We start from the raw sequence: 55,702 nt of genomic DNA on the forward strand, positions 1-55,702 counted from the left end.
GGAGAGCGCAGCGGGCTGCGCCGACGACCGACAACGCGGCGAGCGTGCGTGCCGGACACCTCCGGCCAGGCGGGACTTTCGAAACACGCCCTAGCCGAGCCGCTGCCCGAGTTCGTCGAGGATCGTGTCGGCGGCGGTGTAGCCGATGCCCTGGATCCAGGTCTCGTCGTCGACGCGGAAGGACCGCTCGTTCCTGACGGCGGTCATCCGCTTCCACAGGCCGCTGCGCAGGATCCGGGTCTCCTTGGCCTTCTCCGGGTCGCCGTAGGTGGTGTAGAAGACGGCGTCCGCGTCGGCGTCGTCGATCCGCTCGGGGCTGACGTCGTAGGAGAAGCCGTCGGTGGCCCGGTGCACGACGGCGGGGCGGCCGAGGCCGACGTCCTTGAGGACGGTGGCGATGTAGCTCTTCTCGCCGTAGACGCGGGTGTCCGCGCCCTCGACGAAGCGGACGATGTTGACCTCGGTGCGCTTCGCCCGGTCCGGGCCGCCGAGCGCGTCGGTGACCTTGCGGGTGTGGGCCCGGTAGGCGGCGACCGCCTTGGCGGCTGCCTGCTTCTTGCCGAGGGCGGCGGCGTGCACCCGGAAGTTCTCCTTCCAGGGGTAGCCGGTGGTCTCGGTGAGCACGGTCGGGGCGATGGCCTTGAGGCTGGTGTAGTTCTTCGCGTCCCGGGCCTTGTTGCTGAGGATCAGGTCCGGCTTCAGCTTGTTGACGGCCTCCAGGTCGGGGGAGCCGATGGTGCCGACGTTCCTGATGCCGGAGACCTGGTCCTTGCTCAGGTAGCGCAGGAAGCCGGAGCGGGTGCCCGCGTTGGTGGCGCCGACGGGCTTGACGCCGAGGGTGATCGCGGAGTCCAGTTCGGCGGTGTCGAGGACGACGACGCGCTTCGGCGCGACGGGCACCCGCACCTTTCCCATGGCGGTGTTCACGGTGCGGGTCTCGCCCTCGGGGGCGGCGTTCCGCCCCGTGCCGCAGCCGGTGAGAGCGAGGGCGGCGAGGACGGCGGTGGCGGTGAGCGCGCGGGTACGGGACATGGCACACCTTTCAGTGGTGGTCGGGGACGGGCGTGCGGGCCTGCCAGGGCAGGCCGGGGACGACCAGCGGGCTGCCGGTGACGGGGTCGGGGACGACGACCGCGTCGAGGCCGAACACCTCGCGCACCAGCTCCGCCGTGACGATCTCCGCCGGGCCGCCCTGCGCGACGATCCGCCCGGCCTTCATGGCGACGAGATGGTCGGCGTAGCGGGCGGCCTGGTTGAGGTCGTGGAGGACGGCGACGACGGTGCGTCCGCGCTGGTGGTTGAGCTGGCGCAGCAGGTCGAGGACTTCGATCTGGTGGGCGATGTCCAGATAGGTGGTGGGCTCGTCGAGGAGGAGCAGCCCGGTCTCCTGGGCGAGGGCCATGGCGATCCAGACGCGCTGCCGCTGGCCGCCGGAGAGTTCGTCCACGGGACGCTCGGCGAGGTCCGTCACGGCGGTGCGGTCCATGGCGTCGGCGACGGCCCGTTCGTCCTCCGCCGACCACTGCTGCCACCAGCGCTGGTGCGGCTGCCGGCCGCGGGCGACGAGGTCGGCGACCGTGATCGCCTCGGGGGCGGCCGGGGTCTGCGGCAGCAGGCCGAGCTGCTGGGCGACGGTCCGGGTGGGGATGCGGCTGAGGTCCCGGCCGTCCAGCAGGGCCGCGCCGCGGGCGGGCCTGAGCAGCCGGCCGAGGGCGCGCAGCAGGGTGGACTTGCCGCAGGCGTTGGGGCCGACGACGACGGTGACCCGGCCGTCGGGAACGTCCAGGTCCAGGCCCTCGACGACGGTGCGCTGCTCGTAGGCGAGGGTCAGGTCGCGGGCCGTCAGGCGGCTCTCGGTCATGCTGTTCCTCCGGTGCGGCCTCGCAGGACGAGGCGGATCAGATACGGGGCGCCGACCGCGGCGGTCAGCACGCCGACGGGCAGTTCGGTGGGTGACAGCAGGGTCCGGGCCGCCAGGTCGGCCGCGGTCACGATCACCGCGCCGGTCAGCGCCGCGCACACCAGCGGGATCCGGTCCGTCCGGGCCGCGCGACGGGCGATCTGCGGGGCGAGCAGCGCCACGAAGTCCACCGGCCCGGCGGCGGCCGTGGCGACGGAGGCGAGGACGACGCCGAGCGTGGCCAGGCCGAGCCGGGTGCGGCCCAGGCGGGTGCCCAGCGCGGTCGCCGTGTCGTCGTCCAGGGCCACCGCCCGCTGGGCCCGCCCGGCCCACGGCACGGCGGGCAGCAGGAGCAGCAGGACGCAGCCCAGCGGTGCCGCCTCGGACCAGCCACGGCCGTTCAGCGAGCCGGTCATCCACACCTGCGCCTGCTGCGCGACCAGCGGTTCGCCCTTGGTGAGGAAGAGCTGGGTGACCGAGCGCAGGGCGATGGCGAAGCCGATGCCGATGAGGACGAAGCGTCCCGTGTGCAGCCCGCGGCGCCAGGTGAGGGCGTAGACGAGGGCCGCGGTGGCGAGGCCGCCCGCCACCGACAGGGCGGGCAGGGCGACGGTGGAGGTGACCCCGAAGGTCAGGGCGCCGACCGTCAGCGCGCCCGCGCCCTGGCTGACGCCGATGATGTCCGGGCTGGCCAGCGGATTGCGCGCCACGGTCTGGACGAGCGCCCCGGCGAGGCCGAACGCGACGCCGACGAGCAGCCCGGTGACCAGGCGCGGCAGCCGCAGGGTGCCGACGACGAAGGCGTCCGGGGAGGGCAGCCCGGCCAGCACCCGCAGCGCGCCGAGCGGGCCGGCGGTCGTCTCGCCGAGGCAGAGGGAGGCCAGGCAGACGGCGGCCAGCAGCACGGCGAGGGCGCCCGCGGTGCGGGCCGCCCGCCGGTGCAGCAGGAAGGAGGCCGCCCCGGCGCGGACCAGGGTGTGGCCGGCCGGGAGGACGCGCGGGCGCTGGGCGGTGCCGGTCATGCGGTCACCGTCCGGCGGCGCACCAGGACGACCAGGAACGGCACCCCGGCCAGGGCCGTCATCACCCCGGCGGGCACTTCCGAGGGCGGGAAGACCAGCCGGCCGAGGACGTCCGGGACCAGCAGCAGCACCGGGCCGGTCAGCGCGGCCATCGGCAGCACCCAGCGGTGGGCGGTGCCGACGGCGGCGCGGGCCAGGTGCGGTACGGCGAGGCCGATGAAGGCGATCGGCCCGGCCGCCGCGACGCCCACCCCGGTGAGGACGGTCGCGCCGAGCCCGCCGACGATCCGCAGCGCGGCGACGTTCTGCCCCAGGCCGCGCGCCAGGTCCTCGCCGAGGGCGAGGGCGTCCAGCCCGCGGGCGACGGAGAGCACCAGCACCGCGCCGAGCACCAGGAACGGCCAGACCTGGCCGATGACGTCGGCGCCGCGGCCGGAGAGCGAACCGACCTGCCAGAAGCGGTACTCGTCGAGGGTGGCGGCGTCGGTGGTCAGCACCGCGTGGATGACGGAGACCAGCAGGGCGTTCACCGCCGCCCCGGCCAGGGCGAGTTTCACCGGGGTCGCCCCGCCGCGCCCGCCCGCCGCGACCGCGTACATGGCGACCGCCGCCAGCCCCGCGCCCAGGAAGGCGTACCCCACGTAGCCGCTCGGGCCGTGCACCCCGGCGAACGCGATGGCCAGCACCACGCTCGCGGACGCGCCCTGGCTGATGCCGAGGATGCCCGGGTCGGCGATCGGATTGCGGGTGAGGCCCTGGAGCACCGTGCCGGCGAGGGCGAGCGCCGCGCCGACCAGCACCCCGGTGACGGTGCGGGGTAACCGCAGGGACCGTACGACCTCGGCGGCGTCGCCGGAGCCGCCGTGCAGCAGCGCGTCCAGGACGGCCGACGGGGCGAGGGGCCGGGCGCCGACGGACAGGCTGAGCAGGACCGACAGCAGCAGGGCGGCCGTGGCCGCGGCCAGCCACCCGATACGGCGTCCGGCCGGGGTGCGTCCGGGCTGACCGGGCGGGGCGGCGGGCATCGGTTCCTCTCGGATCCGGCGGGCCCGGCGCGGCGGACCGCCTGTGAGGTTAGGGGACCCTAAGCCTAGGGGGTGGTTCCGCAGGGGTGACGGCACAATGGCTGCCATGCCCACGCACCCCCTGACGGTCGGCTTCGACCTCGACATGACCCTCATCGACTCCCGCCCCGGGATCAAGGCCGCCTACCTCGCGCTGGCCGCCGAGACCGGGACGCACATCGACGCGGACCTCGCGATCACCCGGCTCGGTCCGCCGCTGGAGGAGGAGCTGGCGAACTGGTTCCCGGACGACCGGATCCCGGTCATGGCCGACCGGTACCGCGCGATCTACCCGGACCACGCGATCGCCCCGACCCTCGCGCTGTCCGGCGCGGGGGACGCCATAGCCGCCGTGCGCGGCGGGGGCGGCCGGGCGATCGTGGTCACCGCCAAGCACCAGCCCAACGCCGAACTGCACCTGAAGCACCTCGGCATCGACGCCGACGCGGTCATCGGGTGGCTGTGGGCGGAGGCCAAGGCGGAGGCGCTGCGCGAGCACGGCGCGGCCGTCTACGTCGGGGACCACACCGGCGACATCCGGGGCGCCCGGGCCGCGGGCGCGCTGTCCGTGGCCGTCGCCACCGGCCCGTTCGGGGAGGACGAACTCCGCGCCGCCGGCGCGGACGTGGTCCTGCCGGACCTCACCGCGTTCCCGGCGTGGCTGGAGGGCTACCGGGCCGAGCGGGCCTGACGGCGCCCGGCGGCCATCGACCGCAGCACCCCGGCGCCGGCGATCACGAAGCCGGCGCCCATCAGCATGCACACGAAGTACGCGGGCGCGGGCAGTGGATCCGCGCCCAGGAACAGCGGAGCCATGGTGGCGACGGTGGCGAGGGCGCCGACGAGGAACACGATCGCGCCGATCCGGACCAGCCGGTCACCCGCGGAGGAAGGAGTACCGCTCATGGGACCAGGGTAGATCGGCGTCAGGAGCGCTGAGGAACCACCCGGCGACATCTTGTCACCAGGCACGGGACCATTAGCCTTGGACATGGCGGGTCTCACGGCCCGCATCTGTGCTATTCAGAGCTGTTTTGTGTGTGTTTCCCCGACGAGTACGAGGACGAGGACGGACGTGCCTACCGGCAAGGTCAAGTGGTTCAACAGTGAGAAGGGCTTCGGCTTTCTCTCCCGCGACGACGGCGGCGACGTCTTCGTGCACTCCTCCGTGCTCCCGCCCGGCGTGGACACCCTCAAGCCGGGACAGCGCGTCGAGTTCGGCGTGGTGGCGGGCAACCGCGGGGATCAGGCGCTGTCGGTGAGCGTGCTCGACCCGGCGCCCTCCATCGCCGCCGCACAGCGCCGCAAACCGGATGAACTGGCCTCGATCGTCCAGGACCTGACCACCCTGCTGGAGAGCGTCTCCCAGCAGCTCGAGCGGGGCCGCTACCCGGACAAGGCGCACGGCAACAAGATCGCCGGCATGCTCCGGGCGGTCGCCGACCAGCTGGACGTCTGAGCGCCCCGACGACGACGTGAGGTGCGTGGACCGGTCCCGTGGGGGCCGGTCCACGGTGTCGTTCCGGAGCCGTTTCCCGGCTGCCCTTTCCCGGTAGCCGCTTTCCCGGCCGTCCTTCCCGGCAGCCGCTGTCCGGCCGCCCGCTGCGGCCGGGACCGGTCAGTCGGCGGAAGGGCGGGCGAAGTCCAGCGCGTCCGGGCCGAGCGGCGGCACCAGCCCCTCGGCCGCCGCGCGGGTGAGCAGTCCGCGCACGGCGGCGTAGCCGTCCTCGCCGAGACCGGCGGTGAACTCGTTGACGTACAGCCCGATGTGCCGGTCGGCCACGGACGGGTCCATCTCCTGGGCGTGCTCCAGGACGTAACCGCGGGACGCCTCCGGGTCGGCCCACGCCATCCGCACCGAGGCCCGCGCGGCCTCGGCCAGTTCGCGCAGCCGCTCCTCGCCCAGCGACCGCTTGGCGACGATGGCGCCGAGCGGGATCGGCAGCCCGGTGGTGGCCTCCCAGTGCTCGCCCATGTCGGCGAGCCGGTGGAGCCCGTAGTCGGGGTAGGTGAAGCGGGCCTCGTGGATGACGAGTCCGGCGTCGACCTTGCCGTCCCGCACGGCGGGCATGATCTCGTGGAACGGCAGGACGACGACGTCCCCGACCCCGCCGGGCACCTCCGTCGCCGCCCACAGCCGGAACAGCAGATAGGCGGTGGACCGCTCGCTCGGCACGGCGACGGTCCGGCCCGCGAGCGCCGGCGGCCCGGCCGCGCCGCCGTCTTCGCCGTCCGGGGCCCGGGTCAGCACCAGCGGCCCGCAGCCCCGGCCGAGCGCGCCGCCGCACGGCAGCAGCGCGTAGTCGTCGAGGATCCACGGCAGGACCGCGTACGACACCTTGAGCACGTCCAGTTCGCCGCGCTCGGCCATGCCGTTGGTGAGGTCGATGTCGGCGAAGGTCACGTCCAGCTCGGGCGCCCCGGGGACGAGGCCGTGGGCCCAGGCGTGGAAGACGAAGGTGTCGTTCGGGCACGGCGAGTACGCGATCCGCAGTGCTTCGCTCATGAGACGGGCCCCTCCCAGGTGTGGAGTACGGACACGAGGGCGCCGCAGGCGCCGGAGAGCGCGGTCAGCGCCGGGCCGATCCGCCAGGCGGCGCGGTCCCGCGGACCCACCGGGTTGGAGACGGCCCGGAGCTCCAGGACCGGCAGGCCCTGCGCGGCGGCGGCCTCGGCGACCCCGAAGCCCTCCATCGCCTCCGCCGCGGCACCGGGATACCGGGCGGCCAGCTCGGCGGCGCGCGCGGCGCTGCCGGTGACGGTCGACACGGTCAGCACCGGGCCGGACGCGGCGGACGCCGCGGCGGCCAGGGCGCGGGAGAGCGCGGCGGGCGGCCGGTGGGCACTGGTGCCGAAGCCCAGCTCGGTGACGGGCAGGAAGCCCTCCGGGGTCTCGGCCCCGAGGTCGGCGGCGACGATCGTGTCGGCCACCACCACCGAGCCGACGGGCGCGGTCCCGGCGAACCCGCCCCCGATCCCGGCGGAGACCACCAGGCCGTAGGGGCGGCCGTGCAGCGCGCCGGCCATGACGGCACCGGCCGTCGCGGCGGCGGACGCGCCCGGACCGACCCCGCCCGCGAGGACGTCCACGACGAGCCCCGGGGCGCTGCCGTCCGCGGCCGGGCACGGCACCCGCAGCAGGGTGCGGCCCGGCAGCGGCACCGACTCGGGGGCGCCGGAGACGTCCGGCGCGGGGTGCGCTCCGCGGAGGCCGGCCGTGACGGCCTCGGACTCCGCCGGCACGGCGGTGACGACGAGGACGCGCATCAGGCTGTGCCCTTCGGCCGGGGAGAGGCGTCCGTCAGGAGGACTTCCGGTTCAGGGTGAACTGCCAGGCGCCCTTGGCCTTGCCGCCCTTGCCCACCTCGATGATCGCGACCTGCGCGGTCTTCGGAGCCGCCGCGGCACCCGTGGGGCTCTGCTGCGGGGCGAAGATCTGGTCGAAGTCGAAGCTCCGGTAGGTGTCCTTGCTGGCCTCGGACATCGTGCCCTGGCCGTTGACCACCATGGCCCAGCCGGACTCGGCGACGTCGGGGTCGACACCGACGCTGATCCGCTGGCCCTCGGTGACCGTGAGCTTCTTGTCGGACTTGGCGCTGATGCAGTGGCGCAGGTCCTTCGGGGAGAGCGCCTTGCCGTCGTTGTAGCAGGCGGCTTCGCTGTGCACCGACTCCGAGCCCACCGTGACGGTGGCGAGCGGGGTCGGCTTCTCGCAGGCGGAGAGGGCCACGAGCCCGAAGGCCGCAGCGCCGACGGCGGCGACGGTGCGCACGGTCCGGCCCGTGGTCTGCATCGAAAGGCGGCTCCGCCGCGTGGCAATGCTCATGCGCGAAGGCTATCGGGCCGCTCTCCTCACGCCACGCGGGGGTGCGGCGTGCCGCGCCGCGCGGCCGCGAGCAGCCCCCGGACGGTGACGATCACCCCCGCGGCGACCATCGCGGACGCCACGGCCATCCCGAACACGCCGTTCAGCGGCAACGAGATGCCGATCGCGCCGCCCACCACCCAGGACATCTGGAGCAGCGTCTCGGAGCGGGCGAACGCCGAGGTCCGCACCTCCTCCGGCACGTCCCGCTGGATCAGCGCGTCCAGCGACAGCTTGGACAGCGCCTGGGTGAAGCCCGCCGTCGCGGTGACCACGGCCAGCGTCACCGGGTTGAAGAACACGGCGGCGGTGACAGTCGCGCCCAGCGCCAGCCCCAGCACCGTCGCGATGATCACTTCCGGTCCGCGGGCCTTCAGCCACGCCCCGACGGCGGTGCCCAGGGCGTTCCCGGTGCCCGCCGCGACGCCCACCAGCCCCAGCGAGAAGGCGGCGCTCAGCCCGCCCAGCGGGTGCTCGCGCAGCAGGAACGCCAGGAAGAAGATCAGGAATCCGGACAGCGCCCGGTGGGTGGCGTTCGCCTGCAGACCGTGCAGCACGGACGGCCCGACGGTGCGCAGCCCCGGCCGCCGGGGCCTCGGCTCCGCACCCCGGCCGCGGCGCAGCCGGGCCAGGACGAGCGGGCCGTGGCGGACCCGGGTCGCCCCCGCGCCCACCACCCCCGGCTCGTGGTCCTCGCCGGCGCCCGGGGCGCGCCCGTGGGCGTGGGTGAGGAAGCGGGCCTTCGCCTCGCCCTTCGCCGAGTCCACCTTGTGCGGCAGCGTGAACGCCAGGAAGGCGCCCAGCGAGAACACCGCGCAGGCCCCGTACAACGGCCAGGTGGGGCCGATCGCCTGGAGCCCGGCGCCGATGGGCGCCGCCACCCCGGTGGCCAGCAGGCCCGCCAGGGTGACCCGGGAGTTCGCCTTGACCAGCGCGAACCGGGGCGGCAGCAGCCGCGGCACCACGGCGCTGCGCACCACGCCGTACGCCTTGGACGCCACCAGCACCCCGAGCGCCGCCGGATACAGCTCCAGGCCGCCGGTCGCGACGGCGCCGGACATGGTGAGCGCGAGCACCGCCCGGGTCAGCATCGAGCCGGCCATCGCGGCGCGGCGGCCGTGCGGCAGCCGGTCGAGCAGCGGGCCGACGACCGGGGCCAGCAGCACGAACGGGGCCATGGTGACGGCGAGATAGAGCGCGACGCGCCCCCGCGCCTCGTCGGTGGGGACCGAGAAGAAGACGGTGGACGCCAGGGCGACGGTGATCATCATGTCCCCGGCGGCGTTCACCGCGTGCAGTTCGATCAGCTTGCCGAGGCCGGACTCGCCCGCGCCGTGCGCATGGGTGGCGCGCCGGATGCCGCGGGCCGTGGCGGTGAACGGCAGATGCAGGGCCCGGCCGACCGCCGCGCCCACGCGGCGGAGCGGACCCCTGCCGTCGGACGACCAGTCGGCTGCCACTCCGTCATACTGCCCCGACTCGGCGTTCCCAGACCGCCGGTGCCCGGACGCCGCCGGGTCTTTCCGCCGGACGGCGGCGCGGATGCGGACTCCTGGCGGGACGAAGTCGGGGGAGGGTGGGACCGGAGCCCCCGATGGGGGTAGCGTGCGCAGTGCTGTGACCGGGAAGGTTCACCGGCTCGCGGCGTCCGCTACGACACCTGACCCCGTCCCGGCGTCGCTCGCTTCGCCCGGTACGAGGGGGTTCACCCCGGTACACCCCGGCCGCCGGCCGGGAGGTGCCCGGACGCCGTGAGATCCCGGTAGACCTTCCCGGTCACAGCATCAGCGCGCCAACGGCGGTCGTTCTTGGCCGCGCGCCTGTCCGCGATCCCGCAGAATGGGGAGAACAGGTGCGCCCAGGCCGATCGGGCGCGGACGTCGACGCGGTCCTCAGGTCCGCTCCGCCCGTGCCCCTCGGTTCCGCGGCCGGTCCGTCCGGCGCACTCGTCAGACGGCGTAGGAGAGAATCGATTCTTGTGAGTGCTGCGACGATGCGAAGCCGTACCCCAGACCGCCTGTGCGCCGAGGCGGTCGACCTCGCCCTTGCCGCGGCCGTGGAGGCCGCCGGAGAGGACTCCGTGGGCGAGCACCTCGGTGTCGTCGCGGACGGCGACCGCGTGGTCACGCACTTCTTCGCCTGCCGGGAACCGGCGTACCGGGGCTGGCGCTGGGCGGTGACGGTCGCCCGCGCCTCGCGCGCCAAGTCCGTCACGCTCGACGAAACGGTGCTGCTGCCCGGCTCCGACGCCCTGCTGGCACCGGAGTGGGTGCCGTGGAGCGAGCGGCTCCGGCCCGGCGACCTGGGCCCCGGCGACCTGCTGCCGACCGAGGCGGAGGATCTGCGGCTGGAGCCCGGCTTCTCCGGCGAGGACGCCCCGCCGCCCAACTCCGTGGTCTCCGAGGAGCAGGCGCGCGAGGCGGCCGAGCCCGCCGCGCCGGAAGCGGCCGCGGCCGACGGGGCGGCGGCCACCGCGGCGCCGCCGGTCGTCCCGCCGGCCCGGGGCAGCATCTCGGCCGTCGCCGAGGAGCTCGGCATGCGGCGGGCACGGGTCCTCTCCCGCTACGGCCTGCACACCGCGGCGGACCGCTGGGACGAGGCGTACGGCGCCAAGACGCCGATGGCGCAGGCCGCGCCCGCCTCCTGTTCGACCTGCGCGTTCCTGGTGCCGCTCGCCGGTTCGCTGCGGCAGGCGTTCGGGGTGTGCGCCAACGAGTTCGCGCCCGCCGACGGCCGGGTGGTCTCCCTCTCGTACGGCTGCGGCGCCCACTCGGAGGCCGCGGTGATGCCGCAGCCGTCGCGCCCCGCGCCGCCGGTGATCGACGAGACCAAGGTCGACCCGATGCCGCTGCATCCGGAGCGGGCGGGCGGCTCGGTGGAGGAGACCGCTCCGGAGGAAGAACTCGGCCACTCCTGAGGGGCGGCGGGGCCCGCCCGGGGCCGGGGGACCGACCCGTCCGCCGCCCCGGTGCCGTCATCGGCCGAGCCCGCCACCGGCCGAGCCCGCCACCGGCCGTGTCGCCGTAGGCCGTACGGTCACCGCCCCGAGCCGCCGCTTCCGGCCGCCGTGGCGCGTCCGGGATGACCGGCAGGGGGTGCGGACGCCCTTCCGGCCCGGATAGCGGTACGTTCGGCGCTGACAGTCGGTGGTCCGGGAGAGGGAGCGACACGTGGGCGGCACGGCGATGGTGCAGGCGACGGACGACGGGGCGGACCCCTTCGGGACGGCGCGGCTGCGACGCGGTGTGCTGGACGCGTGGGCCGCCTCGCCCGCCCGGTTCCGGGAGGACGCCAACGCCGAGGAGGACCTGGTCCTCGGCGGCTACCGCGACCGGCTGGTCGTCGAACTGGCCCAGAACGCCGCCGACGCCGCCGCCCGCGCCGGGGTGCCCGGCCGGCTCCGGCTGACGCTCCGCCCCGCCGAGGGCGACGCCCCCGCCGTGCTCGCCGCCGCCAACACCGGCGCCCCGCTCGACGCCGCGGGTGTGGAGTCGCTGTCCACCCTGCGGGCCTCGGCCAAGCGGGACACGGACGACCCGGCCCGCTCCGTCGGCCGGTTCGGCGTCGGCTTCTCGGCGGTGCTCGCGGTCAGCGACGAGCCGGCCGTCGTCGGCCGGACCGGAGGCGTGCGCTGGTCCCTCGCCGAGGCGCGGGAATTCGCGGCGCGGGCCGCGGCCGCCGGGCCCGGCCTCGGCGACGAACTGCGCCGCCGCGACGGCCATGTGCCGCTGCTGCGGCTGCCGATGCCCGCGGAGGGGAGCGCGCCCGTCGGCTACGACACGGCCGTGGTCCTGCCGCTGCGCGACGGCGCCGCCGCCGACCTCGCGGCCCGGCTGCTCGCCGGGATCGACGACGCGACCCTGCTCACCCTCCCGGGCCTGTCCGAGATCGTCACGGAAACCCCCGACGGGGTACGGACGCTGACGAGCCGTCGGGACGGCCCGTACGTGGTGATCGAGGACAGCTCCGATTCCGGAGCGGCGCGGACCACGCGCTGGCGCACCGCCGCCGCCGGCGGCCGGCTGGACGAGAAGCTCCTCGCCGACCGGCCCCTGGAGGAACGGCTGCGCCCCGCCTGGTCCGTGACCTGGGCGGTGCCCGTCGACGACGCGGCGGACGGCGCACCGGCCCGGCCCGGCACCGCCCCCGTGGTGCACGCGCCCACCCCCACCGACGAGCCCCTCGGCCTGCCCGCCCTGCTCATCGCCTCCCTGCCGCTGGAGCCGACCCGCCGGCACGCCGCGCCCGGACCGCTCACCGACTTCCTGGTGGAGCGGGCCGCCGAGGCGTACGCGGAGCTGCTGCGGGACTGGCACCCCGTCGGCACCGGCACCATCGACCTGGTGCCGGGCCCGCTCGGCAGCGGCGAGCTCGACAGCCGGCTCCGGGACTCCGTGCTGCGGCTGCTGCCGAGCGTCCCGTTCCTGCCCAGCGCGGCGCCGCCCGCCCCGGACGCGGAGGAGGACGGTCCCGCCGGTGCCTGGGACGCCGCCGACCTGCGGCCCGAGGAGCGCGGCACCCGGCACACCGACTGGGACGGGGAAGTGCCCGGCGGCCCGTGCGCCGCGGTGCACGCGCTGCGCGCCACCGGTGCCGAGATCGTCGAGGGCGCCGGGGACGCCACGGTGCGCGTCCTCGCCGAGCTGTTCCCCAGCCTGCTGCCCGCCGGTCTGGAACGGCGCCCCGAACTGCGGGCGCTCGGGGTCGCCCGGGTGCCGCTGGGCGAGGCCATCGACCGGCTCGCCGGCGTCGAGCGCGCCCCCGCCTGGTGGCGGCGGCTCTACGACAGCCTCGCCGGCACCGACCCGGACCGGCTCAGCGGCCTGCCCGTGCCGCTGGCCGACGGCCGGACCACCATCGGCCCCCGGCAGGTGCTGCTGCCGCTGCCGGGCGCCGACGACAGCGCCGCGGAACAGCACCGTCCGGACCTCGCCGACGTGGTCGTCGGCGCGACCCGGATCCCCGCCTCCGGCGCCCCGGCCGATGCCTCCGGCGCCCCGGCCGACGCCTCCGCGGCCGGGCCGACCAGCGCGGCCACCCTCGCCCGGCTCGGTCTGAAGGTCGCTCACCCCGACGCCGCCCACCCGCTCCTGGAGAAGCTGGGCGCCACCCCGGCCACCCCGCGCGCCGTGCTCACCACCGCGCAGGTGCGGGCCGCCGTCGCCGGGTCGCTCGACAGCGGGGAGATCTGGGACGAGGACGCCCTGGACGCCGAGGAGCTGGCCGAGGCCGTGCTCGGGCTCGTCCGGGACGCCCGGCTCGAACCGGGCGACGAGCCCTGGCTGGCGGCGCTCGCGCTCCCCGACGACGAGGGCGAGCCGGCCCCGGCCGGTGAACTCGTCCTCCCCGGCAGCCCGTTCGAGCAGATCATCCGGGAGGGGGAGCTGGCGGCCTGCGATGCGGAGCTGGCCGAGCGCTGGGGCGAACAGCCGCTCACCGCCGTCGGGGTGCTGGCGAACTTCGCCCTGGTCAGGGCCACGGACGTGGTGCTCGACCCGGATGAACTGGACCCCCGCGACGGCGACTTCGCCGAGCCCGACGACGCCGGGCTGCTGGACTCCGTGGACGTCTGGTGCGAGGACGTGCTCGACCGGCTGCCGGACACCCCGGTGCCGCCCGTCGCCACCGAGATCGTCGCCGTCCGCGACCTGGACCTGGTCGACGACGACGCCTGGCCGCAGGCGCTCGCCCTGCTCGCGCAGCCGCCGCTGCGGGACGCGCTGACCGCGCCCGTGCGGGTGCTGCTGCCGGACGGCACGACCGAGTCCGTCCGCCCGTACACCGCCTGGTGGCTCCGCGGCCACCCGGTGCTGGACGGCCGCCGCCCGGCCGGGCTCCGGGCCGCGGGCGGGGACCCGCTGCTCGCCGGGCTCTACGAGGCGGCCGACGCGCACGGCTTCGAGGACGAGCAGGTGCTGCGCGCCCTGGGCGTCCGCACCTCCGTCGGGGCGCTGCTCGACGAGCCGGGCGGCGCCGCCGAACTGCTCGCCCGGCTCGCCGACCCGGACCGCCCGGTGACCGCCGTCCAGCTGCACGCCCTGTACAGCGCGCTCGCCGGCCTCGACCCGGAGCAGGTCACGCTCCCGGACGAGCTGCGGGCCGTGGTGGACGGCGAGGTGCGGGTCGTGGACGCGGCCGACGCGCTGGTCGCCGACGCCCCCGACCTGCTGCCGCTCGCCGCGGGCCGGGCGCTGCTGCCGGTCCGGCCGACCCGGGCGGCGGACCTGGCGGAGCTGTTGCAGGTCTCGCGGCTGAGCGAGGCGTACGAGGGCCGGGTCGACTCCGGGGAGGGCGAGACCCACGAGGTCCCCGAGGCGGTGCGCACCCTGCTCGGCCCGGCGACCCCCGAGAGCTACGTCGAGCACGAGGAACTGCTGGTCGACGGCGTGGAGGCGGACTGGCGGCACACCCCGGACGGGGTGCTGCACGCGGCGACGCTGGAGGGCGTGGCGGCGGGCCTGGCCTGGGCGGCGGGCGAGTGGCCGCGCCGGTTCGAGGTGGCGGCGCTGCTGGAGGACCCGTCGCGGACGGAGGAACTGGCGCGGGACCGCTGGTTCGACCGGTAGCGCAGGCCGCGGAGGCGGCGCGGCGCGCGAGCGCCGCCCGCCGCCCGGCTCAGTCCGGAAGCTTGCGGCGGACCACCCACCAGGCCGCCTCCAGCGCCACCGCCGCCAGTGCCGCGATCCCGACGGCGGTCCAGGGCATCGCCGTGCCGACCAGCTTCAGCTGGAAGAACGTCTGCAGCCACGGCGTGATGATCACGACCAGGAAGCCCGCGGCCATCGCGAGCACCAGAACCACCCGCCACCAGGTGTACGGCCGGGCGATGATCACCAGCACCCACAGCGCGATCAGGAACAGCGTCAGCGTCGCCGTGCTGGTCTCGGCGGGCAGGGCGTCCGGGCCGGTGTAGTAGTGCCGGGCCAGCAGATACGTGGCGAAGGTGGCCGCCCCGGCGATCAGCCCCGCGGGCACCGCGTACCGCATCACCCGCCGCACGAAGTGCGGCTTGGCCCGCTCCCGGTTCGGGGCGAGGGCCAGGAAGAACGCCGGGACGCCGATGGTGAGCGTTGACAGCAGCGTCAGATGCCGGGGGAGGAACGGGTACGGCACCTGGGAGCAGATCACCAGGATCGCCAGCAGCACCGAGTACACGGTCTTGGTGAGGAACAGGGTCGCGACCCGGGTGATGTTGCCGATCACCCGGCGGCCCTCGGCCACCACCGACGGCAGCGTCGCGAAGCTGTTGTTCAGCAGCACGATCTGCGCGACTGCCCGGGTCGCCTCGGAGCCGGAGCCCATGGAGACCCCGATGTCGGCGTCCTTCAGGGCCAGCACGTCGTTCACCCCGTCGCCGGTCATCGCCACCGTGTGCCCGTTCGACTGGAGCGCGCCCACCATGTCCCGCTTCTGCTGCGGGGTGACCCGGCCGAAGACGGTGCCGTCGTCGAGCGCCCCGGCCATCCGGTCCGTCTCCCCGGGCAGCTCGCGGGCGTCCACCGGGGCGTCGGCGCCGGGCAGGCCCAGCTTCCCGGCCACCGCGCCCACCGACACCGCGTTGTCCCCGGAGATCACCTTCGCGTCGACCCGTTGATCGGCGAAGTAGCGCAGGGTGTCCCCGGCGTCGGGCCGCAGCCGCTGCTCCAGGACGACCAGCGCGCCGGGCACCACGTCCCGGGCGGCCTCCGGGTCGTCCGGCTCCCGCTCGGAGCGGGCCAGCAGCAGCACCCGCAGGCCCTGGGCGTCGAGCCGCCCGGTGTCGGCGAGCACCGGGTCACCGGCGGGCAGCAGCACATCGGGCGCCCCCAGCAGCCAGGTGCCGGTCCGCCCGTTCTCCTCGCGGAAGCGGGCGGCGCTGTACTTGCGGGCGGAGGAGAACGGCAGCGCCCCGGTGCAGCGCCAGCCGTGCCCGTCCGGGTAGGCCTCGGCGATGGCCCGGAGGCTGGCGTTGGGCCGCGGGTCGGAGGCGCCGAGCGCGCCGAGCGCCCGCCGCAGGTACTCCTCGTCCTCGCCGCCCAGCGGCCGGAGCGCCGCGACGTCCATCCCGCCCTCGGTGAGGGTGCCGGTCTTGTCCAGGCAGACCACGTCGACCCGGGCCAGCCCCTCGATCGCGGGCAGCTCCTGGACCAGGCACTGCTTCCGCCCCAGCCGGACCACCCCGATCGCGAACGCCACCGAGGTGAGCAGCACCAGGCCCTCCGGGACCATCGGCACGATGCCCGCCACCATCCGGCGCACGGCCTCCCGCCAGTCGTGCTCCTCGACGACGCTCTGGCTGATGATCAGGCCGATCGCGGTCGGCACCATCATCCAGGTGACGTAGGTGAGGATCCGGTTGATGCCGCTGCGCAGCTCGGAGGAGACCAGGGTGAAGCGGGACGCCTCCTCGGCGAGCTGGGCGGCGTAGGCCTCGCGGCCGACCCGGGTGGCGGTGAACGCCCCGCCGCCCGCGACCACGAAACTGCCCGACATCACCCGGTCCCCGGGGTGCTTGAGCACGGGGTCGGCCTCACCGGTGAGCAGCGACTCGTCGATCTCCAGACCGTCGGCCTCGGCCACCACGCCGTCCACGACCGCCTTGTCGCCGGGGCCGAGCTCGACGAGGTCCCCCAGCACGATGGCCGCGGTGGCGATGGGGGTGGAGGCGCCGTCCCGGCGGACGACGGGCCGGGCCTCGCCGATCACGGCCAGGTGGTCGAGGGTCCGCTTGGCGCGGAGCTCCTGGACGATGCCGATCGCCGTGTTGGCCACGATGACGAAGCCGAAGAGGCCGTCCTGGATCGGGCCCACCACCAGGATGATCAGGAACAGCGTGCCGATGATCGCGTTGAACCGGGTGAACACATTGGCCCGGACGATCTCCGCGGCGGACCGGGAGGAGCGCACCGGGACGTCGTTGACCTCGCCGCGCGCCACCCGTTCGGCGACCTCGGCGGCGGTCAGTCCGCGCGCGGAACCGGCCGGGCGCCCGGTGCCGGGCGGGGAGACGGGGTGGACGGGGTCGAGTTCCGGCCCCGCGTCGATGGCCTGCCGCGCCCCCGGGCCCCCGGACGGCTCCGGACGCGCACTGCCGGTCGGCGACCGCTCGGTCATGGTTACGACCGTACGGGGGGAACGGGCCCTTCACCCTTCGGAGGGCTGCGGAAGGGTGCCTGCCGCCCCGGGCCGCGGCATGCCGCGGCCCGGCGGACGGTTCAGGCCGCCGTGGTGCCGTCCGCGCCCGGGTCCGGTCCGGCCCGCTCGGACTCCGCCCGCTGGATGGCGGCCTCCCGCCGGCGCACGTACCAGAGGCCGATGAGACCCAGCCCGGCACCGGCCAGGCAGGTCCACAGCCACCACAGATACCCGTGCGCGTCGAACCAGCCGTAGAACGGGAGCTGCACGAGGAAGAGGACGAACCACAGGACGGTGCCGCCCAGAACGGTCCCGACGACGTTGCCCTCGAGCGGCTCCGGGGCCTCGTGCCTGGGTCTCCACTTCGTCATGCGCACAGCTTACGGGCCGCTGTCGCGGGGCCCGACGGCACGTGGTGCTTGGGTCTACGCGCGGAGATGGTGATCTTTGGGTTATGCATTCATACTGACCCGGTCCAGGGTTCGACGTGTTTTGTTCGTTCGTTCATCCAAGTCGCGCCCGGTCGTGCTCCCGGCCTCTTCGGCCGCCTCCCCGCCTCCCGGCCCGTACCACTGAGGTCCCGTATGCCCTCCTCGGCCTCGACCCCGGTCGACTCCCCGCCTCCGCACCACCACCCGTCGCCGGAGAATCCGCTGGACCGGTTCTTCAAGATCTCCGAGCGGGGCTCGACGATCTCCCGGGAGATCCGCGGCGGGCTGGCCACGTTCTTCGCGATGGCCTACATCATCGTGCTGAACCCGATCATCCTCGGCTCGGGTGTGGACAAGTACGGCCACCACCTGGACACGGCGCAGCTGGTCACCGCGACCGCGCTGCTGGCCGGTCTGACGACCGTCCTCATGGGCATCATCGGCAACGTCCCGATCGCCCTCGCCGCCGGCCTCGGCATCAACGCCGTCGTCTCGCTCCAGCTCGCCCCCAAGATGAGCTGGCCGGACGCGATGGGCATGGTCGTCCTGGCCGGTCTGGTGCTGATGATCCTGGTCGCCTCGGGGCTGCGGCAGCGGGTCCTCGACGCCATCCCGGCCGGGCTGCGGCGGGCGATCGCCATCGGCATCGGCCTGTTCATCGCGCTGATCGGGCTGGTCGACGCCGGCTTCGTGACCCGGAACCCGGACGCCGCGCACACCACCGTCCCGCTCGGCCTGGGCACCGGCGGCCGGCTGGAGGGCTGGCCGGTTCTGATCTTCGTGATCGGGCTGGCGTTCACCTTCGTGCTGGTGATCCGGAAGGCCAAGGGCGCGATCCTCATCGGCATCGTGACGATGACCGTCGTCGCGATCGTGGTCAACACCGTCGAGGACATCCCCGGCAAGGCGTGGGGCCTCACCGTCCCCGAGGTGCCGAGCAAGATCGTGGACACCCCGGACTTCGGGCTGATCGGCGACGTCAGTCTCTTCGGCGGCTTCCACGAGGTCGGCGTCATCACCGGCTGCCTGTTCGTCTTCACCGTGCTGCTGTCGGCGTTCTTCGACGCGATGGGCACCATCATCGGCGTCGGCGAGGAGGCCGGGCTGACCGATGAGAACGGCCAGATGCCGGGCATGGGCAAGGTCCTGATGGTGGACTCCGCCGCGGTCGCGGCGGGCGGTCTCGGCTCGGCCTCGGCGACGACCTGCTTCGTGGAGTCCACGGCGGGCGTCGGCGAGGGGGCGCGCACCGGTCTGGCCAACGTGGTCACCGGCGGGCTCTTCCTGCTGGCCCTGGTCTTCACCCCGCTGGCGACGGTCGTCCCGTCGCAGGCGGCGACCCCGGCGCTGCTCGTGGTCGGCTTCCTGATCATGGCCGCCAACGTGCGGGAGATCGACTGGAGCGACTACACCGTCGCGGCCCCGGCCTTCCTGACGATGATCTCGATGCCGTTCACCTACAGCATCACCAACGGCATCGGCATCGGCGTGCTGTCGTTCATCCTCTTCCGCGCGGCGACGGGCCGGTTCCGTACGGTGCCGTGGCTGCTGAACGCCGTCGGATTCTGCTTCCTCGTCTACTTCCTGCTCGGCCCGATCGAGGACGCCCTCGGCGTCTCGTGATCCCTCCGCCGATCACGTGACCCCGGCTGTCCGTCGCCTCCCTCCGCAGGCGGCGGTATCCGGCCCGTGGGGGCGGTCTCCCCGTCGTAGAAGCGGGCGGTGGCGTCGACCGCCGTTCTGAACCGCTCGTCGAAGTCGTCGCGCATGAGCGTCCGGACCACATAGTCCTGGACGCTCATGCCGCGTTTCGCGGCGTGCTCCCGGATCCGGTCGAGCAGCTCACCGTCCAGTCGCAGGCTGAGCACCTCTGATCCCATCTCCGTACGGTCCCGACGGCCGGGGCGGAGTGGGGCCGGTTTCCGGCCCCATGTCACTCGTTCGGGTGAGTGCGGCCGGAGTCACACGCATCCCCTTGGTCCTTAGCATGGGTAATGAGTTAGGCTAAAGACATGTCGGAACCCGCTCACCCCCTTCCTCCGGCGGGGGGAGCCCCGGACGTCGCCGCAGCCGACGCCCAAGCCGTGAACGCGCTGCGGTCCGCCGTGATGCGTCTGTCCCGCAGGCTGAAGCACCAGCGGGTCGACGAGTCGCTGAGCCCGACGGAGATGTCGGTGCTGGGCACCCTCGCCCGCTGCGGCTCCGCGACACCGGGCGAGCTGGCGCGCAAGGAGCACGTCCAGCCGCCGTCGATGACCCGCATCGTGGCGATGCTGGAGGCCAAGGGGCTGGTCCGGCTGGAGCCGCACCCGGAGGACCGCCGCCAGAAGGTGGTGACCCAGACGGAGCGGGCCGAAAGCATGCTCGAAGAGAGCCGCCGGAAGCGCAATGCCTGGCTCGCGGAGCTGGCGGGGCGGCTCGACGATGAGGAATGGGCCGCGCTGCGTGCCGCAGCGCCCGTTCTGGAGAAACTCGCGCACCTGTAGCAGCGCGGCGCGGAGCGCGCGCCCGGCAGGCCGTGCACGGGTTGAGACCACGACCGCACGCACGACGAGGAGGCGACCCCACGTTGAGTACGGGACCCGGAGCAGACTCCGCACCCGCACCGAACACCCCCGACGACGACACCATCACCGCGAAGCCGCGCGGCTCCACCTTCAGCTCCCTGAAGATCCGTAACTACCGGCTCTTCGCCACCGGACAGGTGGTCTCCAACACCGGCACCTGGATGCAGCGCATCGCCCAGGACTGGCTGGTGCTCAGCCTCACCGGATCCTCGGCCGCCGTGGGCATCACCACGGCCCTGCAGTTCCTGCCCATGCTGCTCCTCGGGCTCTACGGCGGTGTGATCGCCGACCGGTTCCCCAAGCGGCAGCTGCTCCTCATCACCCAGACCGCGATGGGCCTCACCGGCCTCGCGCTCGCCGTCCTCACCCTCAGCGGGCAGGTCCAGGTCTGGCACGTCTATCTGATGGCCACCCTCCTCGGTGTGGTCACCGTGGTCGACAACCCGGCCCGGCAGGCCTTCGTCGCCGAGATGGTCGGACCGGCCGAGCTGCGCAACGCCGTCAGCCTGAACTCCGCCAACTTCCAGTCCGCCCGGCTGGTGGGCCCCGCCGTCGCCGGTGTCCTCATCACCGCCGTGGGCAGCGGCTGGGCGTTCCTGCTCAACGGGCTGTCCTTCATCGCGCCCATCGCCGGCCTGCTGCTGATGCGCGCCGCCGAACTGCACCGGGTCGACACCGCGCCGCGCGGCAAGGGGCAGCTGAGGGAGGGCCTGCGCTACGTCGCGGCCCGCCCCGACCTGATCTGGCCGATCGTCCTGGTCGGCTTCATCGGCACCTTCGGCTTCAACTTCCCGATCTGGCTGACCGCCTTCGTCGACGACATCTTCCACGCCGGCGCGGGCACCTACGGCCTGCTCAACACCCTGATGGCGGCCGGTTCGCTGATCGGCGCCCTGCTCGCCGCCCGCCGCGGCACCTCACGGCTGCGGCTGCTCGTGGGAGCGGCGGTGCTCTTCGGCCTGCTGGAGATCACCGCGGCCCTGGCGCCCACCTTCTGGGTCTTCGCCGCGCTGCTGGTGCCGATCGGCGCCTTCGGCCTGACGATCAACGTCACCGCGAACAGCAGCGTGCAGCTCGCCACCGATCCGGCCATGCGCGGCCGGGTGATGAGCCTGTTCATGATGGTCTTCATGGGCGGTACGCCGGTGGGCGCGCCGATCGTCGGCTGGCTCACGGACGTCTACGGCGCCCGCGTCGGCTTCGTCGCCGGCGGTCTGGTGTCGCTGGCCGCGGCGGTCGGTGTCGGCCTGATGCTGGCCCGGGTCGGCGGGCTGCGCCTCAAGGTCGACCTGCGGCGCGGACACCGGCATCTGGAGTTCGTGGCCCGCGCGCCCTCGCCGGAGGAGAAGCTGGCGACGGCTGCCTGAGCGGGCCGGAGCCGCTCGGGAGGTGTCCGTGAACCGCTCACCGGTGTCGTTCCCGTGCGCGAGACTGACCGGATGAGACTCTTCGCCGCTGTGCTGCCGCCCGAGGAGGCCGTCGCGGAGCTCGCCGACGAGGTCCGCACCCTGCACGCGCTGCCCACCGCCGGTGAGCTGCGCTGGACGGGCCACGAGAGCTGGCACTTCACACTCGCCTTCTACGGGGAGGTGCCGGAGGACGTGGTGCCGGAGCTCCGCGAGCGGCTGGCCCGCGCCGCACACCGGCACGGCCCGTACGAGCTGCGGCTCGCCGGCGGCGGACGGTTCGGCGACCGCGCGCTCTGGGCGGGCGCCGACGGCGACCGCGAGGCCATGCGGCACCTGGCCGGCACCGCCTCCGCGGCCGGCCGGCGGGCCGGGGTCCGCTTCGACGACCACCGGCACTTCACCCCGCACCTCACCATCGCCCGCAACCGCCGGGACGCGGACCTGCGCCCGTACGTGGCGGAGCTGGCGGAGTTCGTCGGCAGCCCGTGGACCGTCCGGGAGCTGTGCCTGGTCCGCAGCCATCCGCCGGTGCCGGGGGCCGCGGGGCAGCAGCCCCGGTACGAGACGGTCGGGGCGTGGCCGCTCGGCGAGTGACCGTTCGTTGTGCGACCGGGCGGTGTGTGACCGCTCGGGGAGTGACCGGGCGGTGTGTGACCGCTCGGGGAGTGACCGGGCGGTGAGTGACCGCTCAGGGAGTGACCGGGCGGTGTGTGACCGCTCGGGGAGTGACCGGAGCGCGGCCGCCCCGCGGGAGCGGTCACCGGGGCGGGGACGGACCGGTCGGGGAGCGGCCGGAGCGACGGGGGAGAGTGCGGGGCGAGCGAGGGGCGGTCGGAGCTGTGGGCTCCCGCCCCGCTAACCTCGAAGCGTGGACCCGAAGATGAGAACCCGGATCGTCAGTGGCGCGCTCGTGCTGATACTCGTCGTCGTCGCCGTGGCGGCCGCGCTCGGCTGAGCACGGCCGCCGTTCCCGCGCCCCCGCCGCTCAGCCCCCGCGGCTCAGCCCCGGGCGAAGGCCTCCGCCGGGCATCACCGGGCGAAGGCCTCCGGCGGCCGTCACCAGGCGAAGGCCTCCGGCGAGGGGCCCGGGCCCGGGAAGATCTCGTCGAGCGAGGCGAGCAGCTCCTCCGACAGCTCCAGCTCCGTCGCGCGCAGCCCCGACGCCAGCTGGTCGACGGTGCGGGGACCGACGATCGGACCGGTGACGCCCGGCCTGGTCAGCAGCCAGGCGAGCGCCGTCTCGCCGGGCTCCAGACCGTGCTTGTCGAGCAGGTCCTCGTAGGCCTGGATCTGCTGACGCTGCGCGGTGTTGGCCAGCGCCTCGGCGGACCGGCCCGTGGCGCCGCGCTGCGCACCGCCCTCCCGCTCCTTGCGGATCGCCCCGCCCAGCAGGCCGCCGTGCAGCGGCGACCAGGCGATGACGCCCAGGCCGTACTCCTGCGCGGCCGGGACGACCTCCATCTCCGCGCGGCGCTCGACGAGGTTGAACAGACACTGCTCGCTCACCAGGCCGTAGGAGTGGCGGCGCCGCGCGGCCTCGTTGGCCTGCGCGATGTTCCAGCCCGCGAAGTTGCTCGACCCGACGTAGAGGATCTTGCCCTGCTGGACGAGGACGTCCATCGCCTGCCAGATCTCGTCCCACGGGGTGGAGCGGTCGACGTGGTGGAACTGGTACAGGTCGATGTGGTCGGTGCCCAGCCGCTTCAGGCTGGCGTCGACGGCGCGGCGGATGTTGAGGGCCGACAGCTTGTCGTCGTTGGGCCAGGGCTCGCCGGCGCCCATGTGGCCGAACAGCTTGGTGGCGAGGACGACCTTGTCGCGGCGGTCGCCGCCCTTGGCGAACCACGAGCCGAGGATCTCCTCGGTACGGCCCTTGTTCTCGCCCCAGCCGTAGACGTTGGCGGTGTCGAAGAAGTTGACGCCCGCGCCGAGCGCGGCGTCCATGATGGCGTGCGAGTCGGCCTCGTCGGTGACGGGCCCGAAGTTCATCGTGCCGAGGACCAGTCGGCTGACCTTGAGTCCGGTGCGTCCGAGCTGCGTGTACTTCATGGTTCACCAGCCAACGCCCTGGAGTGCGCTCGAAGCAAGGCCCCTCGCGCGGTGGAGCTCCCGGCCCGTCGAGACGCCCGCCGTGCTCACCCGGCCCGTGCCGCCGTGCTCACCCGGCCCGTGCAAGGGCCGCCGCCGGTTGCGCGGGGCCGCCCTCACGGCACCAGTCGCCGCTCCTTCGCGACCGCCACGGCGCCCGCGCGGGTCTCCACGCCGAGCTTGTCGTAGACGCGGCGCAGGTGGGTCTTGACCGTGGCCTCGCTGATGTACAGGGCGCGGGCGATGTCCCGGTTGCCGAGGCCGCGGGCGAGCTGGGCCAGGATGTCGCGTTCCCGGTCGGTGAGGGTGGTCCGGGGCCGGCGCAGGCCGGCCATGACGCGGCCGGCCACCGGCGGGGACAGGGCGGCACGCCCCTCGGCGGCGGCGTGGATCGCGGCGAAGAGCTCATCGGGGCGCTCGGCCTTGAGCAGGTAGCCGGTGGCGCCCGCCTCGATGGCGCGGGTGATGTCGGCGTCGGTGTCGTAGGTGGTGAGGACCAGGACGTGGAGGGAGGTTCCCGGGACGGAGGTGAGGCGGCGGGTGGTCTCCACGCCGTCGATCCCCTCGCCCAGCTGCAGATCCATCAGCACCACGTCCGGGGCGAGCTTCGCGGCCAGCGCGAGCGCCTCCTCGCCGGTGCCGGCCTCACCGACCACCTCGATGTCCGCGGCGCTGTCGAGCAGGGCGAGCAGCCCGGCCCGCACGACGGCGTGATCGTCGCAGACCAGGATGCGCACGGGAGCGCGGTCGGGGGTCATCGGGGCGCCTCCAGGGGGACGGCGGCGGACAGGACGGTGCCCTCGCCGGGCGCGGACTCGACGGTCAGGGTGCCACCGAGTGCGCGCAGCCGGGCCCGTACGGCGGGCAGCCCGTGCCCGCGTCCGCTGCCGGGGAGGTCGGGCAGCGCGGCGGGGTCGAAGCCCTGGCCGTCGTCGGAGACGTCCAGGACGACCTCGTCGTCGAGGAGGGTGAGGGTGAGCGTGGCTGAGCCGGCGGCGGCGTGCTCGCGGACGTTGGCCAGGGCGCCCTGGGCGATGCGCAGCAGGGCGGACTGGACCCGGTCGGGCAGCCGGGCGAGCCGGCCGTCGTCGTCGACGTGGACGCGTACGGTGAGCTGCGCCCCGGACTCCCGCGCGGCCAGGGCGCGCAGCGCCTGATCGAGGCCGCCGCCGCGGGCGAGGTCGGTGGGGGCCAGGTCGTGCACGAAGCGCCGGGCCTCGGTGAGGTTGTGCTCGGCGACGCCCGCGGCGGTGCGGACGTGGGCACGGGCCTTGTCCGGTTCGGTGTCCCACACCCGGTCCGCCGCCTGGAGCAGCATCCGCTGGCTGGACAGGCCCTGGGCGAGCGTGTCGTGGATCTCCATGGAGAGCCGCTGGCGTTCGGCGAGGGTGCCCTCGCGGCGTTCGGCGGCGGCGAGTTCGCGGCGGGTGCGGATCAGGTCGTCGATCAGGACGCGCTGGCGGGCGGTGTGCCGTTCCATCTGCAGGAAGACGGCGGTGGCGAGGGCGGCGACGGCGGGCGGCGCGAGCACGAGGTTCGGGTCGAAGCGCCCGGCCAGTTGTACCTGCGCGGCGACGACGAGCGCCGTCAGGACCGCCACGAGAACGAGGGCCGCGCGGGGCGGCAGCGTGCGCAGGCCGGTGTAGAAGAGGGGCACCGCGCACCAGGCGAAGCTGGGCGCGAGCACGACCAGCACCATCCACACCACGACGACCAGCGCCAGCCAGGCCGAACGCCGCCGGTTCGGTCGCGTGCCCGCGTCGCCCATCCCGGGCCCCAGCAGGTGCAGTACGGCGAGCACGACGCACAGCCCGATGATCCATGGGGTGCGCGGCTCGCCCGGATGGCGCAGCAGGAAGCGGGCGAGCGCTCCGCCGAGCAGCAGGAAGAACGCCGTGTGCAGCACGGCGCCGAGCCACCGGGTGTCCACGGCGCTCGGTTCGTCACACCGGTTCCGCATCCGGATCCTGCTCCCCTCACGCGTGCGTCGATGGGCCCGGCGACCCGCAGAGCGGCGTCGAGCTGGGCAAACACCTCCATTGTGACCGCGTGCGGGGGCCGGGCGGTCAACCGATCGGATGACCCCGGTGTCGTCCGTCCCGCAGCGCCGGGGCAGCCGGAACGCCGACCGTCCGGGCCGGGTTCCGGGCCGAGGGTGGAGAGCGGACGCAGCAGGGGCGGCAACCGGGCCGCCCGCCCAGCTGCCGCCCGTCCACCTGAAGCCCGTCCACCTGAAGCCCACCCGCTTGAAGCCCGCCCACCTGAGGAGTCGACCGACCATGAACGCCATGAACCCCGTGCACAGGACGTTCTCCCGCCGTGCCCGCCTCGCCACCGGCGGTGCCGTGCTCACCGCCGTCGCCCTGTCGGGCTTCGGCGCGGTGTCCGCGAACGCCTCCGCACCCGCCGCGACGTCCGCCCCTGCCGCCCCGGCCTCCGTCCCGGCCCGGGCCACCACCACCTCCACCCATCTGACGATCGACGCCGCCACCAAGGCCGCGCGGGCCGCGCTCGACGCCGCCGAGAAGGAGAACCAGCGGGTCACCGTCGCCGTCGTCGACCGCAACGGCAACACGATCGTCACCCTGCGCGGCGACGGCGCCGGCCCGCAGTCCTACGAGTCCGCCGAGCGCAAGGCGTTCACCGCAGCCGCCTGGAACGCCCCCACCTCCCAGCTGGCCGAGCGTCTGCAGCAGGCCCCGAACCTGAAGGACATCCCCGGCACCCTGTTCCTGGCGGGCGGTGTCCCCGTCACCGCCGGGAAGGCGCCGATCGCCGGCATCGGCGTCGCAGGCGCTCCGTCCGGGGCGCTGGACGAGAAGTTCGCGCAGGCGGGAGCGGACGTGGTCGCCGGCTAGGACGGATCCGGCGTTCGCGCAGACGGGAGCGGACGCGGTGGCCGGCCGGTCAGGACGTGTCCGGGCGATGTCCGGAGACAGATCCCGGGTGATGTCCGGAGGCGGACCCCGGGTGACGTTCGGCGGCGGATGACGAGGGCTGCCGTCGACCGTCCCGGGAGGGGGCGCATGATCGCCCGGCCACGTCCTACCGGGGCTCGTACGGGCCGCCGAGGTCCCACGCCTGGTACATCGCGTCGGCGTAGGCTGCGGCCAGCCGGTGTTCGCCGGAGGCGTTGGGGTGCGTCCCGTCGTAGGTGTCGCGCTGGGTGTCGTAGCCCTCCGGGCGGGACGCCAGCAGCAGCGGGGACGTGGGCGAGTCCAGGTCGGCGACGGTCTTCGCCAGCAGCTCGTTGAAACGGCGGCACTGCTCGGCGAACGGCGGGTCGGACTCCGCGCGGATGTTGGGTATCACCGGCAACAGCACCATCCGGATACGGGAGTTGGCCTCGCGGGCCTCCGCGACGAAGGCACGGACGTTGGCCGCGGTCTGCTCCGCGTCGGTGTAGAAGCCGAGGTCGATCAGGCCGAGGGAGACCAGCAGCAGATCGGCGCGGTGCTCGGCGACTGTCTCCCGGATCAGCGGCGCCATGTGCAGCCAGCCCTCGCCCCAGCCCGCGAGATGACACCGGGCGCGCTCGGGGAAGTCCGGGTCGGCGTAGGCCTGGGAGTCGGCGGCGCCGGAGTACGGGTCGTGCAGCCCGGTGCGCGGCCCGACGATGCGGTACGGGCCGCCGAACTCCCGGTTGAGGTGCTGCCACATCCGATAGCGCCAGGTGTGCTCGCCGGCGCCTCCGATGGTCATCGAGTCGCCGACGAACATGATTCGCATCGGGCCATCATCCCGGATGGCGGCCCCGGCCTGCGACGTGACGATGGCCACGCGGGGGCGTTCCGGTTCCGTGCCCTGCGCGGTCGGGGGCCACAGCGAACTCCGCCCAGACCTTCTTGCCGCGCGGTGTCGGTTCCCAGCCGCACCGGGCGGAGAGGAGCGCGACGAGTTCCAGGCCGCGGCCCGTCTCGTCCACACCGGTCGCGGTGCGGGGCCGTGGGCCGGCCGGGCAGCCGTCGAAGACCTCGACGAGCAGGCGTCCGTGCTCCGCGAAGAGCCCGACGGAGATCAGCCCGCCCGCGTGCACCACGGCGTTGGTCAGCAGTTCCGACGTCACCAGCTCCACCGCGTCCGCGAGTTCCGGGGTGAGCTGTATCCAGCGACGGGCGGTGTCGAGGATGCGGTGCCGGGCGGGGGCGACGGCGCACGGAACTCCGGTGACCAGGAAGCGGGCGGTGGGCATGGGGCGGGCCATCTCCTCGGCTCGGTGCCCGGTTCCGCGCGGACCGGTGGGCCGCACGGGCGGGGCGCTGCTGGGATGCCGCTCGGAGCCCTCTTCCCCAGGCGGGCCGGGGCTGTTGCCCGGCCGGGGCGCCGAGCGGCACACACAGCCAACCGCGATCGAGGGCACCGGGACATGGGGACGGTCCGTGCCGGACGGATTACGCGGCGCGAAGTGATACGCCGTGTATCAGTTGCCGTCCGGTCAGCCGGTGCGCCCGTTCAGATGCTCGACCAGGGGCAGTAATCCGTCGATCCGGCGCCGCCCCTTGCCCTCCACGATCTGCCGGACGATCACGCGCGCGAGCACCTGGTACCGCATCCACTCCGGTGTGGCCTCCCTGACCCGGGTCAACGTGGAGACAGCTGGGGTGAATTGGCTTTCCCAGGTCTGGGCCTGCGCCACGTCCAGCAGGTGGCGGCTGCGGCCGGTGGGCGGGACGCGGCGGGAGGGGGTGACCCGTTTCGCCAGGCGGAGTGCTTCACCGGATCTGCCCTGGGACACGGCGACTTCGACCGCGATCATGTCGATCTTCGCCGGGCCGAAGAAGGCGTAGTTGCCGCCGTTCGTGTAGTCGGTGGCGTCGTCCCGCACCACGGTGGTGCAGCGGCGGGTCTCGTCCAGCAACTCCTTCGCCCCGTCGTGGTCCTCCTGGCGCGAGGCGGCCGTCACCGCGCAGAGCATCAGCCGTCCCCACATGCGCAGGGCCGGGTAATCGGAGGGCGAGACGCGCGGGTTGAGCTCGGCCGCCTTCGCCACGGCGATCCGGGCGGCCAGTTCCGGTTCGTTCTGGCGGAGCAGCACCCAGGAGAGGCCGGTGCAGCCCGCGGCCACGAGGAGCGGGTCCTCCGCCGCGTCGGCCGCGAGCATCGCCCGGTCCAGCGCCGACCGGGCCAAGTCGTCCTGGGCGAGGTGAACGGCGGCGTGGGCGGCGAGCTGGTAGCCGCGGCTGAGGTCGGCCGCCGCCTCGCGGGCGCCCTCCCCGCGGAGGCTGCGCACGGCCGCCTTCGCGCCCCCGATGAGGTCGGGGAGGCCGCCGATCAGGAGGGCGTGCCGACCGTCGTGGTACGCCTGCCACAGGATCCGTACGGTGCGCCGCAGTTCGTCGAGGGCCGGGCCTTCGCGCTCCTCGACGGTCACCGGGACGCCGGGCATCTCGTCCAGCGCGTGAATGCTCCGGCGGAGGACGGCGACGCTCGCGGTCCGCTCCCCGTCCTCCTGACGGAGCGCCTGGGGCTGGCCGAGCAGCGCCGAGGGCTTGACGTCCAGGGCGCGAGCCAGCTTGGCGAGGGTGCCCATCAGTGCTGTGGAGCGCCCGTCGCGCTCCAGTTTGCGGATGGTGGCGACGCTGACGCCGGAGGCGTCGGCCAGCTCCTGCTGGGTGAGCCCGGTCTGGCCACGGAGGCGGGCGAGGTTCTGACCGATCGAGGGCTCGTCGGGCATGGCGGCTCCGTCCTGGCGGTGTGCTGCGGACGCTACTCGCCCGGACCGCCGAGGGGGACTCGACCGGACGGACCGGCCCACGATGGGGCTCCCGGCCGCCTCCGGCCGGTTCGCGTGGCACCGACCGTGTCCGGCAGGTGGCAATCTTTAGGGATGCGTTCGCTTCTGTGCGCCCTCGGCGCCGCTGCCCTGGTTGTGGTTCCGGCCGCCGTGCCCGCGGCGGCCGCCGGTCCCGACGGCCCGTCCTCGTTCAGCATCGAGGACCAACGGATCACGGAGTCCAGCGGGCTGGCCGCCAGCCGGGAGCACCCCGGGATCTACTGGACGCACAACGACAGCGACGACGGCCCGTACGTCTACGCGGTCGACAGCGCCACCGGCCGCACCGTCGCGACCGTCACGCTCAGCGGCATCGACACCCGGGACGTCGAGGCGATCTCCGTCGGGCCCGGCGGCCGGGTCTACGTGGGGGACATCGGCGACAACCTGGGCGGCGGCTGGCCGGAGGTGTGGATCTACCAGTTCCAGGAGCCGAAGGAGCTGCGGGACACCACGGTCACCCCGGTGCGCTACACCGTCCGCTACGACGGGGGGCCGCGCGACGCGGAGTCGCTGCTGGTCCACCCGAAGACCGGCCGGGTCTACATCATCAGCAAGCACGAGGACGGCGGCGGGCTGTTCGCGGGGCCGAAGCGGATGTCGGCGTCCGGGGTGAACACCTTCGAGCGAATCGCCGACATCGACCTGTGGGCCACCGACGCCGCCTTCTCGCCCGACGGCAGCCGGCTCGCCGTCCGCAGCTACTTCTCGGCGCTGGAGTACCGCTGGAAGGACGGCGCCCCGGAGCGACTCGGGCAGCCCAGCCTCCCCATACAGCGGCAGGGCGAGTCGGTGACCTTCACGCCCGACGGCCGGGCGCTGATGTACGGCACGGAGGGTGCCCGGTCCCGGGTGACGCGGGTGGATCTGCGGAGTGAGCTGCTGCCCGACTCGGCGGCGCAGGAGGAGTCCGAGGACGGCAAGGGCTCCTCCGGCGCGCGGGACCGGGACGACGACGGTGACAGCAGCCTCGAAACCGACCTCAACCTGGTGGTGGGCGCGCTGGCGGTGGCCGGGGTGGCCGTGCTGCTGCTGGGGCTCGGCCGGATCTTCCGCCGGCGGTGACTGCCTGGACGGCCTGACGCCGTTCTGGCCCTTAGCGGCGAGGGCGTCGTGGCCCCCTACGTGGAGAAGTCGTCAGGCTTCGTAGTCGCTGACCCTCGCTGCCAACCACTGGTAGCGACTGCAGCTGCCGCAGGTCAGCCGAGGGAATGGCGACGCCCGCGGCCCGCCGCTCGGCACGGTGAGCGGGGGCATCGGGTGCAGGGTAGGGGCTACGCGGCGGGCGACCGTCCACACGCCGCCCGGAGCGAAGAGGAACATGCGCAGCCCGTAGGCCAATCGGCCCGCCCCCAAATGCCGTGGAAGCGAGCCGTAGGCGTATCCCAGGCCGAAGCCTGCGGAGTACCGTTTCGAGTGGTGAAGTCGAAACGGAGTCCAGATGCCCAATCATGCCGACGAGAGCATCGGGGCGAGGATCGCCTCCTATCGGAACCTCGCGGGCTACACCCAGCGTGAGTTTGCCGAGCACTCCCACCTCTCCCTGGGGAACATCCGCAAAGTTGAGCGGGGCGAACGCCTGCCCACTCACGGCTTTCTCGCCACCGTCGCCCGAACACTTGCTGTGAGCGTGGAAGAGCTGACCGGCCAGCCCTACCGTGGACAGCAACCATCTGACGAGAAGGCACACGCCCCCATCGCTGCCATCCGGGCCGTGGTGCGTGCATTCGATCTACCTCCGGAGTGGCGAACCACGCCGCGCCCTCTGGCGGACATTGCCGGTGACCTTGAGGATGCCACCCGCCACCGTGCAGCGGCCCGGTACACCCGGCTCGGCCGGGCACTACCCGAACTGCTGGAAGAACTGACAGCTGCGGTGCATCTGTTGGAAGGTGATAAGAAGCTCCAGGCCGCGAAGATGTTGGCTTCCGCCTACTACATGGCACACTGCCTCGCCTACCGGCTCGGATATGCGGACCTCGCTGGGCAGTTGGATGACCGGCAGCGCTGGGCAGCAGGCATCTCGGCCGATCCGTTGACGGTTGCGCTCGCCCAGTGGTCACGAGCCGGAGGCTTCCAGGCTGCCCGCGAGTACGGCGCCGGGCTCCGGCTCTTGGACCACGCTCGTGACCAACTCAGCGAAGAAGCAGGCACATCCTCGTCGTCTGTTGTGACGCTGCTGGGCAGCCTGCGACTGCGTGAGGCCACGCTCGCTTCCCGCGCCCGAGACGTGCAGGCCACAGAGCACCATCTCGCCGAGGCTTCCCGGCTCGCCGTGCGGATCCCTGACCAAACAGACCGGGTGCACTACCACCTTACGTTCGGCCCGGCGAACGTCGCGGTACACGACATCGCGGCGCAGGTCGAACTCAAGAATGCCGATGAGGCCGCGAAGAGAGCGAGCGCTCTGCGCCTGCCCCCGTCGCTACCGCCCACCCGGCGGGGACATCACCACATCGACGCCGCGCGTGCCTTCCTTGCCGTCGGCGATCGGGGCAAGGCCCTGACAGCCTTGCAAGATGCCCGTCATGTGGCACCTCAACAGACCCGGTATCACCCCATGGCCCGCGAGGCGGTACGGCTCCTCGCGCAGCAGTACCGCCGTGTTGGCCAGGACGTACGGACGCTTGCCGCATGGATGGGCCAAGCAGTGGCCTGACCGGGAGGGCAAGCGGCTGTCAAGTTGAGCAGCAGTCAGGAAGTACCCCGGTATGGGGTACTTCCCTTGCTTTGTAGTGAGCATCCTGTGACTGTCGGTCGCCGCAGAGTTCCCGGAGCATGCAACGACGAGTCGGCCACTCCGGCCGTGGATACCTCGCCGATGCTCTGTACGCCCTGACGAACACCGGGTCGCCCCTTGTACCCCGGGTCCCGGTGGAGGAAAGAGGCCAGCTCCGCCCGGCCGCCGGCACCACTCGAATCAACGAGAGGAGCACACCGTGAGCACCAACACCGTGGAGCAGGTCGAACTCGGCAGGTTCCTTGAGGTCGCCGTCCGGCAGTTCGATGCCGGCTGCACTGCCCCGGAGATGTTCTCCCCGGCCATCGACAGCGAATGGCACCGTCTTCTCAACTCGCCGAACTACCAGGAATTCTGCATCGAACACGCCGGGCGCCGGATCGGGCACGCCCCGAATGTGGGAGCCGGTGAAATCTCCTGGGTCCGTGCCTATGGGGAGTTGTTCGGGCCACTGCCCGAAATCTGGTTCACCGACCAGCACGGGGGCCTGGACCACGAGAGGCTGGCCCGCTATCGCGAGACTGGGACCGTGGTCGCCGAATGGGACTGTTCGCCAGTCCCGGGCGACGGCGGCGACGTGGCGGCGCCCACACGACAGGCGGCGGCAGCAACCCTGTGATGACCATGTCCGTTGGCGGAGCGCGCCGGTCCAGTGCTGGGGCGCTCCGCCTCATCGCATCCCGCACGACCACCCCCCGGGCAGATATCGTCGCCTACATGCGGGCCGTCACCGCCCACTGTCCCTACCTCGCCCCGTCCCTCGATCGCGGACTGACCGGCTGGACGCTGTACGAAGCCGTCGGCGCCTCCCAGGATGTCGAGGCCGAGGTGTTTCATGCCGCCGTGCAGGCCGCTGAATGGGTTCGGCCCTTGGTGCCCCGCGCCCATGGGGCGGTCGTGTGCGAAAACGTGGCCATCCTGGGCGCCGGAAGGGAAGTGTTGCAGTGGCCGCACTGGGCTCTGAAGCACCTATACGGGCCGGTGGGGTTGATGATCGGCAAGTTCGCTGCGGGGGAGGAGCGCACCGACCGCAGCGGCCGTAGTGTCCCGCCGCCACCGGTTTCGTTCCTGCCGGTGCGGGCCGCCGTCCGGCCCCGCGACGGGCGGTTCCTGCAAGGCACTCCGAACCTGGCGGCTGCCGTGGCGTCCGCGGAGGACGACGGCCGCGACGTGTTCAGCCATCTCGGGCACGACTGGAAGGACATCAGATTATGGGCGCAGCACCTCCGGCCGAGGCGGTAGCAGCCCTCGAGCAGTTGTTGGGTCCGGCCATCTGCGATCTGCTCAGTGACCGGCGAGGCTCCCGCGCATGGAAGGTCATCGGCTCCCGGGGAACTGTGGCATTGAAGGCCAACAACCCCGAGGCCGCACCTGGGCGCGACAAGGTCGCGGAGATGGCCCAGGAGGACCGGCACCTCCGTGCTCTCGCCGACGCGGGCGCCGTCAGTCCCGGGTACCGGGTCGATGCGGGCGCGTGGGAGGGCGGCCGGTGGCTGGCGGTCCGCTGGATCGACGGAACCCCCTCGTGGACCGCCATGGCCCTGGCCCGCGGGACCGAGGGAGACCGGCCCTCGGTACGGCCGTGGCTCCTGGGTATTGCCCGGACCTGGGCGGAGCAGCTTGAACGGCTGCACGCAGCCGGCTGGGCCCACGCCGACGTGCAGCCCACCAACACCCTCATCACCCCCGACGGCCGCGCCGCACTACTCGACTTCGCCCTGTCGTGCGGGCACGAGAGGGCAGGTCGGCTTCCGTACCGGGGCGCCCTGACCCACACCACCGCACCCGAGATCGCCGACGCCCTCCTGACCACATCCGCCGACACCCACATCCAGGCCCAACCGCCGGCCGACATCTGGGGACTGGGCGCATCCCTGTTCTGGTGCTGGACCGGACGCCGCCCTGTCCCCTACGCCGATGACACCCCGCGGGTGGACAAGCTCCACGCCATCGCCGCCGGAAAGCGCCTCTGGTTCGATGACGCCCGGCCGTGGTCCTTCCCCGTCTTCGAGGAGATCGTCACCGCGTGCATGGCACCCGTCCCCAACGAGCGGCCTACCGCCGCCGACCTGGTCGCCCTCATCGAGGAGACCCAGTGATCACGCTGCGGGACCTGGTCCCCGGTGACGCGTTGGCCGTGCAAAGGATCTACAGCGGCGCTTCCGTCACCTTCACTCGCGGATACGTCATGACCATCGGGGAGGCCACCACCTGCGTCACGACCGCCATCACTCAAGCCCGGGTGAGCCCGCGCGAACGGTGGTGTTTCGGCGTCACCGCCGGTGCTGACCTGATCGGGGTAATCAAGCTCCGGGACCGGGGCGCCGGTCACGCCACCTTGAGCTACATCTTGCGGGAAGACAGTTGGGGGCGCGGGTACGGCACCGCTGCTGTCCGGCAGGTCATCGCGTATGCGTTCACTGCCACCCACTTGGACCGGCTGAGCGCCAAGCATCATCCCGACAATCCCGCCTCCGGTTGCGTGCTGGCCAAGGCCGGGTTCACCCGCACCACCGTCTTCCAGGGCCGGGTGGACGGCCTGGCGGTGGCCTACCCGGTCTACGAGATCCACCGTGTCCCCGCGCCGGGGACTCGTCGGCCGGTGACCCCGTCGCCGACGCCTGACGGCTCAACCGCCCAAGACAGCGGGTGAGCGGCCCGGAGTGGCTCTGTACGCCTGCGCCGCGCGGTGCAGCGATCGCCGCAGTGCTGCGCTCAGGCCGGGACTGCGGGCGAGGCCGCCGGGGCTGCGGTGGGAGCCGTGAGGCGCGCGAGCCCGCGGTCGTGGAACCGGCTGAGCAGGGTCAGCGCGAGAACCGCCCCGATCAGCGCACAGGCCATGTCCCACTGGGTGTCCCACTGGTCCCCCTGGGTGGCGAGGAAGGCATCGGCCGACGCGCCGCCCGCCAGCGCCGCCCACCACTCGATCATCTCGAAGAAGGCGCTGAACGCCAGGCAGCCGCAGACCGTGAGCGGCGCCAGCCAGGCGCTGCCGCGCAGCGGCGAGGTGCGGACCAGCAGTTCGCGGACCAGGATCGCGGGCACGAAGCCCTGTGTGAGGTGGCCGATCCGGTCGTAGGGGTTGCGCTCCAGGCCGAGGGTGTCCTGCAGCCAGTGTCCGAACGGGACCTCGGCGTAGGTGTAGTGCCCGCCGACGATCAGGACGAGCGCGTGCGCGGCGAGCAGACAGCACAGCAGCGGGGTGAGCTGGAACCGCTTCCACAGCAGCACGAGGACCGGCAGGCCGACGATCACCCAGAACGTCTCCAGGACCCAGGTCAGCCGGTCGTGCGGCTGGAGCCCGGAGAGGACCAGCGCGCAGAGCACGCCGGCGGCCAGCGCCGGGGGCAGCACTCGGGAGACGGACACGGAACTCATTCGATCAGCCCTCGGAGACATCGGTACGGACGGAGACATCGGTACGGACCGACGCGGGGAGCGCCGGGCCACGCCAGCATCAGGGGCGGGCCGCGGCGCTGTCATGAGTACGGGACCCCAGATTGGCGGCTTCGCACCGTGGGTACCGGGCCTCGGGCGGACGCCCGGTACCCACCGGTGTGCGACTGGCCTGTCCGCGGTGCGGGCCCCTGTTCAGGCCGTTGGTGCGGAGGTCATGAACCGGTGCCGCTGCGTGAGTCGACGACTGCCTGGGCTTCCTGCACGGTGACATCCTGGTCGGTGCCGAAGGCTCCGTCCGGCAGCTGATCGCCCGTGCCTCCGGTTCCCTTCCACTCGACCTTCCAGGTAATGGTTGCCCTGAGCTTGTACGGGGCGGTGCCCGATGTGGCTCGCAGATAGGTCAGTCCGCACGGGGGAGTCCGTTCGGCGTTTCCCTTGGAGTAGGGTCGGCCGATGCTGCCATTCTTGCCGATCGGGCATTCGCCGGATGACGGGTGCAATTCGACATCCTTGGTTCCCGCATCCAGCTTGAGTGCGACCGGCGTTGCGGTGGTGGTCGCCTGGATATTGAGCCCCCCGGCGACAGAGGCCGTGACCGAAATCGGCTTGAAGGTGGCTCTGTCGAGCCAGGCCCAGGTCGCGAGGTTGACCGTTTGACGGTCGTCCGGGTTGATCTCGATTCTGCTTTCGGGGACCTTGATCTGCTGGTATGCCAGCCCGGCAAGGATTTCCGGATCGATGGCGTTCTCGACCTTCGGGGTCTTACCGTTGTCTGCCCAGAACGGCAGCCGGTCACAGGATCCCTTTTTGAGGACATCTGGTTCCGCGGGGTTCTCCACCGCGGCCCACCACATGCCCTTGCCTTGCTTGTCCTTGTTGTAGTTCTTGTACTTGCCGTCCTTGTACTCCCGGCGATACTCGTCAACGGCCCGTTTCGCGTAGTTCGCCTGTCCGGGGTAGTTGATGGTTTCCTTGTACTCCTTCTCGGTCTTCTTCGCGAATTCCTCGGGATTCCATAACGGTGCGTACCAACAGGGCGGCGGGGTCCAATTGCTTCCGGACACGGTCAGGCCACCCGTCGAACGCCCCGATCCGTTCTTCGAGGTGTCGTAGGAGATCTTCGCGGCCTGGGCGTAGAGCGTGTCATCCTTCCGCCCTCCCGTGGCGGGGGTGGTGATGTCCACCGGGTCCCCGGCGAATGCCGGGGCTGCCGGGCAGGTCAACGAGACAGTCAGTAGTGCGGAGACGGTCAGTCTTGTTGCGAAACGTCCTTGCACTGTGTGGCCTCCCCCTTGACCTCAATCGACTTGGCCCGCCAAAGATTTTCCTCGGGGGCGCGCTCCATCACCAGCTCGAAGACGGAGTAGTCCTTGTCGCTCTCCTTCGTCCGGAGAACCTTCTTGGTCTTGACTTCCTTGCCGTACAGTTTCGACTGGTCATGGCAGAAGCTTACGGCTGCCCTTTTGTCGTCCGTGGAAACTCTGACTTCGGGTCGGCTCCAGCGCTCGGTGCCGGTCAGCGTCCAGCCCCCGTCGATGTGCTTCTGAATCTGATCCTTGGCGTATTCTTTCGCGCTTCCGAGCGGGGCTGCATAGAACAGGTATGCCGGATCATTTGCGTCCTGCTCGATGACGCCGTGACGGATGGCCAGTGAAAAGTTCAGGGCGTCCTTCAGTGCGGCTGCCTGCTGAGAATCCGTCGGCGCCTTCCAATCGGCAACCGACTTGTAGTCGCCGGGGAATGGCATATTCGGTCGCTTGACGTGGTCGTCGGCCGGTGAGGTGCTCGATGAAGCCGAGGATTGGCCCTTGTTCGCCCCGGCGATCTCGTCGCTCTTCTTTTCCGTCCCGCCGCCGCAAGCGGCAAGAAGCAAGGCTGCGGCCGCCATGGAGAAGGCGGACGTGGTGCGACGGCGCACGGTGTGCTCCCTGGATGGTGAAGTTGTCATGTACGTCTGGACGCTACAGCGGTGTGCACCAATCCGTCATGGATTCACCGCGCAGTGTGATGACTTGAGAGGATGGAGTCCGCCTTCACCGGGATATACCGACAGTGACGTTCCTGCGTGGTGGGTCGGTGACTATGGCTGTCCAGTACACGGGGGATGTGGTGCTGGACGTGCCGACTGCCGAGCTGCGCCCCTGCAAGACCCTGCAAGAACGCAGACGACACCCGGGCCGACGGGGCTGAGCCGGTGCTCGCCGGTGTGCACGGTCGCCGGTCAGGATGCCGATTCGTCCTCCACCAGCCGCAGCTCGTAGTGGAGGGTCCGGTCGCGCTGGATGCGGTGTGCCGCCGGGACGAGGAAGCGCTGCACCACCGGGTACTTGCGTTCGATCAGGGCGCCGGCGTGGGCGTTCTCGCCTCCTCCGGCGTCGAGCAGGCGGGCGCGGGCCCGGCGGGTGCGTCCGGTCGGCTTGCCGAAGCGGGTGCAGGGGGCGATCTCCACCTCGGGGAAGTTGCGCATCCGCTTGACCTTGCCGGCTTTGCCGAAGGTGCGGATGTAGGCGTGGTCGCCCTCGACGGCGATGTGGACGGGCGTCCCCACGGACGTGCCGTCCCGCTTGTGCGTGGTCAGCAGGACGCAGCCCTGCCGCACAAACGGTGCGAGTCCTGGTGTGGCCATGACTCCATGGAGGCACAGAGCGGTGCGGCCGTCATCCCGGGCGGTCCCACGGGGCTGCCGGGCGTCCCGCGGGACCGGGCGCGCGCCCTCCACCGGGACGGGGATCCGGGGAACGGCGCCACCCATGCGTACGGGCCCCCGGGGCACCGCCGACACTCAGAGGACGACGTCGGCCCCACCCATGCGTACGGGCCCCCGGCGCGCTGCCGGAGGCCCGTATGCGGAGGCGGGGATACGCCTCAGAGCTTGTCGATGACGTAGTCGACGCAGGCGGTCAGGGCCTCGACGTCGGCGGGGGTGACGGCGGGGAACATGGCGACCCGGAGCTGGTTGCGGCCCAGCTTGCGGTACGGGTCGGTGTCCACGATGCCGTTGGCGCGGAGCGTCTTGGCGATGGCGGCGGCGTCGATGTCGTCGTTGAAGTCGATCGTGCCGACGACCTGGGAGCGCTTGGCCGGGTCGGTGACGAACGGGGTGGCGTGCGGGGACTTCTCGGCCCAGCCGTAGAGGCGGGAGGAGGAGTCGGCGGTGCGCTCGACGGCCCAGTCCAGGCCGCCGTTGCCGTTGATCCAGTCCAGCTGGTCGGCGAGGAGGAAGAGCGTCGCCAGGGCCGGGGTGTTGTAGGTCTGGTTCTTCAGCGAGTTGTCGATCGCGGTGGGCAGCGAGAAGAACTCGGGGATGTGGCGGCCGGAGGCGTGGATCCGGGCGGCGCGCTCCAGGGCGGCGGGGGAGAAGGCGGCGAGCCAGAGGCCGCCGTCCGCGGCGAAGGACTTCTGCGGTGCGAAGTAGTAGACGTCGGTCTCGGCGATGTCGACGGGCAGGCCGCCGGCGCCGGAGGTGGCGTCCACCAGGACGAGGGAGCCCTCGTCGGCGCCCGCGACCCGTTTGATGGGGGCGGCGACACCGGTGGAGGTCTCGTTGTGCGTGAGGCCGTAGACGTCGACACCGGCCTCGGCCCGCGGCTCGGGGTGCGTGCCGGGGTCGGAGGCGATGACGGTCGGGTCCGCCAGCCAGGGGGCGAGCCCCGCGGCCTTGGCGAACTTGGAGGAGAACTCGCCGAAGGACAGGTGCTGGGACTTGTTCTCGATCAGTCCGTGGGTCGCGATGTCCCAGAAGGCGGTGGAGCCGCCGTTGCCGAGCACCACCTCGTAGCCCTCGGGCAGGGAGAACAGGGAGCGGACGCCGTCGCGCACCCGGCCGACCAGGTTCTTCACCGGGGCCTGGCGGTGGGACGTGCCGAGGAGGGAGTCTCCGGTGGCCGCCAGGGCGCTGAGCGCCTCCGTACGCACCTTGGACGGGCCCGAGCCGAAACGACCGTCGGCGGGCTTGATGTCAGCGGGAATCTGGATCTCAGCCACGGTGGGCAGCCTAGTCCGTCGGGGCGGGGTGGCAGGGCGGAGTCCAGCGGATGAGACATATCGTTCCGCTTCGCGAGGGGCCGCCGGGCGGTGCGGCACCGTGCGGAGGGCGCGGGTCCGGGCCCGCGCCGACGGGGGATGCGCAGGCCGGGCCCCCGGGTGGCTGAACGGGGGCGCGGCGCCGATGGGCCCTTCACCGTCCCCACGGCGGGCCCCGGCGGCTCCGTCACCGTCCCCCTCCGGCGGCCCCGGCGGCCCCTTCACCGTCCGCACGACGGCCCCTCCGCCGTCCCCTCGACGGCCCCGTCACCCGTCCGCCCTACGGATCCTTCACCGTCCGCACAGGTGAAGGCGGCCGGGTTTCGGGCAGGCTGGGCCCATGGACAGGCGCAGGGACAGCGAGCTCTCCCCGGACGCGGCGCAGGCGCTGCGGACAGCGGTCCGTGGTGAGGTCTCCTTCGACTCCACGAGCCGGGCACTGATGACCATGGACGCGTCGAACTACCGGCGGGTCCCGGACGCCGTCGTCGCGCCGCGGGACGCCGAGGACGTCGCCGCCGCGCTCGCCGTCTGCCGCGAGCACCGGCTGCCGGTCGTCCCGCGCGGCGGCGGGACGTCGATCGCCGGCCAGGCCACCGGGGTGGGCGTGGTGCTGGACTTCACCCGGCACATGAACCGCATCGTGTCCGTCGACCCGGAGCGCCGGACCGCCGTCGTCCAGCCCGGGGTGATCCTCGACGAGCTGCGCCGGGCGGCGGGCGCGCACGGGCTGACCTTCGGCGCCGATCCGTCCACCCACGCCCGCTGCACCCTCGGCGGCATGATCGGCAACAACTCCTGCGGCTCGCACTCCGTCGCCTGGGGCACCACCGCCGACAGCGTGCACGAGCTGGACGTCCTGGCCTACGGCGGCGAGCGCGTCCGGCTGGGCCGCGGTGAGCGGACCACGGGGCTCCCGGCGCGGCTGCGGGACGGCGCCGAGGCCCTGGTCGCCGCGCGCCTCGCGCTGCTGCGCACCGGCTTTCCCGAGCTGCCCCGCCGGATCTCCGGCTACGCCCTGGACGAGCTGCTGCCGGAGAAGGGGGCCGACTGGGCGCGGGCCTTCACCGGCAGCGAGGGCACGCTCGGGGTGCTCACCGAGGCGAGCGTCCGGCTCGTCGAGGCGCCCGGCGCGCGGGTCCTGGCGGTGCTCGGCTACGAGGACGAGGGCGCTGCCGCCGACGCCGCGCACACCCTGCTGCCGCACAAGCCGCTGACCGTCGAGGGCATGGCCTCCGACCTGGTGCCCGGCGCCGCGGCGGCCCGGCTGCCCAAGGGCGGCGCCTGGCTGTTCGTCGAGGTCGGCGGCGCCGACGCGGCGGAGGCCCGGGCGCGGGCCGACGCGCTGTGCCGGGCCGCGGCGGACGGCACCACCGACCGCGACGTGGTCACCGACCCGGCCCGGCAGCGCGCCCTGTGGCGGATCCGCGAGGACGCCTCGGGGACCGCGACCCGGATGCCCGACGGCAGTGAGGCCTGGCCGGGCTGGGAGGACTGCGCGGTGCCGCCCGCCCGGCTGGGCGGCTATCTGCGGGACTTTCGCGGGCTGATGGCCGAGCACGGGCTGCGCGGCACGCCGTACGGGCACTTCGGCGACGGCTGCATCCACGTCCGGATCGACTTCGACCTGCTCACCCGCGACGGCGTGCGGCGCTTCCGGCACTTCTCCGAGGACCTCGCCGACCTGGTGGTGGAGCACGGGGGTTCGCTGTCCGGCGAGCACGGCGACGGGCAGGCGCGGGCCGAGCTGCTGCCGCGGATGTACGGGCCCGAACTGGTCGGCGCGTTCGAGGAGTTCAAGGATCTGTGGGACCCGGCGGGCGGGCTCAACCCGGGCATCCTCGCCCGGCCGGACCGGCTCGACGAGAACCTGCGCTTCGCGTCGCTGCCCCGGAAGCCGGTCGACGTGGAGTTCGGCTACCCGCACGACAGCGGCGACTTCTCCGCGGCGGTGCGCCGGTGCGTCGGCGTCGCCAAGTGCCGTACCACCGCGGTCGCCGGGGCCGGGGTGATGTGCCCGTCGTTCCGGGCGACGGGCGAGGAGCGGCACTCCACCCGCGGCCGGGCGCGGCTGCTGCACGAGATGCTCGCGGGCGAGGTCGTCACCGACGGCTGGCGCTCCACGGAGGTGCGGGACGCCCTCGACCTCTGCCTGAGCTGCAAGGGGTGCCGCAGCGACTGCCCGGTCGGGGTGGACATGGCCACCTACAAGGCGGAGTTCCTGCACCACCACTACGAGGGGCGGGTGCGCCCGGCGGCCCACTACGCGATGGGGTGGCTGCCGGTGTGGCTGCGCTCGGCCGCGGCGCTGCGGTCGGCCCCGCTGCTCAACGCGGCGGCGCGCGGTCCGCTGGGGGATCTCGGCAAACGGCTCGGCGGCATCGCGCCCGAGCGGAGCGTTCCGGAGCTGGCGCCCGAGCCGTTCACCCGGTGGTGGCGGAAGCGGGAGGGCCCGTCCGGCGGCGGACCGGCCGGGGCGGAGCGCGGCCGGACGGTCGTCCTCTGGCCGGACACCTTCACCGAGCACCTGGCGCCGTCGGTCGGCCGGTCGGCGGTGGCCGTGCTGGAGGCCGCCGGGCTGCGGGTCGTGCTGCCGCCCTCGCCCCGGCGCGGGGCGCTGTGCTGCGGGCTGACCTGGGTGTCGACCGGGCAGCTCGACCGGGCGCGGAAGGTCATGCGGCGCACCCTGGGGGCCCTCGCGCCGGTGCTCGGCTCCGGGCTGCCGCTCGTGGTGCTGGAGCCGAGCTGTGCGGCGGCCCTGCAGACGGACCTCCCGGAGCTGGTGGACGACGATCCGCGCGCCGCGGAACTCGCCTCGTCGGTACGGACCTTCGCGCAGGCCCTGGACCAGTACGCGCCGGACTGGGAGCCGCCGCGGCTGGACCGCCCGGTGGCCGGCCAGACCCACTGCCACCAGCACGCGGTCCTCGGGGACGCGGCGGAGCGCAGGCTGCGGGAACGGGCCGGGCTGACCGGTGAGCTGAGCGGCGGCTGCTGCGGCCTGGCGGGCAACTTCGGCTTCGAACGCGGCCATTACGACGTGTCGGTGGCCTGCGCGGAGGAACAGCTGCTGCCGTCGGTGCGGTCCGCGCCCGCCGGGACGGAGATCCTCGCGGACGGGTTCTCCTGCCGCACCCAGCTCGACCAGCTGTCCGGCCGCCGCGGGCGGCACCTCGCGGAGGTGCTCGCGGAGCACCTGTGAGGGGCGGGCGGGGAGTTGTTCCCACGGAACGCCCGGGGCGGCTTCCCGCCGCACGACCAGGGCTTTCCGTCGAACGGCCGGGGCTTCCCGCCGAACGACCAGGGCTTTCCGCCGAGCGGCCGGGGCTTGCCGCCGAACTCCCGGGGAATCCCCGCACGGCCGCTCCGCTCTCCGCCGGTCACCGGCCGCCTCCCCCGTACAAACCCGTCCCGTACCAAGAACTTCGGATTCCGGATCAACCTCGGGAGCCGGTTCCGCGTCTGAGTGAGCGGCGTGAAGAATGGCCCGTCGCGTTCCCGTCGCATTCCCTGTGCCGAACAACCGGAATTCCTCCGGGAATTCTTTGACGCGGCCACCGGGCGACTTCTAGGGTTGCTCAACGTCGCTTCTCCCCAAGCATGTCGGGCTCGATTCCGCGAGCCCTCATTTCTGCTTGCCGGAGTTTCGTTACGCACAGAGGAGACCCCCCATGCGCATTTCTTCCTCCCGTCGCAACGCCCGGAGAATAGCCGCCGCCGGTATGGCGTCCGCCGCGGTCGCCGCCCTGGTCGCGACCGCCGCGCCGGCGGCCCAGGCCGACGCCCCGTCCGGCGAGCGCTCGCGCCCCAGCACGCGGATCATCGGCGGCAGCGGCGCGTCCAACGACGCGTACCCGTTCATGGCCGCGCTGCTGCACAAGGGCTCCGGCAACGCCCTGAAGCGACAGTTCTGCGGCGGCAGCCTCATCGCGCCGAACGTCGTCATGACCGCGGCGCACTGCGTCGAGGGCGAGAATCCGAAGAAGCTCCAGGTCGCCGTCGGCCGCACGGTGCTCTCCGACTCCGAGCAGGGCCAGGTCCGGAACGTCCGGAAGTCCGAGGGCCCCGGCGACTCCGGTCTCGTGGTGCACCCCCGCTACACCAAGGGCGACGCGGCCTACGACATGGCCTTCATCGAACTGGCGAAGCCGGTCACGGGCATCGCCCCCGCCAAGATGCCGACCCCGGGCACGGACGCGCTGATCCGCCCGGGCGCCAAGGCCACCGTCATCGGCTGGGGCAACACCGACACCGACATCCCGCACACCCCGGACCGGCTCCGTGAGGTGAAGGTTCCGGTGCTCTCGCACGCCGAGTGCCAGGTGAGCTACAAGGAGTACAACTCCAAGGTCAACTTCTGCGCCGGCGTGGAGGGCAAGGACTCCTGCCAGGGCGACAGCGGCGGCCCGATCTTCCGCACGGTGCCCGGCCGCGAGGAGCCCATCCAGACCGGCATCGTCTCCTACGGCGACGGCTGCGCGGCGCAAGGCGCCCCCGGCGTCTACACCTCCCTCAGCTCCGCCAAGCTGTGGAAGACGCTGGGCGAGTCCGCCGAGGGCAAGCGGGTGAAGGAGCAGCTGGGCCGCTGACCCGCCCGGGGCGGGCGGCCGGCGTTCGCCTATCCCGGCCGCCGGCTTCTCGCCGACGGGTGGCCGGTCGGCGCCGGACCGCACCGCAGGCTTCGCGCCGACCGTGCGGCCGCGGCGGCACCTGACGCTCCGTCCCCGGCCCGGCCCTCATGCGGCCGGGCCGGGGACGGCCAGCTGCCGCGCATAGATCCGGACCAGGTCGGACCGGAGGTAGTGGCCCGTGACGTGCTCCTGGAGCAGGTGCGCGTCGCACAGCTCGGCGAGTTCGCGCCGGGTGCGGTCCAGGTCCTGCCCGGCGAGTTCGGCGGCCCGGGAGACCTCGATCCGGGGGCCCGGGAGCAGCCCGAGCACGCGGAACAGCCCCGCGGCGCCGGGCGAGAGCGCGTCGTGGCTGAGGCGGAGCGCGGCGTCCATGGCCGAGTCCTCGCCGGGCACGGACAGTTCGGTCAGCCGCCGCCGCTCGTCGGTCAGCCGCAGGGCCCAGCACTCCAGGCTCCAGTCGGGGTGGGCCATGAGCCGGGCGGCGGAGATCCGCAGCGCCAGCGGCAGCCGGTCGCAGAGGCCGACGACCCGCCGGGCCGCGTCCTCCTCGGCGGCGATCCGCGGCCGGCCCAGCGCGGAACCCAGCATCTCCAGCGCGTCGTCCGGGGCGAGCGGGCACACCGTCACCAGGGTGGCGCCGTCCCGGACCGCCAGCGGGGTCAGCCGTCTGCGGCTGGTGACCACCGTCAGACAGCCCGGGGCGGCGGGCAGCAGGGGGCGCACCTGGCCGACGGTGCCCGCGTCGTCCAGGACGACCAGGATCCGGCGTCCGGCGACCAGCGAGCGGTACAGAGCGGAACGGTCCGCGAGTGCGGGCGGAATCGCCTCCTCCGGCACGCCGAGGGCGGTGAGCAGCAGGGACAGGGCCGCCCCGGGCTCGCGGGGCTCCGGGCCGAGCCCCCGCAGGCCGAGGAAGAACTGCCCGTCGGGGAAGTCGGACCGGCGCCGGTGCGCCCACTCCACCGCCAGGGTGGTCTTGCCCGTCCCGGCCCCGCCCGCCAGGACCACGCAGCCGGCGCCGGGCGGCGCGGCGGCCCGGTCCAGGGCGGCGAGCTCCCGCTCCCGGCCGCAGAAGTCCGGCACCGGGCCGGGCAGCGGTGCGGCGGCGGGGACGGACGGCGGCGGGCGCCAGACGTCGTCGGCGGGGTCCGGCCCGCTGCGGACGCCGGCGATCCGGTCGTGCCACGGCCCGCCGGGCGCGGGCCCGCTTCGCAGGGCCGGCGGGCCGCCGGACGCGGCGCGGACCGGTGCCCTGCGCCCGGCGGCGGGAACCGGCCGCGCCGGCACCGTCTCCCCACCGAGCACCGCGAGATAGGCGCCGTGCAGCGCGGGCCCGGGATCGATGCCGAGCTCGTCGTTGAGCTGCCGCTTGGCGCGGTAGTACTGGTCGAGCGCCTCGGCCTGCCGTCCGTCGGCCTGCAGGGCGCGGATGAGCAGCGCGGTCAGCTCCTCGTGCAGCGGGTGTTCCGCCACTCCCGCGGTGAGTTCGGTGATCAGCTCGCCGTGCCGGCCGAGGTGCAGCAGATGCCGCCCGAGGTCCTGGAGGGCCGCGACCCGCGACTGGGCCAGCCCCACACCGAGCATCCGGCGCACCCGTTCGCCGGGCACGTCGGCCAGGGCGTCCCCGCGCCAGAGCCCGAGGGCCTGGCGCAGCACCGGCACGGCCCGGTGCGGCTCGGCGCCGCGCGCCGCGGCCACCAGATGCCGGAAGCGGGTGGCGTCCACCGTGACGGGGTCGGCCGCCAGCGCGTATCCCGTGCCGCGGGTGACGAGTTCGGCGTGCCCGGCCAGCAGCTGCCGCAGCCGGTGCACATGGTTGTGGACGACACCCCGCGCCCGGGCCGGCGGCTCCGTGTCCCAGGCGAGGTCGATCAGCCGGCCCACCGGGACGACCTGATTGACCTCGCTCATCAGCACCGCCGCCACGGTGCGGACCCGCCCCGAACCCAGAGGGATCAGCCGGCCATTGTTCATCTCGATTTCAACCGGCCCCAGTAGCCGAAACTGAACCATCGTGCCTCGAGTTCCCTCTTGCTGAACAGGCTTGCGCCGAAACGGCCTTGTGCCTCCAAAGACGTTCCGGAGAGAGCAGGGTTGCTTCGGGGTACCCGGTTATCTCACCATCTGGACGACATCGTAAGCGGAACGCCGAAGAAGGCCTTTCCGGGCGGTGTGAGCGGGCTGTGAGCCGATCATGAGCGGGGCGCCGAAGCATCGTTTCCGTTCGGACCGAGCGGACGAATCCCGCACGATTCCGGGCCCATCTCCGTTACTCGCCAGTTGTGTTACCGGTGAGTCGGATCAATGGCTCCGCAGTCCCGTAGAGAACGAGGAGAACCATGTCCCCCCGCAGCATTGTGAAGAAGAGCCTCGCCGCCGTGACGCTGTGCGCCGCGCTTACCGCGACCGCCGTCGCCTTCCCGGCGACTGCCTCGGCGTCCCCGGCCGTGGCGGCCGCCGCGGCCGGCGAGTCGCCGGTCAGCGTCGGCGCGAACGCCAACCTGAACATGAACGTCGACGTTCTCGGCATCGCCAACAAGATCGAGGCGTCGATCAAGACCGCCCAGAACCGTGAGGGCTTCGTCAAGAACCTCATGGAGTCGGCGTTCTACGCCAGCGGCCAGAAGTACAACGTCATGGTGATGAACCTCAGCCAGGGCTACGAGGAGCACTTCAACGGGGTCCAGGGCTACGGCTCCGCCACCTACGACGGTGTCGTCTACGGCATCTGGGTCTTCGAGGACGGCGAATTCACCAACACCGGCGACGGCGGCTACATCAACTGGGCCTTCAAGGGCCTGTGGGAGCGCCCGGACAACGGCGGCTACGTGAAGTTCTTCCGCCACGCCTGATGCGGCGGCCGGATACTCTTCGGCCAGTGCTTCCGTGGTGACGGCCCGTCGGGATTTCCGGCGGGCCGTTTCACGCTTTCCGCATTCCTTTTCTGTCTTGCTTTCCGAGGGGCCGGGAGGTAGAAGGCGGTCGCATGGCTCGGGTGCCGTTCGGGTCCGGGCTCCCGGGTTCCGGGGATCCTGCGCAACCGGCTGCCCCCGGCGTCACCGACGGCACCGCCCCATCGCGGCCCCGGCCTCACCCCCCGCTCTCCGCCACCACCTCGCGGGCCAGGGCCACCAGGGACGGGATGGCCGGGTGGCCCGCGGTGTCCCGCCAGGCCAGGAACACCGGGACGTCCGGCGCGCCGGTGACCGGGACGTAGGTCACCCCGGGGTGCGCGTGGATCCGGGTGGTGGCCGCCGCGGTGACGCCCACGCCCCGGCCGGCCGCGATGGCCGCCAGCCAGTCGTCGGTGTTGGCCACCGTCAGGGTCGCCGCCGGGCGCGGGCCGCCGGGCCACAGGTCCGGTGTGGTGAGGCCGGAGACGCTGTTCAGGACGACCGTCTCCCCGGCGATGTCCGCCGGGGTCAGCTCCGGCCGGGCGGCCAGCGGGCTGTCGGAGGGCACGGTCGCCACCCGCGGCTCGGTGTACAGCTGCTCCGTGATCACCCCAGGGGCGTCGACCCGGCCGCGGAGCACCGCGATGTCGACCGCGCCCCGGGTCAGCCCGGCCGTCCGGTCGTCGATGCGCAGCAGCTCCAGCGGGGTCTCCGGGTGCGCCTCGCTCCACCGGCGCAGCAGCGGCGTCGTGTACTCGCCCGCCGCCGACCAGGGGTGCCCCAGCCGCAGCGGCCACTGCCGCAGCCGGGCCGGGAGGACCGCCTCGTCGAAGGCGGCGACGGCCGCCGCGGCCTTGTCGCGGAACGCCCGGCCCTCGGTGGTGAGCTCCAGATGGTGGGTCGACCGGTCCACCAGGCGCACGCCCAGCGCGAGTTCCAGCCGGCTCAGGGTGCGGGAGACCGCGGGCTGAGTGAGGTGGAGCCGGGTGGCGGCGCGCGTGATGCTCCCCTCCTCGGCGATGGCGAGGAAGCAGCGGAGATGACGCAGCTCGACGGTCATGCGTTCGAAGCATAACAACAGGGAATCCGGCATTTCACGGGGCGAAGATCGCCTCCTTAGCGTGCAGGGGTGAGCGAAGACAGGACCCTCGTTGCCCCCGCCCCCTCTCCGTCCGCCCCCGCGTCTGCCGCCGCGGGCCCCGCGTCTGCCGCGTCCGCGCCGGTGTCCCGGCTGCCCCGGTCGGCCGGGGTGGCGATGGTGGCGGGCGGCGCGGTCTCGCTCCAGCTCGGCTCCGCCGTGGCCGCGCTGCTGTTCCCGCGGACCGGCCCGCTCGGGATGGTGACGCTGCGCCTCGTCGTCGCCGCCGTCGTCCTGCTGGTGGTGTGCCGCCCCCGGATCCGCGGTCACAGCCGCGCCGACTGGGCGGTGGTGTGCGGCTTCGGTGCCGCGCTGGCGGGCCTGAACACCCTCTTCTACCAGGCGCTGGACCGCCTGCCGCTGGGCACCGTGGTCACCCTGGAGGTGCTCGGTCCGCTCGCCCTGTCCGTCCTCGCCTCCCGCCGGGTGGCGAGTCTGCTGTGGGCGGCGCTGGCGCTGGGCGGGGTGTTCCTGCTCGGCCGGGGCGGGTTCGACCGGCTGGATCCGGCCGGAGTCGGCTTCGCGCTGGCCGCGGGGGTGGTCTGGGCCGGATACGTCCTGCTGGGCGCCCGTACCGGCCGCCGCTTCCCGCGCGCCGACGGCCTCGCCATCGCCATGGCCGTCGGGGCCCTGCTCGCCCTGCCGTTCGGTGCCGGGCAGGCCCGGGTGGCGCTGACCGATCCCGTGCTGTTCGGCCTGGCCGCGTCGGTCGCCCTGCTCTCCTCGGTGCTGCCCTACACCCTCGAACTGCTCGCCCTGCGCAGCCTCCCCGAGGCCGCCTTCGCCGTCCTGCTGAGCCTGGAGCCGGCTGTCGCCGCCCTCGCCGGATACCTGGTCCTCGGCCAGGAGCTCACGCTCACCGACGGGCTCGCGATCGCCCTGGTCGTGGCCGCGAGCGCCGGGGCGGTCGGTGTGCCGGACCGGCGCGAGCGGGCGCGCGAGCGGGTGCGCGGCAGTCTGCGCCGCCGGCTGCGCGGCTGCGGCGGGGAGCACGGCGGCAGAGGTCAGGAGCACGGCGGTCAGGAGCGCGGTGGCCCTGGCGGGGAGCACGGCGGCAGCGACGGGGAGCAGGGCGGCAGGGGTCGGAAGCACGGCGACGGCGGACAGGGCTGAGGCGACAGCGAACGGGACCGGGGCCGCGGCGCCCTCGCCGCGAGCCCCGAGGACGGGAGCCCCGAGGACGCGAGCCCCGAGTCCGGCGGCTCCGAGTCCAGCGGCTCCGAGGACGGGACCCTCGAGTCCGGCGGCCCAAGGACGAGATCCCCAAGGCGAGGTCCCCGAGGGCGGGATCCCGGTGGCCCGGCACCGTGGCAAGAAACCATGCAGGCACGCTTGATTGTTTCTGTGGCCGCTGCCACGCTCGGAGGGCTCGGAACGCGCTGACGACACGTCAACCCATGAAGGGAGCGCACCGTGGCCGATCCCGGTGCCGTGCTCGACGACCTGCTGAGCGAGGGGGAGGAGCTCGACGGGCTCGTGGCCGGACTCCCGCCGGAGGCCTGGGCGGCCCCGACTCCCGCGCCCCGCTGGACGATCGCCCACCAGATCGCCCATCTGGCCTGGACCGACGAGCAGGCGGTGCTCTCCGCCACCGACCCCGAGGCCTTCACCCGGCAGGCCGCGCAGGCCCTGGAAGCCCCGGACACCTTCGTCGACGACGCCGCCGAGCGCGGCGCGGCCCGGCCGCCCGCCGCACTGCTGGAGCACTGGCGGGAGGGCAGAGCGGCCGTGCAGCGGGCCCTCGCCGGGCAGCCCGCGGGCGCGCGGCTGCCCTGGTTCGGGCCGCCGATGAGCGTCGCCTCGATGGCGACCGGGCGGCTGATGGAGACCTGGGCGCACGGCCAGGACGTCGCCGACGCGCTCGGAGTGAAGCGCACCCCGACGGCCCGGCTCCGGCATGTGGCCCGGATCGGGGTCCGCGCCCGGGACTTCGCCTACCTCGCCCGCGGACTGCCGGCGCCGGGCGAGGAGTTCCGGGTCGAACTCACCGGCCCGGACGGGGAGATGTGGGAGTTCGGTCCGGCGGACGCCCCGCAGCGCGTCACCGGCCCCGCCCTCGACTTCTGTCTGCTGGTCACCCAGCGCGCCCACCGCGGCGACCTCGCCGTACGCGCCGAGGGGCCGGACGCGGACCGCTGGCTGGACATCGCCCAGTCCTTCGCCGGCCCGCCCGGACCCGGCCGGGCGCCCTCGGGAGGCGCGGCGTGACCCTGCGCATCGGCAACGCCTCCGGCTTCTACGGCGACCGGTTCGACGCCGTCCGGGAGATGCTCACCGGCGGCCCCCTCGACGTCCTCACCGGCGACTACCTCGCCGAACTGACCATGCTCATCCTGGCCCGGGACCGGGCCCGCGACCCGAAGCTCGGCTACGCCCGCACCTTCCTCCGTCAGCTGGAGGAGGGCCTCGGGCTGGCGGCCGAGCGCGGGGTGCGGATCGTCGCCAACGCGGGCGGCCTCAACCCGGCCGCGCTCGCCGGCGCCGTGCGGGAGCTGTCGGACCGGGTCGGCGTCCCCGTCCGGGTGGCGCACGTCGAGGGCGACGACCTGCTGGACCGCGGCTGGGGCCCGGGCGTGGTGGCCGCCCACGCCTACCTCGGCGGCGCCGGCATCGCCGAGTGCCTGCGCTCGGGCGCCGATGTGGTGGTGGCCGGCCGGGTCACCGACGCCGCCCTGGTCACCGGCCCGGCCGCGGCCCACTTCGGCTGGACCGCCGAGGACCGGGACGCGCTCGCCGGGGCGGTCGTCGCCGGGCACGTCCTGGAGTGCGGCACCCAGGCCACCGGCGGCAACTACTCCTTCTTCACCGAGCACGACATCGTCCACCCGGGCTTCCCGGTCGCGGAGATCCACGCCGACGGCTCCTCGGTGATCTCCAAACACCCGGGCACCGGCGGCGCGGTGACGGTCGGGACGGTGACCGCGCAACTGCTCTACGAGACGGCCGGCGGGCGGTATCCGGGCCCGGACGTCACCGCCCGTCTGGACACCGCCCGGCTCACCCGGCTCGACCGGGACCGGGTGCGGATCGACGGGGTGCGCGGCGAGGCGCCGCCGCCCACGCTCAAGGTGGGGCTGAACCGGCTCGGCGGCCACCGCAACGAGGTGGTCTTCGTCCTCACCGGGCTGAACATCGAGGCCAAGGCGGCGCTGGTCCGGGAGCAGATGGAACGGGCGCTCGCGAAGTCCCGCCCCGCCGAGGTCCGGTGGACCCTCGCCCGGACCGACCGCGCCGACGCGGCGGTGGAGGAGGAGGCGAGCGCCCTGCTGCGGCTGGTGGTGCGCGACCCGGACCCGCAGACCGTCGGCCGGGCGCTCAGCAGCGCGGCCGTGGAGCTCGGCCTCGCCGGCTACCCCGGCTTCCACCTCACCGCGCCGCCCGGCAAGGGCGCCCCGTACGGGGTGTTCGAGGCGGCGTACGTCGCCGCGGGGAGCGTGCCGCACACGGCGGTCCTGGACGACGGCCGCCGGATCCCCGTCCCGCCCCCGGCACGGACCCGCGAGCTCGCCGAACTGCCCGAGCCCCCGCTGCCCGAACCACTGCCGCCGGGGCCCACCCGCCGCGTGCCGCTGGGCATGGTCGCCGGGGCGCGCAGCGGCGACAAGGGCGGCAGCGCCAACGTCGGCCTCTGGGCCCGCAGCGAGGACGCCTGGCGCTGGCTGGCGCACACCCTCACCGTCCGCCGCTTCCGGGAACTCCTCCCGGAGACCCGCCCGCTGCCCGTCACCCGCCACGTCCTGCCCCACCTCCGCGCGCTGAACTTCACCGTCGACGGCCTGCTCGGCGAGGGCGTCGGCGCACAGGCCCGCTTCGACCCGCAGGCCAAGGCCCTGGGGGAGTGGCTGCGCTCCCGCCACCTGGAGATTCCGGAGACCTTGCTGTGACCGTGCTCGCGTCCGCCCTCGACCCCACGAGCCCCGACCACACGGCCCACCGCACGGCGATGCTCGCCCGGCTCACCGACCTGGAGGCCGAGCACGCCAAGGCGACGGCGGGCGGCGGCGAGAAGTACGTCGCCCGCCACCGCGAACGGGGCAAGCTCCTCGCCCGGGAACGCATCGAGCTGCTGGTCGACCCCGACACCCCGTTCCTCGAACTGTCGCCGCTGGCCGCCTGGGGCAGCGACTACCCCGTCGGGGCGTCCATGGTCACCGGGATCGGCGTGATCGAGGGCGTCGAGTGCCTCATCACGGCCAACGACCCGACGGTGCGCGGCGGGGCCAGCAACCCGTGGACCCTCAAGAAGGCGCTGCGCGCCCACGAGATCGCGTTCGCCAACCGGCTGCCGCTGGTCAGCCTGGTGGAGTCGGGCGGCGCCGACCTGCCCAGCCAGAAGGAGATCTTCATCCCGGGCGGGGCGATCTTCCGGGACCTGACCCGGCTCTCGGCCGCCGGAATCCCCACGGTCGCCGTGGTGTTCGGCAACTCCACGGCCGGCGGGGCGTACGTGCCCGGCATGTCCGACCACGTGATCATGGTCAAGGAGCGCTCCAAGGTCTTCCTCGGCGGCCCGCCCCTGGTCAAGATGGCCACCGGCGAGGAGAGCGACGACGAGTCCCTCGGCGGCGCCGGGATGCACGCCCGCACCTCCGGTCTCGCCGACTACTTCGCCGCCGACGAGCCGGACGCGCTGCGCCTCGCCCGCCGGGTGGTCGCCCGCCTCAACTGGCGCAAGGCGCACCCCGACCCGGCCCCGGCCGAGCCGCCGAAGTACGACGCGGAGGAGCTCCTCGGCATCGTCCCCGGCGACCTCAAGGTGCCCTTCGACCCGCGCGAGGTCATCGCCCGGATCGTCGACGGCTCCGACTTCGACGAGTTCAAACCGCTCTACGGCCCCAGCCTGGCCACCGGCTGGGCGACCCTGCACGGCTATCCGGTCGGCATCCTCGCCAACGCCCAGGGCGTCCTCTTCAGCCCGGAGTCGCAGAAGGCCGCCCAGTTCATCCAGCTCGCCAACCAGCGGGACATCCCCCTCCTCTTCCTCCACAACACCACCGGCTACATGGTCGGCAAGGAGTACGAGCAGGGCGGCATCATCAAACACGGCGCCATGATGATCAACGCGGTCTCCAACTCGACCGTCCCGCACCTCTCCGTCCTCATGGGCGCCTCCTACGGGGCGGGCCACTACGGCATGTGCGGCCGGGCGTACGACCCGCGGTTCCTCTTCGCCTGGCCCAGCGCCAAATCGGCCGTCATGGGACCCCAGCAGCTCGCCGGCGTCCTCTCCCTGGTCGCCCGCGCCTCGGCAGCCGCCAAGGGCAAGCCCTACGACGACGAGTCCGACGCCGCACTCCGCGCCATGGTGGAGCAGCAGATCGAGTCCGAGTCGCTGCCCGCGTTCCTCTCGGGCCGGCTCTACGACGACGGCGTCATCGACCCCCGCGACACCCGCACCGTGCTGGGCCTCTGCCTGTCGGCGATCCACACCGCCCCGGTCGAGGGAACCCGCAGTTTCGGCATCTTCCGGATGTGAGGACGAACATGGAATCGCTCCTGGTCGCCAACCGCGGAGAGATCGCCCGCCGCGTGTTCCGCACCTGCCGCGAGCTGGGCATCGCCACCGTCGCCGTGCACTCGGACGCCGACGCGGACGCCCCGCACACCCGGGAGGCCGACGCGGCCGTCCGGCTCCCCGGCAACGCACCGGCCGACACCTATCTCCGCGGTGACCTCATCGTGAAGGCGGCCCTGGCCGCCGGCGCGGACGCCGTGCACCCCGGCTACGGCTTCCTCTCCGAGAACGCCGGCTTCGCCCGCGCCGTCCTCGACGCCGGACTGCTGTGGGTCGGACCGCCGCCCGAGGTCATCGAGGCCATGGCGTCGAAGACCCGCGCCAAGGACCTCATGGCCTCCTCCGGGGTGCCGCTCCTCGCCCCCGTCGACCCCGACCGGGCCACCAGCGCGGACCTGCCCCTGCTGATCAAGGCGGCCGCAGGAGGCGGCGGCCGCGGCATGCGCCTGGTCCGCGACCTCGCCGAGTTCCCGGACGCCTGGGCGGCCGCGAGCACCGAAGCGGCCTCCGCGTTCGGCGACGGCGAGGTGTTCGCCGAGCCCTACGTGGAACGCGGCCGGCACGTCGAGGTCCAGATCCTCGCCGACGGCCACGGCACCGTCTGGGCCCTCGGCACCCGGGACTGCTCCCTCCAGCGCCGCCACCAGAAGGTCATCGAGGAGGCCCCGGCCCCCGGCCTGGACGACGAACTGCGCCGCACCCTCCACAACGCCGCCACCGACGCGGCCCGCGCCGTCGGCTACACCGGCGCGGGCACCGTCGAGTTCCTGGTCTCGGCCGACGGACGCCCGTACTTCCTGGAGATGAACACCCGCCTCCAGGTGGAACACCCGGTCACCGAGGCGGTCTACGGCGTCGACCTCGTCGCCCTCCAGCTCCGCATCGCCGAGGGCGAGAAACTCACCGCCCTCCCCGAGCCGTCCGGCCACGCTGTCGAGGCCCGCCTCTACGCCGAGGACCCGGCCCGCGGCTGGCAGCCCCAGACCGGAACCCTGCACCGCCTGGACATCCCGGGTGTCCGGCTGGACTCCGGAGTGGCCGACGGGATGGACATCGGCGTCCACTACGACCCGATGCTCGCCAAGGTCATCACCCACGCACCGACCCGCGCCGAAGCCGTCCGCAAGCTGGCCCGCGCCCTCGAACGGGCCCGCATCCACGGCCCGGTCACCAACCGCGACCTGCTCGTCCGCTCCCTCCGGCACCCGGACTTCACCGCGGCCCGCCTGGACACCGGCTTCTACGACCGCCATCTCCCCGACCTGACCGCACCCACCGACGAACACAGCAGCATCTCGGCCCTCGCCGCGGCCCTGGCCGACGCCTCGGGCCGGTCCCGCTTCGGCGGCTGGCGCAACGTACCGTCCCAGCCGCACACCAAGACCTACCGCTCGGAACCGGACGGCACCGCACACGAGGTCCGCTACCGCCACACCCGCGGCGGCCCGGCCCCCGAGGACGGCGGCATCCGCGTCCTCCGAACCACCGCGAATCACGTAGTCCTCGAACTGGACGGCATCCGCCGCACCTTCGAGATCGCCACCTACGGCAACCGCATCCACGTCGACTCACCACTGGGCGCCCACACCTTCACCGCCCTGCCCCGCTTCCCCGACCCCACGGCCCACACCGAACCGGGCTCCCTCCTGGCCCCGATGCCGGGCACGGTGATCCGCGTCGCCGACCTGAGGATCGGCGACCGGGTCACGGCGGACCAGCCCCTCCTCTGGCTGGAGGCGATGAAGATGGAACACCGCATCTCCGCCCCCACCGCAGGAACCCTCACCGAACTCCACGCCACCCCCGGCACCCAGGTCGAACTGGGCACCCTCCTGGCAGTCGTGACCGAGGACCCGGCAGCGGACCCCCAGCAACTCGCAACCGACCAGGGCAATCCCGAGGCGGCGCACCACACCCGCCAAGGCAACCCCGAGGCGAGCCACCGGCAACCCGACACCGACCAAGGGAATCCCGAGGCGGGCCATGAGCAACCCGACACCAACCACGGGGATCCCGAGGCGGGCCACCGGCGGGAGGGGGCGGGGCTGTAGGGGTGGGGGGTTCCGGAAGCTGCCGTGTATTTGTGGGCCGCCAGGCCCGTAAATATACGGTGCGGGGCCCCCCCCCCC

48 protein-coding genes are annotated in these 55,702 nt (G+C 73.4%); 23 read left to right on the forward strand and 25 right to left on the reverse strand.

The window, feature by feature from the left end:
- Nucleotides 1–90: 90 nt before the first annotated feature.
- The 4 genes from ABT112_RS25345 to ABT112_RS25360 are packed head-to-tail and all read right to left on the reverse strand — an operon-like array spanning nt 91 to nt 3,947.
- Entirely contained in the window at nt 91–1,032 is a 942-nt protein-coding gene (locus ABT112_RS25345; RefSeq protein ID WP_351513258.1) for an ABC transporter substrate-binding protein, read from the reverse strand.
- A 10-nt stretch (nt 1,033–1,042) separates the two neighbouring features.
- Nucleotides 1,043–1,861: an ABC transporter ATP-binding protein gene (locus ABT112_RS25350; protein WP_351513260.1), complete on the reverse strand. Its 819-nt coding sequence runs from the start codon at nt 1,859–1,861 to the stop codon at nt 1,043–1,045.
- The gene (locus ABT112_RS25355) at nt 1,858–2,922 is read right to left on the reverse strand and encodes a FecCD family ABC transporter permease (protein WP_351513262.1); all 1,065 of its coding nucleotides are present in this window, start codon (nt 2,920–2,922) and stop codon (nt 1,858–1,860) included. The genes ABT112_RS25350 and ABT112_RS25355 overlap by 4 nt, the downstream gene beginning before the upstream one ends.
- Complete coding sequence (locus ABT112_RS25360; RefSeq protein WP_351513264.1) at nt 2,919–3,947, reverse strand: FecCD family ABC transporter permease; 1,029 nt, start codon at nt 3,945–3,947, stop codon at nt 2,919–2,921. Before ABT112_RS25360 ends, ABT112_RS25355 begins: the two co-directional genes overlap by 4 nt.
- A 97-nt stretch (nt 3,948–4,044) precedes the next feature.
- Here ABT112_RS25360 and ABT112_RS25365 point away from each other — a divergent pair, with 97 nt between their 5' ends.
- Complete coding sequence (locus tag ABT112_RS25365) at nt 4,045–4,677, forward strand: HAD family hydrolase (RefSeq protein WP_351513266.1); 633 nt, start codon at nt 4,045–4,047, stop codon at nt 4,675–4,677.
- Here the strand turns inward: ABT112_RS25365 and ABT112_RS25370 are convergent.
- Nucleotides 4,656–4,892: a hypothetical protein gene (locus ABT112_RS25370; protein ID WP_351513268.1), complete on the reverse strand. Its 237-nt coding sequence runs from the start codon at nt 4,890–4,892 to the stop codon at nt 4,656–4,658. The two genes, ABT112_RS25365 and ABT112_RS25370, sit on opposite strands and share 22 nt — an antisense overlap.
- 169 nt (nt 4,893–5,061) lie before the next feature.
- Between ABT112_RS25370 and ABT112_RS25375 the strand changes: the two genes are divergently transcribed.
- The gene (locus tag ABT112_RS25375; RefSeq protein WP_351513270.1) at nt 5,062–5,445 is read left to right on the forward strand and encodes a cold-shock protein; all 384 of its coding nucleotides are present in this window, start codon (nt 5,062–5,064) and stop codon (nt 5,443–5,445) included.
- Between the two features lie 159 nt (nt 5,446–5,604).
- Here ABT112_RS25375 and ABT112_RS25380 read toward each other — a convergent pair whose 3' ends face one another.
- The 4 genes from ABT112_RS25380 to ABT112_RS25395 are packed head-to-tail and all read right to left on the reverse strand — an operon-like array spanning nt 5,605 to nt 9,311.
- The gene (locus tag ABT112_RS25380) at nt 5,605–6,492 is read right to left on the reverse strand and encodes a 1,4-dihydroxy-6-naphtoate synthase (protein ID WP_351513272.1); all 888 of its coding nucleotides are present in this window, start codon (nt 6,490–6,492) and stop codon (nt 5,605–5,607) included.
- Nucleotides 6,489–7,253 (reverse strand): futalosine hydrolase, encoded by a 765-nt coding sequence (locus ABT112_RS25385; protein WP_351513274.1) that lies wholly within the window; start codon nt 7,251–7,253, stop codon nt 6,489–6,491. The genes ABT112_RS25380 and ABT112_RS25385 overlap by 4 nt, the downstream gene beginning before the upstream one ends.
- Nucleotides 7,254–7,287: 34 nt before the next feature.
- On the reverse strand, nt 7,288–7,812 hold the full coding sequence (locus ABT112_RS25390; RefSeq protein ID WP_351513276.1) for a hypothetical protein: 525 nt from the start codon (nt 7,810–7,812) through the stop codon (nt 7,288–7,290).
- A 26-nt stretch (nt 7,813–7,838) separates the two neighbouring features.
- Nucleotides 7,839–9,311 (reverse strand): MFS transporter, encoded by a 1,473-nt coding sequence (locus ABT112_RS25395; RefSeq protein WP_351513278.1) that lies wholly within the window; start codon nt 9,309–9,311, stop codon nt 7,839–7,841.
- Between the two features lie 533 nt (nt 9,312–9,844).
- On the opposite strand from ABT112_RS25395, the gene ABT112_RS25400 reads away from it, so the two are divergent.
- Nucleotides 9,845–10,768, forward strand: a complete 924-nt coding sequence (locus ABT112_RS25400; protein ID WP_351513280.1) for a DUF3027 domain-containing protein — start codon at nt 9,845–9,847, stop codon at nt 10,766–10,768.
- A gap of 268 nt (nt 10,769–11,036) precedes the next feature.
- Nucleotides 11,037–14,417: a sacsin N-terminal ATP-binding-like domain-containing protein gene (locus tag ABT112_RS25405; RefSeq protein ID WP_351513343.1), complete on the forward strand. Its 3,381-nt coding sequence runs from the start codon at nt 11,037–11,039 to the stop codon at nt 14,415–14,417.
- Nucleotides 14,418–14,466: 49 nt separating this feature from the next.
- Here ABT112_RS25405 and ABT112_RS25410 read toward each other — a convergent pair whose 3' ends face one another.
- On the reverse strand, nt 14,467–16,944 hold the full coding sequence (locus tag ABT112_RS25410) for a cation-translocating P-type ATPase (protein WP_351513282.1): 2,478 nt from the start codon (nt 16,942–16,944) through the stop codon (nt 14,467–14,469).
- A gap of 101 nt (nt 16,945–17,045) precedes the next feature.
- Nucleotides 17,046–17,336: a DUF2530 domain-containing protein gene (locus ABT112_RS25415; protein WP_351513284.1), complete on the reverse strand. Its 291-nt coding sequence runs from the start codon at nt 17,334–17,336 to the stop codon at nt 17,046–17,048.
- Nucleotides 17,337–17,549: 213 nt separating this feature from the next.
- Between ABT112_RS25415 and ABT112_RS25420 the strand changes: the two genes are divergently transcribed.
- Entirely contained in the window at nt 17,550–19,019 is a 1,470-nt protein-coding gene (locus ABT112_RS25420) for an NCS2 family permease (protein WP_351513285.1), read from the forward strand.
- On the opposite strand, the gene ABT112_RS35420 is transcribed toward ABT112_RS25420, so the two are convergent.
- Complete coding sequence (locus ABT112_RS35420; protein ID WP_502975439.1) at nt 18,974–19,276, reverse strand: hypothetical protein; 303 nt, start codon at nt 19,274–19,276, stop codon at nt 18,974–18,976. The two genes, ABT112_RS25420 and ABT112_RS35420, sit on opposite strands and share 46 nt — an antisense overlap.
- Before the next feature lie 132 nt (nt 19,277–19,408).
- Between ABT112_RS35420 and ABT112_RS25430 the strand changes: the two genes are divergently transcribed.
- The 3 genes from ABT112_RS25430 (at nt 19,409) to thpR (ending at nt 21,966) form a co-directional block, all read left to right on the forward strand.
- On the forward strand, nt 19,409–19,882 hold the full coding sequence (locus tag ABT112_RS25430; protein ID WP_351513287.1) for a MarR family winged helix-turn-helix transcriptional regulator: 474 nt from the start codon (nt 19,409–19,411) through the stop codon (nt 19,880–19,882).
- An 83-nt stretch (nt 19,883–19,965) separates the two neighbouring features.
- Nucleotides 19,966–21,330, forward strand: coding sequence for an MFS transporter (locus ABT112_RS25435; RefSeq protein WP_351513289.1), 1,365 nt, complete (start codon nt 19,966–19,968; stop codon nt 21,328–21,330).
- A 72-nt stretch (nt 21,331–21,402) separates the two neighbouring features.
- On the forward strand, nt 21,403–21,966 hold the full coding sequence (thpR, locus tag ABT112_RS25440; protein WP_351513291.1) for an RNA 2',3'-cyclic phosphodiesterase: 564 nt from the start codon (nt 21,403–21,405) through the stop codon (nt 21,964–21,966).
- Between the two features lie 462 nt (nt 21,967–22,428).
- On the opposite strand, the gene ABT112_RS25445 is transcribed toward thpR, so the two are convergent.
- The 3 genes from ABT112_RS25445 to ABT112_RS25455 all read right to left on the reverse strand — a co-directional run bounded on the left by ABT112_RS25445 (nt 22,429) and on the right by ABT112_RS25455 (nt 25,420).
- On the reverse strand, nt 22,429–23,421 hold the full coding sequence (locus ABT112_RS25445; protein WP_351513293.1) for an aldo/keto reductase: 993 nt from the start codon (nt 23,419–23,421) through the stop codon (nt 22,429–22,431).
- A gap of 155 nt (nt 23,422–23,576) precedes the next feature.
- A complete protein-coding gene (locus tag ABT112_RS25450) occupies nt 23,577–24,218 on the reverse strand; it encodes a response regulator (protein ID WP_351513295.1) in 642 nt (213 codons plus the stop codon).
- A complete protein-coding gene (locus tag ABT112_RS25455) occupies nt 24,215–25,420 on the reverse strand; it encodes a sensor histidine kinase (protein WP_351513297.1) in 1,206 nt (401 codons plus the stop codon). The genes ABT112_RS25450 and ABT112_RS25455 overlap by 4 nt, the downstream gene beginning before the upstream one ends.
- A 328-nt stretch (nt 25,421–25,748) precedes the next feature.
- Here ABT112_RS25455 and ABT112_RS25460 point away from each other — a divergent pair, with 328 nt between their 5' ends.
- On the forward strand, nt 25,749–26,318 hold the full coding sequence (locus ABT112_RS25460) for a GlcG/HbpS family heme-binding protein (RefSeq protein WP_351513344.1): 570 nt from the start codon (nt 25,749–25,751) through the stop codon (nt 26,316–26,318).
- 187 nt (nt 26,319–26,505) lie between these two features.
- Here ABT112_RS25460 and ABT112_RS25465 read toward each other — a convergent pair whose 3' ends face one another.
- From ABT112_RS25465 to ABT112_RS25475, 3 genes are all read right to left on the reverse strand, one after another.
- Nucleotides 26,506–27,189: a GDSL-type esterase/lipase family protein gene (locus tag ABT112_RS25465; RefSeq protein WP_351513299.1), complete on the reverse strand. Its 684-nt coding sequence runs from the start codon at nt 27,187–27,189 to the stop codon at nt 26,506–26,508.
- A 7-nt stretch (nt 27,190–27,196) separates the two neighbouring features.
- Nucleotides 27,197–27,652: an ATP-binding protein gene (locus tag ABT112_RS25470; RefSeq protein WP_351513301.1), complete on the reverse strand. Its 456-nt coding sequence runs from the start codon at nt 27,650–27,652 to the stop codon at nt 27,197–27,199.
- 243 nt (nt 27,653–27,895) lie between these two features.
- On the reverse strand, nt 27,896–29,134 hold the full coding sequence (locus tag ABT112_RS25475) for a helix-turn-helix domain-containing protein (protein ID WP_351513303.1): 1,239 nt from the start codon (nt 29,132–29,134) through the stop codon (nt 27,896–27,898).
- Between the two features lie 153 nt (nt 29,135–29,287).
- Here ABT112_RS25475 and ABT112_RS25480 point away from each other — a divergent pair, with 153 nt between their 5' ends.
- The 6 genes from ABT112_RS25480 to ABT112_RS25505 all read left to right on the forward strand — a co-directional run bounded on the left by ABT112_RS25480 (nt 29,288) and on the right by ABT112_RS25505 (nt 34,626).
- Nucleotides 29,288–30,298, forward strand: coding sequence for a hypothetical protein (locus tag ABT112_RS25480; RefSeq protein WP_351513305.1), 1,011 nt, complete (start codon nt 29,288–29,290; stop codon nt 30,296–30,298).
- Between the two features lie 376 nt (nt 30,299–30,674).
- Complete coding sequence (locus ABT112_RS25485) at nt 30,675–31,892, forward strand: helix-turn-helix domain-containing protein (RefSeq protein WP_351513306.1); 1,218 nt, start codon at nt 30,675–30,677, stop codon at nt 31,890–31,892.
- A 280-nt stretch (nt 31,893–32,172) separates the two neighbouring features.
- Complete coding sequence (locus ABT112_RS25490) at nt 32,173–32,592, forward strand: hypothetical protein (RefSeq protein ID WP_351513308.1); 420 nt, start codon at nt 32,173–32,175, stop codon at nt 32,590–32,592.
- Nucleotides 32,593–32,690: 98 nt separating this feature from the next.
- Nucleotides 32,691–33,215, forward strand: a complete 525-nt coding sequence (locus ABT112_RS25495; protein WP_351513310.1) for a hypothetical protein — start codon at nt 32,691–32,693, stop codon at nt 33,213–33,215.
- Nucleotides 33,185–34,072 carry a protein kinase domain-containing protein gene (locus ABT112_RS25500; protein WP_351513312.1) on the forward strand — a complete coding sequence of 296 codons (888 nt, stop codon included), beginning with the start codon at nt 33,185–33,187 and terminating at the stop codon, nt 34,070–34,072. Before ABT112_RS25495 ends, ABT112_RS25500 begins: the two co-directional genes overlap by 31 nt.
- Nucleotides 34,069–34,626, forward strand: coding sequence for a GNAT family N-acetyltransferase (locus tag ABT112_RS25505; RefSeq protein ID WP_351513314.1), 558 nt, complete (start codon nt 34,069–34,071; stop codon nt 34,624–34,626). Before ABT112_RS25500 ends, ABT112_RS25505 begins: the two co-directional genes overlap by 4 nt.
- Before the next feature lie 62 nt (nt 34,627–34,688).
- Here the strand turns inward: ABT112_RS25505 and ABT112_RS25510 are convergent, their stop codons facing one another.
- From ABT112_RS25510 to serC, 5 genes are all read right to left on the reverse strand, one after another.
- A complete protein-coding gene (locus ABT112_RS25510) occupies nt 34,689–35,351 on the reverse strand; it encodes a DUF2238 domain-containing protein (RefSeq protein WP_351513316.1) in 663 nt (220 codons plus the stop codon).
- 233 nt (nt 35,352–35,584) lie between these two features.
- Nucleotides 35,585–36,556 (reverse strand): hypothetical protein, encoded by a 972-nt coding sequence (locus tag ABT112_RS25515; RefSeq protein WP_351513317.1) that lies wholly within the window; start codon nt 36,554–36,556, stop codon nt 35,585–35,587.
- Nucleotides 36,557–36,621: 65 nt separating this feature from the next.
- On the reverse strand, nt 36,622–37,290 hold the full coding sequence (locus tag ABT112_RS25520) for a hypothetical protein (protein ID WP_351513319.1): 669 nt from the start codon (nt 37,288–37,290) through the stop codon (nt 36,622–36,624).
- A gap of 303 nt (nt 37,291–37,593) precedes the next feature.
- Nucleotides 37,594–37,998 (reverse strand): PPOX class F420-dependent oxidoreductase, encoded by a 405-nt coding sequence (locus ABT112_RS25525; protein ID WP_351513321.1) that lies wholly within the window; start codon nt 37,996–37,998, stop codon nt 37,594–37,596.
- A 239-nt stretch (nt 37,999–38,237) separates the two neighbouring features.
- Nucleotides 38,238–39,356, reverse strand: coding sequence for a phosphoserine transaminase (gene serC / locus ABT112_RS25530; RefSeq protein ID WP_351513323.1), 1,119 nt, complete (start codon nt 39,354–39,356; stop codon nt 38,238–38,240).
- A 379-nt stretch (nt 39,357–39,735) separates the two neighbouring features.
- Here serC and ABT112_RS25535 point away from each other — a divergent pair, with 379 nt between their 5' ends.
- Together ABT112_RS25535 and ABT112_RS25540 are read left to right on the forward strand one after the other, a co-directional pair.
- Nucleotides 39,736–42,597, forward strand: coding sequence for an FAD-binding and (Fe-S)-binding domain-containing protein (locus ABT112_RS25535; RefSeq protein WP_351513325.1), 2,862 nt, complete (start codon nt 39,736–39,738; stop codon nt 42,595–42,597).
- A 469-nt stretch (nt 42,598–43,066) separates the two neighbouring features.
- Nucleotides 43,067–43,984 carry a S1 family peptidase gene (locus ABT112_RS25540; RefSeq protein WP_351513327.1) on the forward strand — a complete coding sequence of 306 codons (918 nt, stop codon included), beginning with the start codon at nt 43,067–43,069 and terminating at the stop codon, nt 43,982–43,984.
- Between the two features lie 147 nt (nt 43,985–44,131).
- Here ABT112_RS25540 and ABT112_RS25545 read toward each other — a convergent pair whose 3' ends face one another.
- Complete coding sequence (locus tag ABT112_RS25545; protein WP_351513329.1) at nt 44,132–46,000, reverse strand: AfsR/SARP family transcriptional regulator; 1,869 nt, start codon at nt 45,998–46,000, stop codon at nt 44,132–44,134.
- A 365-nt stretch (nt 46,001–46,365) separates the two neighbouring features.
- Between ABT112_RS25545 and ABT112_RS25550 the strand changes: the two genes are divergently transcribed.
- Complete coding sequence (locus ABT112_RS25550; protein ID WP_351513331.1) at nt 46,366–46,878, forward strand: stress protein; 513 nt, start codon at nt 46,366–46,368, stop codon at nt 46,876–46,878.
- Between the two features lie 238 nt (nt 46,879–47,116).
- On the opposite strand, the gene ABT112_RS25555 is transcribed toward ABT112_RS25550, so the two are convergent.
- Nucleotides 47,117–47,980, reverse strand: a complete 864-nt coding sequence (locus ABT112_RS25555; protein ID WP_351513333.1) for a LysR family transcriptional regulator — start codon at nt 47,978–47,980, stop codon at nt 47,117–47,119.
- Between the two features lie 69 nt (nt 47,981–48,049).
- On the opposite strand from ABT112_RS25555, the gene ABT112_RS25560 reads away from it, so the two are divergent.
- The 5 genes from ABT112_RS25560 (at nt 48,050) to ABT112_RS25580 (ending at nt 55,624) form a co-directional block, all read left to right on the forward strand.
- Nucleotides 48,050–49,171 carry an EamA family transporter gene (locus ABT112_RS25560; RefSeq protein WP_502975440.1) on the forward strand — a complete coding sequence of 374 codons (1,122 nt, stop codon included), beginning with the start codon at nt 48,050–48,052 and terminating at the stop codon, nt 49,169–49,171.
- Between the two features lie 300 nt (nt 49,172–49,471).
- Nucleotides 49,472–50,266, forward strand: coding sequence for a TIGR03084 family metal-binding protein (locus ABT112_RS25565; RefSeq protein ID WP_351513335.1), 795 nt, complete (start codon nt 49,472–49,474; stop codon nt 50,264–50,266).
- The gene (locus tag ABT112_RS25570; protein WP_351513337.1) at nt 50,263–51,942 is read left to right on the forward strand and encodes an acyclic terpene utilization AtuA family protein; all 1,680 of its coding nucleotides are present in this window, start codon (nt 50,263–50,265) and stop codon (nt 51,940–51,942) included. Before ABT112_RS25565 ends, ABT112_RS25570 begins: the two co-directional genes overlap by 4 nt.
- A complete protein-coding gene (locus ABT112_RS25575; RefSeq protein ID WP_351513339.1) occupies nt 51,939–53,534 on the forward strand; it encodes an acyl-CoA carboxylase subunit beta in 1,596 nt (531 codons plus the stop codon). Before ABT112_RS25570 ends, ABT112_RS25575 begins: the two co-directional genes overlap by 4 nt.
- Before the next feature lie 8 nt (nt 53,535–53,542).
- On the forward strand, nt 53,543–55,624 hold the full coding sequence (locus tag ABT112_RS25580) for an acetyl/propionyl/methylcrotonyl-CoA carboxylase subunit alpha (RefSeq protein ID WP_351513341.1): 2,082 nt from the start codon (nt 53,543–53,545) through the stop codon (nt 55,622–55,624).
- Nucleotides 55,625–55,702 lie beyond the last annotated feature (78 nt).

It is taken from the genome of Streptomyces sp. NPDC002055 (assembly GCF_040296705.1).
Classification (GTDB): Bacteria; Actinomycetota; Actinomycetes; order Streptomycetales; family Streptomycetaceae; genus Streptomyces.

What these genes read in the sequence shown, in the direction of transcription:
- ABT112_RS25370 (WP_351513268.1), bottom strand. Translation starts at nt 4,892, where the DNA reads ATGAGCGGTACTCCTTCCTCCGCGGGTGACCGGCTGGTCCGGATCGGC.
- thpR (WP_351513291.1), top strand. Translation starts at nt 21,403, where the DNA reads ATGAGACTCTTCGCCGCTGTGCTGCCGCCCGAGGAGGCCGTCGCGGAG.
- ABT112_RS25410 (WP_351513282.1), bottom strand. Translation starts at nt 16,944, where the DNA reads ATGACCGAGCGGTCGCCGACCGGCAGTGCGCGTCCGGAGCCGTCCGGG.
- ABT112_RS25485 (WP_351513306.1), top strand. Translation starts at nt 30,675, where the DNA reads ATGCCCAATCATGCCGACGAGAGCATCGGGGCGAGGATCGCCTCCTAT.
- ABT112_RS25465 (WP_351513299.1), bottom strand. Translation starts at nt 27,189, where the DNA reads ATGCGAATCATGTTCGTCGGCGACTCGATGACCATCGGAGGCGCCGGC.
- ABT112_RS25365 (WP_351513266.1), top strand. Translation starts at nt 4,045, where the DNA reads ATGGCTGCCATGCCCACGCACCCCCTGACGGTCGGCTTCGACCTCGAC.
- ABT112_RS25535 (WP_351513325.1), top strand. Translation starts at nt 39,736, where the DNA reads ATGGACAGGCGCAGGGACAGCGAGCTCTCCCCGGACGCGGCGCAGGCG.
- ABT112_RS25510 (WP_351513316.1), bottom strand. Translation starts at nt 35,351, where the DNA reads ATGAGTTCCGTGTCCGTCTCCCGAGTGCTGCCCCCGGCGCTGGCCGCC.
- ABT112_RS25385 (WP_351513274.1), bottom strand. Translation starts at nt 7,253, where the DNA reads ATGCGCGTCCTCGTCGTCACCGCCGTGCCGGCGGAGTCCGAGGCCGTC.
- ABT112_RS35420 (WP_502975439.1), bottom strand. Translation starts at nt 19,276, where the DNA reads ATGGGATCAGAGGTGCTCAGCCTGCGACTGGACGGTGAGCTGCTCGAC.
- ABT112_RS25405 (WP_351513343.1), top strand. Translation starts at nt 11,037, where the DNA reads ATGGTGCAGGCGACGGACGACGGGGCGGACCCCTTCGGGACGGCGCGG.
- ABT112_RS25455 (WP_351513297.1), bottom strand. Translation starts at nt 25,420, where the DNA reads ATGCGGAACCGGTGTGACGAACCGAGCGCCGTGGACACCCGGTGGCTC.
- ABT112_RS25550 (WP_351513331.1), top strand. Translation starts at nt 46,366, where the DNA reads ATGTCCCCCCGCAGCATTGTGAAGAAGAGCCTCGCCGCCGTGACGCTG.
- ABT112_RS25500 (WP_351513312.1), top strand. Translation starts at nt 33,185, where the DNA reads ATGGGCGCAGCACCTCCGGCCGAGGCGGTAGCAGCCCTCGAGCAGTTG.
- ABT112_RS25545 (WP_351513329.1), bottom strand. Translation starts at nt 46,000, where the DNA reads ATGAACAATGGCCGGCTGATCCCTCTGGGTTCGGGGCGGGTCCGCACC.
- ABT112_RS25525 (WP_351513321.1), bottom strand. Translation starts at nt 37,998, where the DNA reads ATGGCCACACCAGGACTCGCACCGTTTGTGCGGCAGGGCTGCGTCCTG.
- ABT112_RS25555 (WP_351513333.1), bottom strand. Translation starts at nt 47,980, where the DNA reads ATGACCGTCGAGCTGCGTCATCTCCGCTGCTTCCTCGCCATCGCCGAG.
- ABT112_RS25580 (WP_351513341.1), top strand. Translation starts at nt 53,543, where the DNA reads ATGGAATCGCTCCTGGTCGCCAACCGCGGAGAGATCGCCCGCCGCGTG.
- ABT112_RS25475 (WP_351513303.1), bottom strand. Translation starts at nt 29,134, where the DNA reads ATGCCCGACGAGCCCTCGATCGGTCAGAACCTCGCCCGCCTCCGTGGC.
- ABT112_RS25460 (WP_351513344.1), top strand. Translation starts at nt 25,749, where the DNA reads ATGAACCCCGTGCACAGGACGTTCTCCCGCCGTGCCCGCCTCGCCACC.
- ABT112_RS25355 (WP_351513262.1), bottom strand. Translation starts at nt 2,922, where the DNA reads ATGACCGGCACCGCCCAGCGCCCGCGCGTCCTCCCGGCCGGCCACACC.
- ABT112_RS25390 (WP_351513276.1), bottom strand. Translation starts at nt 7,812, where the DNA reads ATGAGCATTGCCACGCGGCGGAGCCGCCTTTCGATGCAGACCACGGGC.
- ABT112_RS25445 (WP_351513293.1), bottom strand. Translation starts at nt 23,421, where the DNA reads ATGAAGTACACGCAGCTCGGACGCACCGGACTCAAGGTCAGCCGACTG.
- ABT112_RS25470 (WP_351513301.1), bottom strand. Translation starts at nt 27,652, where the DNA reads ATGCCCACCGCCCGCTTCCTGGTCACCGGAGTTCCGTGCGCCGTCGCC.
- ABT112_RS25380 (WP_351513272.1), bottom strand. Translation starts at nt 6,492, where the DNA reads ATGAGCGAAGCACTGCGGATCGCGTACTCGCCGTGCCCGAACGACACC.
- ABT112_RS25480 (WP_351513305.1), top strand. Translation starts at nt 29,288, where the DNA reads ATGCGTTCGCTTCTGTGCGCCCTCGGCGCCGCTGCCCTGGTTGTGGTT.
- ABT112_RS25360 (WP_351513264.1), bottom strand. Translation starts at nt 3,947, where the DNA reads ATGCCCGCCGCCCCGCCCGGTCAGCCCGGACGCACCCCGGCCGGACGC.
- ABT112_RS25420 (WP_351513285.1), top strand. Translation starts at nt 17,550, where the DNA reads ATGCCCTCCTCGGCCTCGACCCCGGTCGACTCCCCGCCTCCGCACCAC.
- ABT112_RS25345 (WP_351513258.1), bottom strand. Translation starts at nt 1,032, where the DNA reads ATGTCCCGTACCCGCGCGCTCACCGCCACCGCCGTCCTCGCCGCCCTC.
- ABT112_RS25495 (WP_351513310.1), top strand. Translation starts at nt 32,691, where the DNA reads ATGCGGGCCGTCACCGCCCACTGTCCCTACCTCGCCCCGTCCCTCGAT.
- ABT112_RS25400 (WP_351513280.1), top strand. Translation starts at nt 9,845, where the DNA reads ATGCGAAGCCGTACCCCAGACCGCCTGTGCGCCGAGGCGGTCGACCTC.
- ABT112_RS25430 (WP_351513287.1), top strand. Translation starts at nt 19,409, where the DNA reads ATGTCGGAACCCGCTCACCCCCTTCCTCCGGCGGGGGGAGCCCCGGAC.
- ABT112_RS25450 (WP_351513295.1), bottom strand. Translation starts at nt 24,218, where the DNA reads ATGACCCCCGACCGCGCTCCCGTGCGCATCCTGGTCTGCGACGATCAC.
- ABT112_RS25540 (WP_351513327.1), top strand. Translation starts at nt 43,067, where the DNA reads ATGCGCATTTCTTCCTCCCGTCGCAACGCCCGGAGAATAGCCGCCGCC.
- ABT112_RS25415 (WP_351513284.1), bottom strand. Translation starts at nt 17,336, where the DNA reads ATGACGAAGTGGAGACCCAGGCACGAGGCCCCGGAGCCGCTCGAGGGC.
- ABT112_RS25350 (WP_351513260.1), bottom strand. Translation starts at nt 1,861, where the DNA reads ATGACCGAGAGCCGCCTGACGGCCCGCGACCTGACCCTCGCCTACGAG.